The 56,910-nt window shown below is 71.7% G+C and carries 49 protein-coding genes and 1 pseudogene (1 of these 50 only partly in view); 20 read left to right on the top strand and 30 right to left on the bottom strand.

What is annotated here, in order from left to right:
• From AB0J93_RS20135 to AB0J93_RS20125, 3 genes are all read right to left on the bottom strand, one after another.
• Positions 1-1,114, bottom strand: partial view of an ABC transporter substrate-binding protein gene (locus tag AB0J93_RS20135; RefSeq protein ID WP_363923833.1) — the 5' portion only. The gene continues 104 nt to the left of window position 1, outside the view; 1,114 of the gene's 1,218 nt are visible here — the first part of the coding sequence; the start codon lies at positions 1,112-1,114; the stop codon falls past the left edge of the window.
• A 151-nt stretch (positions 1,115-1,265) separates the two neighbouring features.
• A complete protein-coding gene (locus AB0J93_RS20130) occupies positions 1,266-3,614 on the bottom strand; it encodes a transposase (RefSeq protein WP_363923832.1) in 2,349 nt (782 codons plus the stop codon).
• Positions 3,615-3,654: 40 nt separating this feature from the next.
• Positions 3,655-4,671 carry a DNA primase gene (locus AB0J93_RS20125; RefSeq protein WP_363923831.1) on the bottom strand — a complete coding sequence of 339 codons (1,017 nt, stop codon included), beginning with the start codon at positions 4,669-4,671 and terminating at the stop codon, positions 3,655-3,657.
• A 79-nt stretch (positions 4,672-4,750) separates the two neighbouring features.
• Here AB0J93_RS20125 and AB0J93_RS20120 point away from each other — a divergent pair, with 79 nt between their 5' ends.
• Positions 4,751-5,092, top strand: coding sequence for a helix-turn-helix transcriptional regulator (locus AB0J93_RS20120; protein WP_363923830.1), 342 nt, complete (start codon positions 4,751-4,753; stop codon positions 5,090-5,092).
• 3 nt (positions 5,093-5,095) lie between these two features.
• Here AB0J93_RS20120 and AB0J93_RS20115 read toward each other — a convergent pair whose 3' ends face one another.
• From AB0J93_RS20115 to deoC, 10 genes are all read right to left on the bottom strand, one after another.
• Positions 5,096-5,767: a permease prefix domain 1-containing protein gene (locus tag AB0J93_RS20115; RefSeq protein ID WP_363923829.1), complete on the bottom strand. Its 672-nt coding sequence runs from the start codon at positions 5,765-5,767 to the stop codon at positions 5,096-5,098.
• 67 nt (positions 5,768-5,834) lie between these two features.
• Positions 5,835-7,670, bottom strand: coding sequence for a thiol reductant ABC exporter subunit CydC (cydC, locus tag AB0J93_RS20110; RefSeq protein ID WP_363923828.1), 1,836 nt, complete (start codon positions 7,668-7,670; stop codon positions 5,835-5,837).
• Between the two features lie 156 nt (positions 7,671-7,826).
• The gene (cydD, locus tag AB0J93_RS20105; RefSeq protein WP_363923827.1) at positions 7,827-9,503 is read right to left on the bottom strand and encodes a thiol reductant ABC exporter subunit CydD; all 1,677 of its coding nucleotides are present in this window, start codon (positions 9,501-9,503) and stop codon (positions 7,827-7,829) included.
• Positions 9,500-10,507 (bottom strand): cytochrome d ubiquinol oxidase subunit II, encoded by a 1,008-nt coding sequence (locus tag AB0J93_RS20100; protein ID WP_363923826.1) that lies wholly within the window; start codon positions 10,505-10,507, stop codon positions 9,500-9,502. The genes cydD and AB0J93_RS20100 overlap by 4 nt, the downstream gene beginning before the upstream one ends.
• Positions 10,508-10,517: 10 nt before the next feature.
• Positions 10,518-11,771 (bottom strand): cytochrome ubiquinol oxidase subunit I, encoded by a 1,254-nt coding sequence (locus AB0J93_RS20095; protein WP_363923825.1) that lies wholly within the window; start codon positions 11,769-11,771, stop codon positions 10,518-10,520.
• A 114-nt stretch (positions 11,772-11,885) separates the two neighbouring features.
• Positions 11,886-12,791, bottom strand: a complete 906-nt coding sequence (locus AB0J93_RS20090; protein ID WP_363923824.1) for a M56 family metallopeptidase — start codon at positions 12,789-12,791, stop codon at positions 11,886-11,888.
• Positions 12,792-12,800: 9 nt separating this feature from the next.
• Positions 12,801-13,289: a BlaI/MecI/CopY family transcriptional regulator gene (locus tag AB0J93_RS20085; RefSeq protein WP_363923823.1), complete on the bottom strand. Its 489-nt coding sequence runs from the start codon at positions 13,287-13,289 to the stop codon at positions 12,801-12,803.
• A gap of 472 nt (positions 13,290-13,761) precedes the next feature.
• Positions 13,762-14,586 (bottom strand): aldehyde dehydrogenase family protein, encoded by an 825-nt coding sequence (locus AB0J93_RS20080; protein ID WP_363923822.1) that lies wholly within the window; start codon positions 14,584-14,586, stop codon positions 13,762-13,764.
• The gene (locus tag AB0J93_RS20075) at positions 14,579-16,009 is read right to left on the bottom strand and encodes an aldehyde dehydrogenase family protein (RefSeq protein WP_363923821.1); all 1,431 of its coding nucleotides are present in this window, start codon (positions 16,007-16,009) and stop codon (positions 14,579-14,581) included. Before AB0J93_RS20075 ends, AB0J93_RS20080 begins: the two co-directional genes overlap by 8 nt.
• A 5-nt stretch (positions 16,010-16,014) precedes the next feature.
• A complete protein-coding gene (gene deoC / locus AB0J93_RS20070) occupies positions 16,015-17,004 on the bottom strand; it encodes a deoxyribose-phosphate aldolase (protein ID WP_363923820.1) in 990 nt (329 codons plus the stop codon).
• 139 nt (positions 17,005-17,143) lie between these two features.
• Between deoC and upp the strand changes: the two genes are divergently transcribed.
• Together upp and AB0J93_RS20060 are read left to right on the top strand one after the other, a co-directional pair.
• Entirely contained in the window at positions 17,144-17,776 is a 633-nt protein-coding gene (gene upp / locus AB0J93_RS20065; RefSeq protein WP_363923819.1) for a uracil phosphoribosyltransferase, read from the top strand.
• A 73-nt stretch (positions 17,777-17,849) separates the two neighbouring features.
• Positions 17,850-18,524, top strand: coding sequence for a GPP34 family phosphoprotein (locus AB0J93_RS20060; protein WP_363923818.1), 675 nt, complete (start codon positions 17,850-17,852; stop codon positions 18,522-18,524).
• A gap of 78 nt (positions 18,525-18,602) precedes the next feature.
• Here AB0J93_RS20060 and AB0J93_RS20055 read toward each other — a convergent pair whose 3' ends face one another.
• Together AB0J93_RS20055 and AB0J93_RS20050 are read right to left on the bottom strand one after the other, a co-directional pair.
• The gene (locus AB0J93_RS20055) at positions 18,603-20,288 is read right to left on the bottom strand and encodes a phospho-sugar mutase (protein WP_363923817.1); all 1,686 of its coding nucleotides are present in this window, start codon (positions 20,286-20,288) and stop codon (positions 18,603-18,605) included.
• Between the two features lie 47 nt (positions 20,289-20,335).
• Positions 20,336-22,426: a serine/threonine-protein kinase gene (locus AB0J93_RS20050; protein WP_363923816.1), complete on the bottom strand. Its 2,091-nt coding sequence runs from the start codon at positions 22,424-22,426 to the stop codon at positions 20,336-20,338.
• 214 nt (positions 22,427-22,640) lie between these two features.
• On the opposite strand from AB0J93_RS20050, the gene AB0J93_RS20045 reads away from it, so the two are divergent.
• Together AB0J93_RS20045 and AB0J93_RS20040 are read left to right on the top strand one after the other, a co-directional pair.
• Positions 22,641-24,224, top strand: coding sequence for a methylmalonyl-CoA mutase family protein (locus AB0J93_RS20045; protein WP_363923815.1), 1,584 nt, complete (start codon positions 22,641-22,643; stop codon positions 24,222-24,224).
• Positions 24,225-24,721: 497 nt separating this feature from the next.
• Complete coding sequence (locus AB0J93_RS20040; protein ID WP_363923814.1) at positions 24,722-25,981, top strand: amidohydrolase; 1,260 nt, start codon at positions 24,722-24,724, stop codon at positions 25,979-25,981.
• On the opposite strand, the gene AB0J93_RS20035 is transcribed toward AB0J93_RS20040, so the two are convergent.
• Positions 25,938-26,927 carry a DUF4349 domain-containing protein gene (locus AB0J93_RS20035; protein ID WP_363923813.1) on the bottom strand — a complete coding sequence of 330 codons (990 nt, stop codon included), beginning with the start codon at positions 26,925-26,927 and terminating at the stop codon, positions 25,938-25,940. The genes AB0J93_RS20040 and AB0J93_RS20035 overlap by 44 nt on opposite strands.
• A 114-nt stretch (positions 26,928-27,041) precedes the next feature.
• On the opposite strand from AB0J93_RS20035, the gene AB0J93_RS20030 reads away from it, so the two are divergent.
• The 3 genes from AB0J93_RS20030 (at position 27,042) to AB0J93_RS20020 (ending at position 29,426) form a co-directional block, all read left to right on the top strand.
• Positions 27,042-27,674: an MBL fold metallo-hydrolase gene (locus AB0J93_RS20030; RefSeq protein ID WP_363923812.1), complete on the top strand. Its 633-nt coding sequence runs from the start codon at positions 27,042-27,044 to the stop codon at positions 27,672-27,674.
• 4 nt (positions 27,675-27,678) lie between these two features.
• Positions 27,679-28,602, top strand: a complete 924-nt coding sequence (locus AB0J93_RS20025) for a hypothetical protein (RefSeq protein WP_363923811.1) — start codon at positions 27,679-27,681, stop codon at positions 28,600-28,602.
• 86 nt (positions 28,603-28,688) lie between these two features.
• The gene (locus tag AB0J93_RS20020) at positions 28,689-29,426 is read left to right on the top strand and encodes a hypothetical protein (RefSeq protein ID WP_363923810.1); all 738 of its coding nucleotides are present in this window, start codon (positions 28,689-28,691) and stop codon (positions 29,424-29,426) included.
• Positions 29,427-29,519: 93 nt separating this feature from the next.
• Here AB0J93_RS20020 and AB0J93_RS20015 read toward each other — a convergent pair whose 3' ends face one another.
• Positions 29,520-29,975 (bottom strand): gamma-glutamylcyclotransferase, encoded by a 456-nt coding sequence (locus AB0J93_RS20015; RefSeq protein WP_363923809.1) that lies wholly within the window; start codon positions 29,973-29,975, stop codon positions 29,520-29,522.
• Positions 29,976-30,081: 106 nt separating this feature from the next.
• Between AB0J93_RS20015 and AB0J93_RS20010 the strand changes: the two genes are divergently transcribed.
• Positions 30,082-31,485, top strand: coding sequence for an NAD(P)H-quinone dehydrogenase (locus AB0J93_RS20010; RefSeq protein WP_363923985.1), 1,404 nt, complete (start codon positions 30,082-30,084; stop codon positions 31,483-31,485).
• Here the strand turns inward: AB0J93_RS20010 and AB0J93_RS20005 are convergent.
• Positions 31,419-32,099 (bottom strand): DUF998 domain-containing protein, encoded by a 681-nt coding sequence (locus tag AB0J93_RS20005; protein ID WP_363923808.1) that lies wholly within the window; start codon positions 32,097-32,099, stop codon positions 31,419-31,421. The genes AB0J93_RS20010 and AB0J93_RS20005 overlap by 67 nt on opposite strands.
• A gap of 114 nt (positions 32,100-32,213) precedes the next feature.
• A complete protein-coding gene (locus tag AB0J93_RS20000; RefSeq protein WP_363923807.1) occupies positions 32,214-32,828 on the bottom strand; it encodes a VTT domain-containing protein in 615 nt (204 codons plus the stop codon).
• A gap of 484 nt (positions 32,829-33,312) precedes the next feature.
• Between AB0J93_RS20000 and thrS the strand changes: the two genes are divergently transcribed.
• Positions 33,313-34,533 (top strand): threonine--tRNA ligase, encoded by a 1,221-nt coding sequence (gene thrS / locus AB0J93_RS19995; RefSeq protein WP_363923806.1) that lies wholly within the window; start codon positions 33,313-33,315, stop codon positions 34,531-34,533.
• 93 nt (positions 34,534-34,626) lie between these two features.
• On the opposite strand, the gene AB0J93_RS19990 is transcribed toward thrS, so the two are convergent.
• On the bottom strand, positions 34,627-35,073 hold the full coding sequence (locus AB0J93_RS19990) for a DoxX family membrane protein (RefSeq protein ID WP_363923805.1): 447 nt from the start codon (positions 35,071-35,073) through the stop codon (positions 34,627-34,629).
• A gap of 85 nt (positions 35,074-35,158) precedes the next feature.
• Between AB0J93_RS19990 and AB0J93_RS19985 the strand changes: the two genes are divergently transcribed.
• The gene (locus tag AB0J93_RS19985; RefSeq protein WP_363923804.1) at positions 35,159-35,800 is read left to right on the top strand and encodes a TetR/AcrR family transcriptional regulator; all 642 of its coding nucleotides are present in this window, start codon (positions 35,159-35,161) and stop codon (positions 35,798-35,800) included.
• Positions 35,801-35,829: 29 nt separating this feature from the next.
• On the opposite strand, the gene AB0J93_RS19980 is transcribed toward AB0J93_RS19985, so the two are convergent.
• Both AB0J93_RS19980 and AB0J93_RS19975 read right to left on the bottom strand, forming a co-directional pair.
• Entirely contained in the window at positions 35,830-37,269 is a 1,440-nt protein-coding gene (locus tag AB0J93_RS19980) for a GuaB1 family IMP dehydrogenase-related protein (RefSeq protein WP_363923803.1), read from the bottom strand.
• A 14-nt stretch (positions 37,270-37,283) separates the two neighbouring features.
• Positions 37,284-37,880, bottom strand: coding sequence for a LysE/ArgO family amino acid transporter (locus tag AB0J93_RS19975; RefSeq protein ID WP_363923802.1), 597 nt, complete (start codon positions 37,878-37,880; stop codon positions 37,284-37,286).
• 71 nt (positions 37,881-37,951) lie between these two features.
• Between AB0J93_RS19975 and AB0J93_RS19970 the strand changes: the two genes are divergently transcribed.
• Positions 37,952-38,848: a LysR family transcriptional regulator ArgP gene (locus AB0J93_RS19970; protein WP_363923801.1), complete on the top strand. Its 897-nt coding sequence runs from the start codon at positions 37,952-37,954 to the stop codon at positions 38,846-38,848.
• Positions 38,849-38,916: 68 nt separating this feature from the next.
• On the opposite strand, the gene AB0J93_RS19965 is transcribed toward AB0J93_RS19970, so the two are convergent.
• Positions 38,917-40,668, bottom strand: coding sequence for a biotin carboxylase N-terminal domain-containing protein (locus AB0J93_RS19965; RefSeq protein ID WP_363923800.1), 1,752 nt, complete (start codon positions 40,666-40,668; stop codon positions 38,917-38,919).
• 187 nt (positions 40,669-40,855) lie between these two features.
• Between AB0J93_RS19965 and AB0J93_RS19960 the strand changes: the two genes are divergently transcribed.
• On the top strand, positions 40,856-41,815 hold the full coding sequence (locus AB0J93_RS19960) for an ATP-binding cassette domain-containing protein (protein ID WP_363923799.1): 960 nt from the start codon (positions 40,856-40,858) through the stop codon (positions 41,813-41,815).
• 17 nt (positions 41,816-41,832) lie between these two features.
• Positions 41,833-42,588: an ABC transporter permease gene (locus tag AB0J93_RS19955; RefSeq protein WP_363923798.1), complete on the top strand. Its 756-nt coding sequence runs from the start codon at positions 41,833-41,835 to the stop codon at positions 42,586-42,588.
• Between the two features lie 206 nt (positions 42,589-42,794).
• Here the strand turns inward: AB0J93_RS19955 and AB0J93_RS19950 are convergent, their stop codons facing one another.
• The 5 genes from AB0J93_RS19950 to AB0J93_RS19930 all read right to left on the bottom strand — a co-directional run bounded on the left by AB0J93_RS19950 (position 42,795) and on the right by AB0J93_RS19930 (position 47,760).
• Positions 42,795-43,448 (bottom strand): O-methyltransferase, encoded by a 654-nt coding sequence (locus AB0J93_RS19950; RefSeq protein ID WP_363923797.1) that lies wholly within the window; start codon positions 43,446-43,448, stop codon positions 42,795-42,797.
• 9 nt (positions 43,449-43,457) lie between these two features.
• Positions 43,458-44,114 carry a nucleoside triphosphate pyrophosphatase gene (locus AB0J93_RS19945; RefSeq protein ID WP_363923796.1) on the bottom strand — a complete coding sequence of 219 codons (657 nt, stop codon included), beginning with the start codon at positions 44,112-44,114 and terminating at the stop codon, positions 43,458-43,460.
• A gap of 277 nt (positions 44,115-44,391) precedes the next feature.
• Positions 44,392-45,570, bottom strand: coding sequence for a S8 family serine peptidase (locus AB0J93_RS19940; protein WP_363923795.1), 1,179 nt, complete (start codon positions 45,568-45,570; stop codon positions 44,392-44,394).
• 1,351 nt (positions 45,571-46,921) lie between these two features.
• Complete coding sequence (locus AB0J93_RS19935; RefSeq protein WP_363923793.1) at positions 46,922-47,428, bottom strand: hypothetical protein; 507 nt, start codon at positions 47,426-47,428, stop codon at positions 46,922-46,924.
• 119 nt (positions 47,429-47,547) lie between these two features.
• Positions 47,548-47,760, bottom strand: a complete 213-nt coding sequence (locus AB0J93_RS19930) for an acyl-CoA carboxylase subunit epsilon (RefSeq protein WP_363923792.1) — start codon at positions 47,758-47,760, stop codon at positions 47,548-47,550.
• Positions 47,761-47,851: 91 nt separating this feature from the next.
• On the opposite strand from AB0J93_RS19930, the pseudogene AB0J93_RS19925 reads away from it, so the two are divergent.
• Both AB0J93_RS19925 and AB0J93_RS19920 read left to right on the top strand, forming a co-directional pair.
• Positions 47,852-49,222 (top strand): annotated as a pseudogene (locus AB0J93_RS19925) (serine/threonine-protein kinase); the annotation flags it as partial.
• A gap of 1,210 nt (positions 49,223-50,432) precedes the next feature.
• Positions 50,433-50,669 (top strand): hypothetical protein, encoded by a 237-nt coding sequence (locus AB0J93_RS19920; RefSeq protein WP_363923791.1) that lies wholly within the window; start codon positions 50,433-50,435, stop codon positions 50,667-50,669.
• A 200-nt stretch (positions 50,670-50,869) separates the two neighbouring features.
• Here AB0J93_RS19920 and AB0J93_RS19915 read toward each other — a convergent pair whose 3' ends face one another.
• Entirely contained in the window at positions 50,870-51,619 is a 750-nt protein-coding gene (locus AB0J93_RS19915; protein WP_363923790.1) for a GH25 family lysozyme, read from the bottom strand.
• Between the two features lie 312 nt (positions 51,620-51,931).
• Between AB0J93_RS19915 and AB0J93_RS19910 the strand changes: the two genes are divergently transcribed.
• The 3 genes from AB0J93_RS19910 to AB0J93_RS19900 all read left to right on the top strand — a co-directional run bounded on the left by AB0J93_RS19910 (position 51,932) and on the right by AB0J93_RS19900 (position 54,087).
• On the top strand, positions 51,932-52,672 hold the full coding sequence (locus tag AB0J93_RS19910) for a M50 family metallopeptidase (protein WP_363923789.1): 741 nt from the start codon (positions 51,932-51,934) through the stop codon (positions 52,670-52,672).
• Positions 52,673-52,742: 70 nt separating this feature from the next.
• Positions 52,743-53,243 carry a SigE family RNA polymerase sigma factor gene (locus tag AB0J93_RS19905; RefSeq protein ID WP_363923788.1) on the top strand — a complete coding sequence of 167 codons (501 nt, stop codon included), beginning with the start codon at positions 52,743-52,745 and terminating at the stop codon, positions 53,241-53,243.
• Positions 53,236-54,087: a hypothetical protein gene (locus AB0J93_RS19900; RefSeq protein WP_363923787.1), complete on the top strand. Its 852-nt coding sequence runs from the start codon at positions 53,236-53,238 to the stop codon at positions 54,085-54,087. Before AB0J93_RS19905 ends, AB0J93_RS19900 begins: the two co-directional genes overlap by 8 nt.
• A gap of 54 nt (positions 54,088-54,141) precedes the next feature.
• On the opposite strand, the gene AB0J93_RS19895 is transcribed toward AB0J93_RS19900, so the two are convergent.
• The gene (locus AB0J93_RS19895; protein ID WP_363923786.1) at positions 54,142-55,725 is read right to left on the bottom strand and encodes an acyl-CoA carboxylase subunit beta; all 1,584 of its coding nucleotides are present in this window, start codon (positions 55,723-55,725) and stop codon (positions 54,142-54,144) included.
• Between the two features lie 75 nt (positions 55,726-55,800).
• Between AB0J93_RS19895 and AB0J93_RS19890 the strand changes: the two genes are divergently transcribed.
• Positions 55,801-56,676 carry a biotin--[acetyl-CoA-carboxylase] ligase gene (locus AB0J93_RS19890; RefSeq protein WP_363923785.1) on the top strand — a complete coding sequence of 292 codons (876 nt, stop codon included), beginning with the start codon at positions 55,801-55,803 and terminating at the stop codon, positions 56,674-56,676.
• Positions 56,677-56,910: the final 234 nt, after the last annotated feature.

Below are 56,910 nucleotides of genomic sequence, written 5' to 3'. Positions count from 1 at the left end.
GGCCATCGGTGACCTGGTTCTGCAGGTACGCCCGCAGCCGACCACGGTCCACGCTGTCGGCCAACCGGGCCGCCGTGCTGATCAGCAGCAGCGCGTCCGAGGCGTACGGGGCGAAGCCACGGTAGGCGCCGTGCGCGCGGATGTACGCCGAGACGAGGTCGCGGTAGGCGCGCCCGGCGGCGCTGCTGTTGGCGATCGTGGAGCCGCCCAGCGAGGACGGGTGGACCGCGTAGGAGCCCTCGACGGCGGGCAGATTGGGACCGTCCAGAGTCTCCTCGGCCACCGCCCCGGCGTCGAAGAACATCTCACCGTCATGCCCGGCCGCGCGTAGTGCCCGTGCGGCGGCGCCGGATGTTGGTGCGGTGGCCCAGACCACCACACCGTCCGCGCGGGCCGCGACGGCCTGTTCGGCGGCGCGGGCCATGCCGGCCTTGCCGGTCGACAGTCGTACGGTGCGGGCCAGGCCGACCTCTGCGGTTCGCAGCGCGCCCCGCATGGCCCGGACACCCGAGTCGCCGTGCAGCCCCTCCTCGGCCAGCACCACCACCCGGCGCAGCCCTTCGGCGTTGATCAGCTGGGCGAGCCGCCGCGCCACGTCTCCGGCGTCCGGGGTGACCTTGTAGACGTAGGCCCGCTGGGCCAGCGGCACCGCGATGGAGTCGCCGAACGCCAACGACACGAACGGCAGTCGGAGCTTCTGCGCCACTCCGATGACCGACATCGAGGTCTCCGCCAGGGTGGCTCCGAGCAGGGCGTGCACGTCCTCCCGGCGGCCCAGTTCGGTCGCCTGCCGAGCGGCCAGCCGGGGATCGCTGCGGTTGTCCAGCACCTCGACGCGTACCGTCCGGCGGAGGTTACCGACCGCCACGCCCTTCTCGTTGAGGGCGGCCGCACTGATGGCCAGGGCCCGTTGCTGGAGTACACCCAGCGCCGCACCGGGGCCGCTCAGCTCCAGCGTGGCGCCGACGACCAACTCGTGGCCGGGAGTGGGTCGGGCGACCGTGTTCTCCCGCCCGTCGTCGCGCCCGCAGGCGCCCAGCAGCAGCGTGCCCGCCGCCGCAGCCAGTACGCCGCGTCGAGTGACCACGGATGGGCCGGTTACCGGTGTCGCCATGAGTCGCCTTCCCGCCCGGCGACCTGCCGCCGGTTGTTCCGCGGGTATGCTTCCGGCCCTGCCGACCCGGCGTCAAATTATCCGGGTGTGGGCAGGAACACGCAGGTGAACGCCCTTGGACCAGCCCACCAACAGCAATGCGGTGCGGTGGTCAGGAGCGGTAGCCGGCGGAGCGGTACTCGTACTCCCGATCGTCGTCGCGGTCACCGGTGTCGCGGCTGAAGTCCCAGCCGCCGGCCGACTCCCGTCCGGGACGCCCACCGACCGCGAACCCACCGATCTCCTGCCCCCGACGCCAGCCGCGGAAGTATCCGGTGGTGTTCTCGGCCAGGCTGGCCGCGTCCCGCACTATCCGCAGCGGACGCTCCTCCCGCAGCGGCGAGCCGGGCACCAGGTTGGCCTGCGGTACGCGCTTGGGTAGCCCTGCATTCGTCTCGGCACCCACTGCGGGACGGGCCGCCTGCTCGGCGGCCTGCCATCCGCTGTCGGCCGTGGTCGACCAGTCCAGGTCGGCCTCTTCGCCGTGTCCCACGAACCAGGCGGAGCGAGCCTGCGCGAAGATCAGCAGATCGCCGTCGCCCTCGTCGGGGACCGGCGGCGGCCGGTGCTCGATCGGCGGTTCCGCCGCACGGCGGGCCGGTGGAAGCTCCAATCGCTCGGCCCCCCGGTTGCCGCGTTCGGTGCCGCCGCGGTCGACGAGCCGTAGCGGCGGCGTCTCCGGCGGCGGCTGGGCCCCGTTGCGCAACGCCCGGTCGGCCAGCGGCGGCGGCTCGACCAGTCGCAGCACGGGCGGTTCCGGCGGCAGGTCGTCGGCGAGCCACGGCGGGGTGACCCGGCGGTCGGCACCGTGGTCGGTGGGGGGCTCGGGGGCGCTGCGCCGACCCCGGTCGTCGTACGAACCGACGACCGGATTGCGCGGCGAGGTGTCGGCCGGATTCTCCGGGTTGTTGACCAGCGGCCAGTTCGAGCGGGATCCCGGGGGAGCGTTCTTCTCCTGCTCCGGGCGGGGAGCCGGCACCGGGACGCTGAGGTCGGTGGCGCTGAATCCGCCGGCCGGTGCCGGTGGTTCGCCGTTCGTCTTCGGCCGGGGCGGGATGACGGTGCGCTGGCGCTCGGCGCGCGCATTGTTGATCGCCGCCGTGGTGAGGGTCGGCCGGAACGGCTCGCCCGCTTCGGCGGGTGGGATCGAGCCACGCTGCGCCGGTGCGATCGGCGTGATGCCGGGCGGCGGCGGAGGCGGCGCGGAGATCGGCCGGTTGGCCGGACCGTCCACCCGAGAGGGGTGCGACTCGGCCCGTGACGGCGAGGCGGGCGGGCCGGCCACGGCGGCCGGCGTCACCGGCGCGGGTGCGACCGGCGGGGGAGTCACTGGCGCGGGCGCCACCGGCGGGGGGCCGAGCGGACGCGGGGAGGCCGGCTGGGCACTGCCCGGCACCGGCTCCGGCCGGCTACGACGGCCACCGGCCGGCTCAGGCCCGCTGGGGCGCACCGACCGCAGGCCGGTCTGGGTGCCGGGGGTGCTCGCCGACAGCTCGCCGACCTGTTCGCCGCGTCGCGCGGCGGCTCGCCGGCCGGACGCCGGCGTCGGCCCGGCGGTGCGGGCACGCAGGGCACCGACGAGCGCCTCGCAGCCGGCGTCACAGGCCCGGACGGAGGCGACCGCCTGTCGGATGGTCTCCGCGGCGGCTGAGGTGAGGGCCCGGTTGACGGTGGCCCGCCGTGGGGTCTCGGAGATGGCGACGCGCAGCGCGGTGACGGCCTCGTCGATCGCCTCCGCGTCACCTGCCCCTTCGGCGGCGAGTTGAGCGGTGACGGCGTCCGCGGTGACCGCGGCGTCGCGGCCCCGGCCGGCCGCATCGGTAAGCATGCCCGGCTCGGGCAGCGCGTCCAGCACGGCCAGCGGGATCGGCTCGGCCGGGTCGGGGTAGGCGCGCAACGCGGCCGGGTAGAGCTCGCGGAGCACCTCGCGCAGCGCGGCCGCGGCGGAGTGCCGACCGCTGGCCAGCGCGGCGTGTGCGGCGAGGACTTGCTTGTACCCGGCGAGGTCACGAGGGGCCGGCAGGGTCACCGCTGACAGTGCCCCGGCCTGCAACGCACGGGCGAGTCCGACGGCGCGCCGGACGGCCGGCGGCGACTGCATCTCCTCCAGCGAGTCGTCGTCGGCGAACCGCTCGGCGAAGTCGTCGACCGAGTCGTCGTCGGCGATCGCCAACGGGCGACCGGCGGCGCTGAGCAGAGAGGTGATGGTGTGGTCGTCGCTGTCGGCGGCTATCGCCGCACCGCTCGGCCCGCCTGAGCGTTCCACGAGCAGCGTGACCAGCCGGGCGTAGCCCGTCGGGTCGTCGCCGATCTCGCAGACATGCAGCAGACGGCCTGCGTCGTCGACCACAGCGGACGTCAGCGCCGATCCGGTCGAGACCGGTCGGTCGGCCGGGTCCACCGAGGTCAGACCGCAGTACACGCGCACGAGCGCCACGGCGTCGTCCTCCTCCCGGGACACAAGGCTTTCTCTGCCAGAGACTGATGCTCCCTGGTGCGGGTCAGTCGCGCCAGTCCACGACCGCAGAGATCTTCCCGACAATGGTCCGCCAACCCAGACTTGCGGTTTGTGCCCCGATTTTCTTCAGCCTACGCCGTCCCATGAAGCCGCCGATGCCGCCGCCGACCGACGCCCGTAGTGCCTCGTCCAGGTCGTCGAGACTGGAGCCGGCGGAGAGCATGTCCAGCACCGCGGGCAGCCGCAGGGCGTACGCCAGGTCGCGGGCGACCTCGCCGGCCTCGATGAGCAGCGTCGGGTCCCAGGTGTCGTGCCCGCCGCGGAGGTTCTCCACGACGAGGTCGAGTTCGTAGACGTCATCGTCCAGCGGTGCGATGTCAGCCGGTTCCACCCGTTCGGACAGTTCACCCCAACTGTCCAGCTGAGACAGATCGTTGGGTGCGCCGGAACGGACGAAACTGACAAGTGACTCGGGCGTCTTGAACAGCAGCAGCCGGCCCTTGTGGGTCAGGAAGACCGGCACTTCCTCGTCACCAGCCTGATCGGCGGTGATCTCCTCGGCGTCCTCCTTCCCGTCTTCGGTGGCGTCGTCGCCGCGCTGCGCCCGCTTCTCCTCGTCCTCGCTCTCGGCGAACTCCCGGGCGACCTCCTCGTCGAGGATGACGACGTCACCCTCCTCCTCGTCGTCGCCCTCGGCCGGGCCGACCTGCCGGCGGGCGAGGAAGGGATCGTCGGCGTCGCGCTCGGCCACGTCGGTCGGGGTCAGCTCGCTGGCCGGCCGGTACGCGCGCAGGGTGAAGCCGGTGCCGGCCGGCAGGGCGATCTCCACCGGATCGATCCGCAGCTCGTCCCAGAGTGCGCGGTCCGCGGTCTCCGCCGCGGCTACGTCGGGCGCGGAGTCGGCCGGTTCGATGACGTCCGGCTCGCTGGTGCCGGTCGTGTCATCGAGCTCGGGCTCGTCGGCGTCCGGCCGTTGGGGCGACTGGCGTGCCACGGTGACCTCCGTGTGCGTCGGGCTACCACCCCCGGCGCTGATGCCGGTGAGTGACTCTGGGCACATACCCTAGTTGGCTGCGCTCGGTAACCGCTGGCCGCACCCCGGTGGCTCACCACGCGGATAACAAGTAGCGTGTCTACGTATGAACGCCCAGGCGCTGCACGGACACCTCGACGCCCTGCTCCTGGCCGTGCTGGAGCGGGGGGCTCTGCACGGCTACGCCATCATCGAGGCCCTGCGGGCGCGCAGTGACGGTCGCCTCGACCTGCCCACCGGCTCCGTGTACCCGGCACTGCGACGGCTGGAGCGGGCCGGCCACGTGGCCAGCGCGTGGAGCACCGTCAACGGGCGGGAACGGCGGACCTACGAGCTGACCGACACCGGCCGGCGGGCACTGGCCGACCAGCGGTCGGGGTGGCGCGAGTTCAGTTCGACAGTCGGCCGCTTCCTGGACCCGGGCACCACACCCGTCACGGCGGGCTGAACGTCAGCGGGTGGCCAGCAGCCAGGTCCGGGCGGCGCTGCCCAGCCACACGTGGGCGGCGGCGCCGACGACCATTCCGATGATCATCGGTGGCCAGGTCAGGGCCGCGTCCCACAGCAGGATCGACCAGGCGAACAGCCCGGCCCCGGCCACCGCGCCCAGCAGGGCGGTGCCGGTCAGCGCGACACCGGCGCTGCGCGCCAGCGCGGTCAGTACGGGACGCGCCGAGCGGGCGGTGGCCGCGACCAGCACGAGCCCGGCCAGACCGAGCAGGAACGCCCCTGCCCAGATCCACTCCACCGACTGCGACAACAGCAGGTAACCGGAGGGTGGTCGCGGTCCGCCGCTCCAGCTCGATCCGTGCCAGGTCAGATCACCGGCGATCGAGGCGGTCGCGGCAAAGGCGACCACTCGCAGGGACAACCCGCGCAGCGCGGCCACCGCGAGCTCGGCCTGGTAGGCCGGGGCCAGCTGATCCGGCGTACCGAAATCGGCGACCGCCTGGCGCGACGCCTCAGCCGCCGACAGGCCGCTGTCCCGGTACGCCTCGACGGCGTCGAGCAGCCCGTGCCGGGCCTCGGTCATCAGATCGGTCCGCAGCCGACGTGGCCCACGGAGCCGACCGGCGAGCTGCCGCAGGTGTTCCTCGACCAACACGTCATCCCTGACCGGCATGGCCCCAACCCTGCCATGCCAGCTGGTGTCCCGGCCTCGGGGACATCCCGGAGGCGGCCCCGACGGATCAGCCCGACAGCGCGAGGTAGCCGTGCTCGGCGGCCTGCTGCAACACCCACTGTTCCCGGTACCAGCCGGGCGTCGTCACGAGCGCCGCGTGTCGACCCCGCTGCACGACCCGGCCGGCGTCCAGCACCACGATCTCGTCGAGTTCGGCGAGGCCGCTGAGCCGGTGGGTGATCAGCAGCACCGAGTGCCCGGCGGAGGTCGCGGCCAACGTGCCGGCCAGCACCTGGTCGGCGGCGACCGGGTCGAGGCCCTCCGTGGGCTCGTCGAGCACCAGTAACCCGGGCGCGGCGAGCAGAGCGCGGGCCAGCGCGAGCCGCTGCCGTTGCCCCCCGGAGAGCTGTCCACCCTCCTCGCCGACCACCGTGTCCCAGCCGTCCGGCTGGGCCCGGACCCAGTCCGCCAGCCCGGCGGCGGTGGCGGCGGTGAGCAGCGCGTCCTCGTCCGCATCCGGCCGACCGAGCAGCATGTTGTCCCGGACGGTGGCGTGGAAGACGTACGCCTCGGCGAGCAACCCGCCGACCAGGCGAGGCAACCGCTCAGACGGGTACGACGACACGTCCCGCCCGTCCAGGCTGACCCGGCCGGCGGTGGGGGACACCGCACCGGTCAGGACGGCGGCCAGGGTGCTCTTGCCCGCGCCGCTCGGACCGACGACCGCGACCCGACGTCCGGGCGGCAGCTCGAGGTCGAAGCCGTCGAGCGCGGCGGGAGCACCGATCCGGTACCGAACCGTCACCCCTTCGAACCGGACCGCCGGTGCCGACTCGACCGCCCGCCCGGCGTCGCGCAAGCTCGCGGCATCGGCCGCACCCCGGTCAGTCGAGGTCCGGGCGGTCCCGGAGTCAGCGTCGCCGGGTGCCAGGAGCTGGGCGACCCGGGCCAGGCCGGACCGCAGCCCGGTCCATTGACGGGCCGCGCCGACCAGCGCGAGAGCGATCTCCACGGCGGCCAGGGTGCCGACGGCCAGGACGCCGACCAGCACCCCGTCCACGCCGGTGCCGAGGGCCACGTACACCACCGCCCCGGCGGTGAGACCGGCCACCAGCACCCCGGCCGCGTCGACGGCGAAGCCGAGCGCGGCGAGTCGCCGCTCCAGCCGGGCCAGCCGGCGGGCCCGCCGCCCGGCTGCCGCCAGCGCGTCCGAGGTCGCCCCGAACGCCGCCAGGTCGGCGGCGCCATGGGTGAGATCGACCGCGTCGGTGGCGAGCGCACCGCGCAGTGGCGCCACCTCCGCACCGGCCCGTCGGGTCAGCGCGGTCGCCAGCGCCGGTAGGGCGACGGCGGCCACCAGCAACCCGGCGGCGAGCGCGAGCGCGGCCGGCAGCGACACCAGTGCGGTCAACCCGACGGCCAAGACGCTCACCAGCCCGGCCGCGGCGGCCGGCACGACCACCCGCAGCAGCAGGTCCTGGACCGCCTCCACGTCGGAGACCAGCCGGCTCAGCGCGTCCCCACTGCGTGGCGGACTGCTCCGCCGGGACGCCAGGGTGTCGAAGACCCGGGCCCGAACGTCGGTGACCAGGCGCAGCACCGCGTCGTGCCCGGCCAGACGTTCGGTGTAACGCAGCACGCCGCGGCTCACCGCCAGCGCCCGTACCGCCACGATCGCCACGGTGAGCCGGTCCAGTGGGGGCTGACCGGCGGCGGTCATCAACAGCCAGGTCGCGGTCGCCATCAGGGCCAGCCCGGCGAACTCGGTGGCCGCGGCGAGCAGCCCGGCACCGATCAGGCGCCTCAGGTACGGCCGGGCCAGTCGCAGCACGATCCGTTCGGGCGAAAGTCCGCTGCTCATCGCCGCACTGGACCGGCTGATTCGCTCGCTGCGCTCGCTCATCGCGCCACCTCGCTTCGCTCGGCGTCACAATGAGCCACCACCGCACTGAGCCGGCAGATTCGCTCGCTGCGCTCGCTCATCGCGCCACCTCGCTTCGCTCGGCGTCACGATGAGCCACCACCGCACTGAGCCGGCAGATTCGCTCGCTGCGCTCGCTCATGGGCGGCGTTCCCCGGCCGGTACCGGCGTCAGTTCGGTGACCCGCCCGTCCTCGACCCGCAGGATGCGGTCGACGTCGGTCAGCAGCGCGGGCCGGTGGGCCACCAGCAGCGCGGTGCGGCCGGCGACCAGCTGGCGGGTGGCCGACAGCACCACCGCCTCGGCGGCGGCGTCGAGGCGCGCGGTGGGCTCGTCGAGGAGCACCACCGGTGCGTCCCGCAGGAACGCCCGGGCCAGCGCCACCCGTTGCCGCTGACCGCTGGACAGGCCGTGCCCCCGCTCGCCGAGCAGGGTGTCCAGCCCGTCGGGCAGGGCGGCGACCACCTCGTCCAGCGCGGCGGCGTGGACCGCGGCGGCGAGGGCGGTAGGCGTGGCGTCGGGGGTGCCGAGCCGGATGTTGTCGGCCAGCGACGCGGCGAACAGGTGGGCCCGCTGCGGCACCCACGCCACCTGTCGACGCCAGCCGTCGAGGTCGGCGTCGGTCAGGTCGACCCCGCCGACGGTGACCCGTCCGTCGGTTGGGCGCACGAAGCCGAGCAGCAGGTTGAGCAGGGTGCTCTTGCCGGCGCCGCTCGGCCCGATGATCGCGATGCGCTCGCCGGGCCGGATGGTAAGCGTCACGTCGCGCAGGGCAGTGGTGCGCTCGTACGCGACGGTCACCGATTCGAAGCGGATCTCGGCGCGCCCGTCCGGTCGCGCGCCCGGCTGACCCGCCGGTGCCGGGGGAGCCGAGGCGGAGAGGGTGAGCGCCTCGTCCAGCGCGGTGAGCCCTTCCATGCTGGCGTGGAACCGGCTGCCGGCCGCCCGCAGCGGCAGGTACGCCTCCGGGGTCAGCAGCAGCACCAGCAGCGCGGTCTGTAGCGCCAGACCGCCGCCGAGCAGTCGGATGCCGACCGGTACGGCGACCAGCGCCACCGACAGGGTGGCGACGAGTTCGAGCACCAGCGCGGAGAGGAAGGCGATCCGCAGCGTCTTCATGGTGGCGATCCGGTGCCCGTCGGCCATCCGCCGTACCGCGTCGGTCTGCGCCCGGGCCCGGCCGAACGCGCGCAGCGTGGGTAGCCCGGCCACCATGTCCAGGAAGTGCCCGCCGAGCAGGGAAAGCCGCCGCCACTGACGCTCGGTGGCGGCCTGGGCCTGCCAGCCGAGCAGGGCCCCGAAGATCGGGATGAGCGGCAGCGTCAGCGCGATGATCACCGCCGAACTCCAGTCGGCGAAGAGGACCCGGCCCAGCACCGCGACCGGCACGGTGACGCTCAGCACGAGTTGCGGCAGGTAACCGGTGAAGTACGCGTCCAGCGCGTCCAGTCCCCGACCGGCGAGCGTGGCCAGCTGCCCGGCCCGCTGACCGGCGACCCAGCCCGGCCCGTGTCGGGCGACGGCCCCCAGCAGGTCGGCCCGCAGTGCCGCCTTGACCGTGGCGGCCACCCGCGCGGACACCGCGCCCTGTGCCCAGACCAGCAGCGAGCGGGCCGCGACCGCGGCCAGCAGACCGACCAACGCGGCCCGGTCCAGTCGCCCGGTGAAGGCGGTGGCCAGCAGCACGGCCAAGGCGGTGGCCTGCGCCACGACCAGACCGGCGGCGAGCACGCCGAGCAGCGCGAGCAGGCCGAGGTCGCGTCGGGCAGCGGGAACCCGACGCAGCAGCCGCGGGTCGAAGGGGCGGCGGCTCACCAGTACACCGGTGCCCTGCCGTCGGCCCGTCCCCGAAAAATCCACAAGCACATCGCCTGGAAGCCTAGTAGGGCCGGCAGCAGCGGTACCGTCAGCCAGCCCAGCAGCCGCAGGGTCGGCGCACTGGCCGCCGCGCCGGTCGCCGTCAGTGACGCGCTCGGTTCCACGGTCGACACCAGCACGTACGGCCAGAGAGTCGCCCCGACCAGCAGCACCGGCAGCGCGAGCGCCGTGGCGGTGGCGGTGAAGGCCACGCCGGGCCGTCGCCGCCCGAGCGCCGTCCGCGCCGCCAGCAGGGCCGCCATCAGCAACACCGCCAGCAGTACGCCGACCGCAGGGCGCTGCGCCGCGGCGCGTACCCGATCGGAGAGCAGGCCGACGACGGCCGCTGCGCCGACCGCGATGATCGCGGTGAGGAGCAGGCGGCGGGCCAACGGCCGGAGCCGGTCGCCCTCGACGGCGGGTAACCGGAGGGTGAGGAAGGTCGCACCATGCGCCACGGTCAGTGCCAGCAGGGCCAGTCCGGTGGCGGCGGCGAACGGGGTGAACAGGTGCGTCACCCCGGCCACATGTCCGTCGGGTCGCAGCGGTACGCCCTGGAGCAGTCCGGCGAGCACCACGCCCCAGCCGAGCGCGGCGAGCAGACTGCCGATCGCGATCACCCGGTCCCAGGCGGTGCGGGCCCACCCGCTGCCCGGCCGGCTGCGAAGTTGCACCCCGGCGGTCACCAGGATCACCCCGGTCAGCGCGGCGGCCACCGCCGGGTAGCTGCCGGCGAGCAGTTCCCCCTCCAGTACCGGGAACGCGCCGAACAGGATGCCGGCGGCGGCCACCAGCCACACCTCGTTGCCGAGGAAGAACGGCCCGACCGCGTTGAGGGCGGCGCGTCGGCGCGGCGGGTCGGTGCCCCGGGCGAGCAGCAGGCCGACGCCGTAGTCGTAGCCGGCGAGCACCAGGTAGCCGGCGAAGAAGAGGCCGAGCAGGGCGTACCAGGCGAGTTCCATCTCCGGCTCCTCAGGCGAATGCGGGTTCGGGGTGGGGGTCGTCGGCCGGCGGCTGGGCCGGCGGACGGCCGAGAGCCGGGTCGGCGGCGCCCCGGGCGGCGTGCCGGGCGAGCAGCACCCAGTTGGTGACGGCGAGCGTGCCGAGCAACAGGGTGAAGCCGACCAGCGAGGTCGCCATCAACCAGGGACTGATCGGCGAGACCGCCTGTTCCACCGGCAGCAACCCGTACGCCACCCAGGGATGGCGGCCGACCTCGCGGGCGATCCAGCCGAGGACCAGCGCCACGAACGGCAGGGGCAGGCTGAGCATGATCAGCCAGAGTGGGAACCGGAGGCGGATGATCCAGTCCCGCCAGAGCAGTGGGACGAGCAGCCAGAGCAGGCCGAGGGCGAAACCGATCAGGATCATGAAGCCGAGGCCGACGTTGGAAAGGGTGGGAGGCAGGTAGTCGCCGGGGCCGTACCTGGCGGTCCAGTCGGCGATCAGTGCGTCGGCCTGCGGGTTGCCACCGAACTTGGTGGGTTGATGCGCGCCTACCGGCCCGAACTGGGCGAAGCCGAAGCCCTGCACGAGAGTGATCGCCAGTGCGGCGGTGACCAGCCCGATCCGAAGTGAGGTGCGGAACAGCGCATGGTCGGTGGTGCGCCGGTTGAGGTGCCAGGCACTGACCGCCGCCATCAGCAGGCCGCCGGTGAGCAGCGCCGCCGACACCACGTGCCCGAGCGCCATCCACAGGGCGGGGTTGGTCAGCAGCGCCGGGAAGTCGGTCAGGTGGGCGACGCCGTCGCGTACCTCGTAACCGACCGGGTTCTGCAACCAGGAGTTGGCCACCATGATCCAGAAAGCCGAGGCGTACGCGGTGATCGCGACCCCGTAGAGCAGTGCGAGGTGCGCGCCACGGCGCAGCCGGTGCCAACCGAAGATCCACATGCCGAGGAAGGTCGACTCCAGGAAGAAGGCGACCAGGGTCTCGATCGCCAGCGGGGCGCCGAAGACGTTGCCGACGTAGCGCGACAGCCCGCTCCAGTTCAGCCCGAACTGGAACTCCATCACGATGCCCGTGGCGATGCCGAGCACGTAGTTGATCACGTAAAGCTGGCCCCAGAAGCGGGTCAGCCGCTCCCAGCGATGGTTGCCGGTCACCACCCAGGCGGTCTGCATCCCGACGAGCAAAGTGACCAGGCCGAGTGTGACGGCCACGAAGAGGAAGTGGACCGAGGCGGTCGTGGCGAACTGCAGGCGAGCGAGGAGCAGGGTGTCCATGTCGGCTCTCCCGGGACGGGGGTCGATGCGGATAGGGAGCCTACACGTAGAGACGCTACATATAGGTCCGCGGTGCGAGCCGGGCCGGCATGATCAGGGTTAATTCAGGGGCCGTCAGCTGAGGAAGAGCGAGACCGGCAGGGCGGCCACGGTCGCGGTCACGGACAGCGCCGTGGCACCGAGCAGCCGGGGCGGGCGTGTGGTGACCAGCAGCCGCTGCACCCGTACGTCCAGATCCCGGTCGCCCATGCCGAGCGCGCCGGCCGGCGTGATCCGATTCCCGGCGGCGGCGAACCGGCGCAGCGCGCCGGCCAGCGAAGCCTCGGCGTGCAACTCGCGGGCCTTGTCGTCGGCGCGCATCTCGACCAGCAGCGAAACCCGCTCGTGTGCCTCGCGAACCCAGCGGAACCAGGGCAGTGCCCGGCAGAGCGCGGTGAACGGCAGCAGCACCAGGTCGTGTCGCTCCTGGGCGTGCGCCCGCTCGTGGGTCAGCACCGCCTCCAGCTCAGCCCGGTCGAGCAGGCTGAGCGTGCCGGCGCTGACCACCACCCGGGGCCGCACCCCCGGCAGGCAGTACGCCGCCGCACCCGGATGGTCGAGCACCAGCGCGCCGGGCACGGTCGGATCCCGTCGGGCGACCAGGGTGAGCAGGTCCCGGTGCCGGCGCTGGGCGCGTACCGCGCCGTGGATGCTGCGTACCGTCGTGGTCAGCAGCACCGCCCCGATGCCGAGACCGACGCCGACCAACCCCAGGTGCACGGCACCGAGGCCGGCCGGCAGGGTGCCGTGCCAAAGGTCGTCGGCGAGCGCCAGCAGCGCACTGCCGGTGCCCCGCTGGTACGGGGCGAGGCCCAGCGCGATCGGCAGACCCATCGCGGAGAGACCGACCCCCAGGCCGATCGCCTGCCAACACAGGATCGCCACCCGAGGGCTGCGCCACGTCCAGGTGGAGCGGGCCAGCACCTGGGCGATCAGCCAGCACGCCACCATCGAGGCGGCGAAGTGCAGGGTGTGCGCCACGGCGTCGCCCTACCGCTCCGCGGCCTCGTCGGCCAGGCCAGGACGCGACGCCCGGTCGGCCTGCGGCGACTCGACCCGGTCGGTCAGCCCGCGGCCCGGGCCGTCCGCCGCCTGTCCAGGTGTGTCGGCTGCCGTCCCGGCCTCCGCCGAGAGCGCGGCGCGCAGCACGTCGGCCTCGGTGCCGGTCACCGAGCGGGCGAACCGGACAAGCGCCGCGTCCCGGCTACCGCCCAGGTCGAGCGCATCGAGCATGAGCTGGGCGATGTACGCCTCACGGCTGGCCGCAGCACGGTAACGCCATGCCCGACCCTCCCGCTCGCGCTGCACCATGCCCTTGCCGGCCAGCCGGTCCAGCACGGTCATCACCGTGGTGTACGCCAACTCCCGCCCGTCCAGAGCCTCGGCCACCTCGCGCACGGTGACACCATCCGACGTGGCGGGAACCGCGTCCCACAGCACGTCCATCACCGCACGCTCAAGATCCCCCAGCCGAGTCACCCCGCAATCCTACCCCCCGTAGTAGACCCACCCCCACACCCCAACCCCCTCGACCCGCCCCGCGCACGCACGCGCCCCGCCCACCAGAGCAACTTCGGGGAAACTGCTGCCTCACCCCCCGCCCGTTCCAGCAACTTCGGGGAAACTGCTGCTTCCGCCCCTGCTCGACCCAGCAACTTCCGAGAAGTTGTCCGGATCTTGAGCGAGGGGCCGGGGCAAGAGGGGCAGGGAACGGAACGGGAAGCGGGGCGGGAGGGGGAGGGGGAGCCGGGGGCACACGCTGGGCACCACTCCGCGAGCCGTGACCCACGGACGGCCCGTGCCCACGTCAGGGTTTCCGGGGAGCCCCGCCCGCGCAGGGATCAAGCCTGACCGCCCGGAGCGGGCGGGGCTCCCCGGAAACCCAAAAGCGAAGGCTCCCCGGAAACCCCACAAGCGCAGGCCCCCGGAAACCCGCCCGGCACAGAGCCGCTCAAACCCCCTTGGGGTGCCAGACGGTCTTCGTCTCCAGCAGGGCGGTCATTCGGCCGAGACCGGGATCCGTCGACCAGTCGTGATCCGCTGGTACCGGCCGGAGCACCCGCTTGAGGTTCTCCGCCGCCTTGACCTCCAGGTCGGCGGCCAGCTCCGGGTCGGTCACGCCGGTCAGGTCGATCGCGTTGACGTCCATGTGCGCGGCCAGCGTGGGTACGGTCTCCGACAGCCGGCCGGTGAGGATGTTGACCACCCCGCCCGGCAGATCGGAGGTGGCCAGCACCTCGGCCAGGGTCACCGCGGCCAGTGGTGCGGTCGGCGAGGCGGCCACCACCACCGTGTTGCCGGTGACGATCGCCGGGGCGATCACGCTGACCAGCCCGAGCAGGGCCGGTGTCTCGGGGGCGACCACCGCCACCACACCCGTCGGCTCGGGCGCCGACAGGTTGAAGTACGGCCCGGCGACCGGGTTCGCGCCGCCGTACACCTGCGGGAGCTTGTCCGACCAGCCGGCGTACCAGACCCAGCGGTCGGTCGCCGTGTCCACCTCGTCGCCCGGCACGCCGAGCGCGACGAACTGCTCGCGTCGGCCTTCCAGCATCTCGGCGACCCGGTAGAGGATCTGACCCCGGTTGTACGCGGTCGCCCCGGCCCAGCCCTTGCCGGCGGCGCGGGCGGCCAGCACGGCGTCCCGCGCGTCCTTGCGCGAGGCCAGCGACACGTTGGAGTCCTGCACGAGATACGACCGTCCCGACTCGCTACGCGGGAACTTCCCGCCGATGAAGAGCTTGTACGTCTTGCGTACCGCGACCCGCTCAGACATTGAGGTAAGCCTCCAGCCCGTGCCGGCCGCCCTCGCGACCGTAGCCCGACTCCTTGTATCCGCCGAACGGCGAGGTCGGGTCGAACTTGTTGAACGTGTTGGCCCACACCACGCCGGCACGCAGCCGGTCGGCCGTCCACAGGATCCGAGAGCCCTTCTCGGTCCAGATCCCGGCCGACAACCCGTACGGCGTGTTGTTGGCCTTCTCCACGGCTTCGGCCGGGGTGCGGAAGGTCAGTACGGACAACACCGGGCCGAAGATCTCCTCGCGGGCGATCCGGTGCGCCTGGGTGACCCCGGTGAAGATGGTCGGCGCGAACCAGAAGCCCCGCTCGGGCAGCTCGCACGGTGGCGACCACTGCTGTGCGCCCTCGGCGGCGCCGGCCTCGGTCAGCTCCCGGATGCGGGAGAGCTGGGCGGCGGAGTTGATGGCACCGATGTCGGTGTTCTTGTCCAGCGGGTCACCGAGGCGTAGCCGGGCCATCCGCCGCTTGAGGGACTCCAGTACCTGCTCGGCGACGGACTCCTGGACCAGCAGTCGAGAACCGGCGCAGCAGACGTGCCCCTGGTTGAAGAAGATGCCGTTGACGATGCCCTCGACCGCCTGGTCGACCGGGGCGTCGTCGAAGACGATGTTGGCGGCCTTGCCGCCGAGCTCCAAGGTGAGCTTCTTGCGGCTGCCGGCGACCGCGCGGGCGATGGCCCGGCCGACGTCGGTGGAGCCGGTGAAGGCGACCTTGTCCACGTCGGCGTGCTCAACCAACGCCCGGCCGGTCTCGCCGGCACCGGTGACGATGTTGACCACACCGGCCGGCAGGTCGGCCTGCTGGCAGATCTCGGCGAAGACCAGTGCGGTCAGCGGGGTGGTCTCGGCCGGCTTCAACACCACCGTGTTGCCGGCGGCCAGCGCCGGGGCGATCTTCCAGGCCAGCATCAGCAGCGGGAAGTTCCACGGGATGACCTGCGCGGCCACGCCGAGCGGCTGCGGGTTGGCACCGAAGCCGGCGTGCGGCAGCTTGTCGGCCCAGCCGGCGTAGTAGAAGAAGTGCGCGGCGACCAGTGGCAGGTCGACGTCGCGGGACTCCTTGATCGGCTTGCCGTTGTCCAGCGACTCCAGCACGGCGAGTTCGCGCGAGCGTTCCTGGATGATCCGGGCGATGCGGAAGAGGTACTTGGCCCGGTCCCGGCCCGGCATCGGACCCCAGACCTTCTCGTACGCCTTGCGGGCCGCCCGGACCGCGCGGTCCACATCCTGCGCGCCGCCTTCGGCGATTTCGGCCAGCACCTCCTCGGAGGCCGGGTTGATCGACTTGAAGCTGCCGCCGTCGGCCGGGTCGACGAACTCTCCGTCGACGAAGAGCCCGTACGAGGGCTTGAGGTCTACCACCGAGCGTGACTCGGGGGCGGGTGCGTATTCGAACATCGCGGTCAGTCCAGGGTGAAGTAGTCGGGGCCGGCGTAGACGCCGGTCGTCAGCTTGGTGCGCTGCATCAGCAGGTCGTTGAGGAGGCTGGACGCGCCGAAGCGGAACCAGTCCGGGTGCAGCCAGTCCGGGCCGACGGTCTCGTTGACCATGACCAGGTACTTGATCGCGTCCTTGGTGGTCTTGATACCGCCGGCCGGCTTCACGCCGACCTGCCGCCCGGTGGCGGCCCGGAAGTCGCGTACCGCCTCCAGCATCACCAGGGTCACCGGCAGCGTGGCGGCGACCGGAACCTTGCCGGTGGAGGTCTTGATGAAGTCACCGCCCGCGAGCATCGCCAGCCAGGAGGCGCGGCGTACGTTGTCGTAGGTGGCCAGCTCGCCGGTCTCCAGGATCACCTTGAGGTGGGCTCGCGGTCGCCCTTGGCGACCGGCGTCAGCACTGCCGCAGGCTTCCTTGATTGCTGCGATCTCGTCGTACACCTCGGAGTAGCGGCCGGCCAGGAACGCACCCCGGTTGATCACCATGTCGATCTCGTCGGCCCCCGCCTCGACGGCGGCGCGGGTGTCGGCGAGCTTGATCTCCAGCGGTGCCTGGCCCGACGGAAACGACGTGGCCACGCTGGCCAGGTGCACAGCGCTGCCGCGCAGCACCTCGGCCACGTACGGGACCATCGCGGGGTAGACGCAGACCGCGCCGACGTGCGGGCAGGACGGATCGGCCGGATCGGGCCGCAGCGCCTTCGCGGCGAGTGCCCGTACCTTGCCGGGGGTGTCCGCGCCTTCAAGCGTGGTCAGGTCGACCATCCGGATCGCGAGGTCGATCGCCTCGGCCTTGGCGGTGGTCTTGATGGATCGGGTGCCGAGTTGGGCTGCCCGCTGCTCCGCGCCGACCTGGTCCACGCCCGGTAGGCCGTGCAGGAAGGTCCGCAGAGCGGTCTCGGATCGTCCCAGCTCGGAGAGGTCCGAGCGGGCCGACGTCGCTGTCGCCGTCATGTCTCGAAGTCTACGCAGGTTGACGCCGAGTGATCTTGGTCACCGCGTTCACCGGAGCGGAGCGCTCACGGGTGAGCGAGGTCGCTGGTCGTGGCCGGGACCCACGCGCCGATATCCGGGGCGGGTAGGTTGAGCGATCGTGGACGTACTCGTCATTGACCACCCGCTCGCCCAGTCCAGGCTGACCGCCATGCGGGACGAGCGCACCGATTCCTCCTCGTTCCGGGCGGCGCTGCACGAACTCACCACCATGCTGGTGTACGAGGCCGCGCGCTCCTTTCCCGTGGAGACGTACCCGGTGCAGACGCCGGTGACCGCCACCGAGGGCACCCGGCTGGCGAACCCGCCGCTGCTGGTGCCGGTGCTGCGGGCGGGCCTCGGCATGGCCGACGCCGCGCTGGGGCTGCTGCCCGAATCTTCGATGGGCTTCGTCGGTCTGGCCCGCGACGAGGAGACCTTCGAGCCGCGCGCCTACATGGAGTCCCTGCCCCGGGACCTCGCCGGTCTGCCGGTGCTGGTCCTCGACCCGATGCTGGCCACCGGCGGCTCACTGGAGCACTGCTGTCGACTGCTGGCCGAGCGCGGCTGCACCGACATCACCGTGCTCTGTGTGCTCGCCGCGCCGGCCGGCATCCAGCGGCTGGAGCGTTCCGGGCTGCCGCTGCGCCTGGTCACCGCGGCCATCGACGACGGCCTCAACGACAGCATGTTCATCGTGCCGGGACTCGGCGACGCCGGTGACCGGCAGTTCGGCGGCATGCCCCGCTTCTGAGCGGACGACGGCCGCTGACCCGGCGGCGGTTTGTGCTGCGGGCGGTGGCGTTCAGCGGCTAGCGTCTCGGGCCATGACTGGTGTGCCGCTCGCCGAGGAACTGCTCCTGCTCGCGTACGACGACGAAACGGGTAAGGCGACCCTGCCGCGGATCAGCCTCGACCTGGGCATGGCCGCCGCCGTCCTCATCGAGCTGGCCCTGGCCGGGCGGATCGCGTACACCGACGGGGCCCTGACCGCGGTGGACCCGACGCCGACCGGCGAACCGGTCACCGACGCGGTGCTGGCCAAGATCGCGGCTGACACGCCCCGCAGTCCCTCCTCGTGGGTGCAACGGTTGCGGCACGGTCTGCGCGACCGGATCCTCGGCGACCTCTGCGAGCAAGGCGTCGTCCGGGACGTCGACGAGACCGAACTCGGCTTCATCCACGTGCACCGTTACCCGGTGGTGGACCCGTCGGTGGAGGAGGAGACCCGGCAGCGGCTCGCGGTGGTGCTCACCGGTGCCGCGCCGGACGAGCGGACCGCCGCACTCGCGACCCTGGTCGCCGTGCTGCGGATGGAATCCGCCCTCGGTGTCACCGGCGAGGACGCCGACGCCGCCCGCCGCCGGCTGGAGGAGATCGCCAGCGGTGCCGGCTTCTCCGGTGAGGTCAGCCTGGAGGACTCGGTGATCCGCCCCTCGGTCGCCCTCGTGGTGGCCGCCCTAGGCCGCGCCGTAGAGCACGCCCTAGGCCCCCGCCGCTAACCCACCCACCCACCTTTCCTCCGTTGATCATGAGGTTGTTGTCGGCGACCCGGCGTGTCCCGGACAACAACTTCATGATCAACCGGGAGGGGCGGGGTGGTGGATGCCGAGGGCGTGGGCGATTTCGGTGCGGAGGGTGGTGATGGCGGACGCCGCGCGGGTGCGGGCCGTGGCCACGTCGCCGTTGGTGGGGGGTTCCACCACTTCCAGGTACGCCTTGAGCTTCGGTTCGGTGCCGGAGGGTCGGATCACCACCCGGGCCGCTGCGGTACGCAGGATCACCACGTCGGCGTCGGGGAGCAGGTCCTGTGCCTCGGTGACCGGCTGGCCGAGCAGGGTGGTCGGGGTGGCGGCGCGGATCCGGGCCATCGCGTCGGCGATCAGGCGCAGGTCGTCGACGCGTACCGAGAGCTGGTCGGTCTGGTGCACGCCGAACTCGGCGGCCAACTCGTCGAGCCGGTCGGTGAGCGTGCGGCCCTGCGCCTTCAGACCGGCGGCCAGCTCGGCCACGGTCAGCGCGGCGGTGATGCCGTCCTTGTCGCGTACGTGCTCCGGGGCGACGCAGTAGCCGAGCGCCTCCTCGTAACCGAACACCAGTGGCTCGCTACCGTCACCGGCCCGGACGATCCACTTGAATCCGGTGAGCGTCTCACCGTACGGCAGTCCGCGCGCGGCGCACATCGTCCGCAGCAGCGACGACGAGACGATGGTGGTGGCGTACAGGCCGGTGACCCCGCGTCGCATCAGGTGATCGGCGAGCAGCACACCCACCTCGTCCCCGCGCAGCATCCGCCAACCCGAACCCTCGCGGACCGCGACGGCGCAGCGGTCGGCGTCGGGATCGTTGGCGATGGCCAGGTCGGCGTCGATGCGCTCGGCGAGCGCGACCAACCGGTCCACCGCGCCCGGCTCCTCCGGGTTGGGGAAGCTGACGGTTGGGAAATCCGGGTCCGGTTCGGCCTGGTCGGGCACCACGCCGGGCGTCGGGAAACCGGCGGCGGCGAACGCGGCCGTGAGCACCGTCGCCCCGACACCGTGCAGCGGGGTGTACGCCACGGTCAGCTCCCGGGGGCCGCCCGGGGAGACGACACCGACCGCCCGCGCCACGTACGCGGCGACCAGGTCGTCGCCGAGCACCTGGCCGGCAGGGCCGAGCGCCACCTGGGCCAGCGGACCGACCGCGCGGATCGCTGCCTCGATGCCGGCGTCGGCCGGCGGCACGATCTGCGCCCCGGCACCCAGCTTCCCGCCCAGCCCGGCACCGAGGTACACCTTGTAGCCGTTGTCCTGCGGCGGGTTGTGGCTGGCGGTCACCATCACCCCGGCCACCGCCGACAGGTGCCGCACCGCGTACGCGAGCACCGGGGTGGGCAGTGGGCGGGGCAGCAGCAGCGCTGGTCGGCCCGCCCCGGTGGCAACCTGGGCGGTGCGCTCGGCGAACTCGCGGGAGCCGCGCCGGGCGTCGTACCCGATCACCAGCGGACCGGTGCCGCCCTGGGCGGCGAGCCAGGCGACCAGCCCGGCGGCGGCCTGGGTGACCACCGCGAGGTTCATCCCGTTGGGGCCGGCACGCAGCGGCCCGCGCAGCCCGGCCGTGCCGAAGGTCAGCGGCCCGGCGAACCGGTCGGCCAGTTCCGGCCCGCTGCCCGGCAGTTGGTCGAGCACCGCCCGCAGCTCCGCCCGACCGGCCGGGTCCGGGTCGTCGGCGAGCCAGCGTTCGGCCCGCTCGCGGATGGTGTCGAGGTCAGTGGTCTCCGCCGCCATGGCCTCTTGATAGCACGGCGCGGATCTCCACGGGCGGGTGCCCTGGTTCAGCCGGCCGCCGTGAGCTGGAACGACTTGAGCATCTCCGCGTAGATCGGCTTGCTCTCCTCGAAGCGGGCGTCGGTCGAGGTGAGGTAGAACGAGTAGAGCCGGCCGTCGTGGGCGACACCGTGCCAGATGCCGTGCCGCATCTCGTCGCCCTCGCCGCAGGTGTACTCGAACTCGGCCGAGGGCTTACCGGCCAGCTCCTTCTCCGCCATGGCGACCTGCGTGTACGGCTTGGAGCAGGAGGCCGAGCGGGTCTTCAGGCCGTTCTCGGCGACCTGCGCCCACCGGGTCGAGGTGCCGCTCCACTTCTCGTTGAGGATGCGCACCCGACGGCCGCTGTCCTCCGGGTCGGTGTAGTCGATGTAGACCCCACCGGCCGGCGCGGCCCGTTTCCAGCCCTTGGGCACCAGCATCTGCACCCCGCGCGCCGAGTGCTCCTGCATCTCGATGCCGGGTCCCTCGTCCGCCGAGCTGGACGGCTCGGCGACCGGGGTGGTGGGCGTCTCGTCGCCGCCGCTGGCGAAGGCCACGATGCCGATCAGCAGCAGCACCGCCAGACCGCCGGCCGCCGCCAGTTGCATCTTGCGCGGCCAACCCTTCACGGTGTCGACCACCCGGGTGCCGGCGGCCTTCGCCCGGTCGACCGGACTGCTGCCGCCGCCGGGAGCGGGGGCTGGCGTGCCGTACGGCTGACTGGGCGCGGCCGGCCACTGGGCACCGCCGTACCCGCCGACCCGCTGGGTCGCCTCGGGCTGGGTGCCGTAGCCGCCGAGCTGCTGGGTGGCGTCGGGCCCGGCGCTGTAGCCGCCGACTCGCTGGGTCGCGTCGGGCTGGCCGCCGTAGCCGAAGGCCTCCGGCCCGACCCGCTGGGTGGTGTCCGCGCCGATCCGCTGAGTCGCGTCGGCACCGCCGTAGGTGCGGCCGGCGGGCGGGGACAACGCGGCGCCCCGCTGCCCGGGACGGGCCAGGGCGTCGGCGCTGGTGTCCTCCATCGCGGCGCCGGCTGCGGCAGCCTGGCCGGGGCGCTCGCCCCGGCGCAGCGCGGCCAGCCGGTCGGTCAACGACTCGCCGGGGCCCAGCATCGCCCGGCCGCCGATCTGCCCGGACGGGGCCGGCTTGGCCGGGGCCGCCGGCGCGGTGATCGGCGCGGGCAGCGGCACCGGCATCACGGAGTACTGGTCGGTCATCGAGTTGACTCCGGCGGCGCTGCTGCTCAGCGGGCCGGCCAACAGCTCGCGCAGCATGGCGCGGGCGGTGTGCACGTCGAGCCGGCGGGCAGGGTCCTTCTCCAGCAGACCCATCAGCACCCGGGTCAGCGGGCCGCTGCGCTGGGGCGGGGCAGGCGGATCCTCGACCACGGCGTGCATGGTCTCGATCGGGTCGCCCCGGTCGAAGGGCGGTCGGCCTTCCACGGCCGTGTACAGCGTCACGCCGAGGGAGAACAGGTCGCTGGGCGGGCCGAACTCCTGCCCCATGGCCCGCTCGGGCGAGATGAAGTGCGGTGAGCCCAGCACCATCCCCGGGGTGGTGAGCTGCACGTCGGTGGGCATCCGGGCGACACCGAAGTCGGTAAGCACGCAGCGGCCGTCCGAGCAGATCAGCACGTTGGCGGGCTTGACGTCGCGGTGCAGCACGCCGATCGCGTGTGCCACCTCGAGCGCGCCGAGCAGCGCGATGCCGATCTTGGCGACCACGCGCTGGGCGATCGGCCCGTCCTCGATCACCATGTCGGCGAGGCTGCGGGCGTCCAGCAGCTCCATCACGATCCAGGGCCGGCCGGCCTCGGTGACCACGTCGTACACCTGCACCACCGCCGGGTGGGCGATGGCGGCGGCGGCGCGGGCCTCGCGCAGGGTGCGTTCGTACATCGCGTCGCGGTCGCTCGGTGCCAGGCCGGGCGGGAGGACGACCTCCTTGACCGCCACGTCACGGCGCAGAAGTGTGTCTGTGGCCCGCCAGACCGTACCCATGCCGCCGTTGCCCACCGCCGAGCGCAGCGAGTACCGGTCACCGATGACGGTGCCGGGTGTCGCGCGTCCGTTGGTGGGAGTGCTGACTGGTCCGCCGCTCCACGTCGGGATCTGAGTCACAGAAAAGCCACCGGGGGAAGTCGAGAGGGCTGGGACACAACCCCCCTATCTTGCTGGTTCAGACGCCCGATGCGAAAGCCGGCGCGGCGGACGTTTCCAGTACTCGACGGTACGTGTGCAGGCACTCACCTCTTGTCGCGTCCTGTTGCGGCGGGCGACGCGGTGTGCGGTATCCCTCACCCGCCAGCCGTTCCACCCGTCCTACCATCCGGTGATGAGCGAACGGCGGTCAAGCGAGTCCGGTTTCCCGATCAAGGGCGTCTACACGGCCGGCGATCTTCCCGGCGACCTGGACTCCCGCCTCGGCGCGCCCGGCGAGTTCCCGTACACCCGTGGGGTCTACCCCACCATGTACACCTCCCGTCCGTGGACCATGCGCCAGTACGCCGGCTTCGGTACTGCCACCGAGTCCAACGCGCGTTACCACCAGTTGTTGCGGGCCGGCACGATGGGCCTGTCCGTCGCCTTCGACCTGCCCACCCAGATGGGGTACGACTCCGACGACCCGATCGCGCACGGCGAGGTGGGCAAGGTCGGTGTGGCCATCGACTCCATCGAGGACATGCGACTGCTGTTCGACGGCATCCCGCTGGACAAGGTCTCCACCTCGATGACGATCAACGCGCCCGGCTCGGTGCTGTTGCTGCTCTACCAACTCGTCGCCGAGGAGAACGGGGTGCCGGGTTCGGCGCTCAACGGCACCATCCAGAACGACATCCTCAAGGAGTACATCGCCCGGGGGACGTACATCTTCCCGCCGAAGCCCTCGCTGCGGCTGGTCGCCGACACCTTCGGCTACTGCCGGAGCGAGGTGCCCAAGTGGAACACCATCTCCATCTCCGGCTACCACATGGCCGAGGCCGGTGCCTCGCCCGTGCAGGAGATCGCGTTCACGCTTGCCAACGGCGTGGAGTACGTCCGGGCGGCGATCGCCGCCGGGCTGGCCGTGGACGACTTCGCCCCCCGGCTGTCGTTCTTCTTCGTCGCGCGTACCACCCTGCTCGAAGAGGTGGCGAAGTTCCGGGCGGCCCGACGGATCTGGGCCCGCCTGATGCGCGACGAGTTCGGGGCGAAGAACCCGAAGTCGATGATGCTGCGCTTCCACACCCAGACCGCGGGCGTGCAGTTGACCGCCCAGCAGCCCGAGGTGAACCTGGTCCGGGTGGCGGTGCAGGGGCTCGGTGCGGTGCTCGGCGGCACCCAGTCGCTGCACACCAACAGCTTCGACGAGGCGATCGCGTTGCCCACCGAGAAGGCGGCCCGACTGGCGCTGCGCACCCAACAGGTGTTGGCGTACGAGACGGATCTCACCGCCACGGTCGACCCGTTCGCCGGCTCGTACGTGGTGGAGGCGATGACCGCCGAGCTCGAGACGGCGGCGGATGCGCTGATGGCCCGGGTGTTCGAGCACGGGTCGGCGGTGGACGCGATCGAGGTCGGCTTCCAGAAGCGGGAGATCGAGCAGTCCGCGTACCGGATCGCGCAGGAGATCGACTCGGGCGAGCGGGTGGTGGTCGGGCTCAACCGGTTCGCGATCGACGCGGAGGAGCCGTACGAGCCGCTGCGGGTCGATCCGGTGATCGAGGCGGCACAGGCCGAGCGGCTGGCGAAGCTGCGGGCCGAGCGGGACTCCGCCGCCGTGGAGCGTGCTCTGGTCGAGTTGCGGGAGACCGCCTCCGGTACCGGCAACGTGCTCTACCCGATGAAGACGGCGCTGCGCGAACGCGCCACCGTCGGTGAGGTGTGCGGGGCGCTCCGCGAGGTCTGGGGCCGTTACCAGCCCACTGACCGGTTCTGACCGCGCCCGGTCGTCGTCCGACGCACGGCCCGTCGTCGCGGGTACGCACGGCCCGTCGTCGCGCAGCGTGTCGAAGCGGCGGTACCCGGGTACTCCGCTTGCGGTGATCACGCGGACGCACACGGTGTGCGGTCGGAGGGCTGCGGTGCGTGTGAACGTCCACGGGTGATCGTTGCCGCGAGTGGTCGGGTAATTGTCGTACCGTCAGTTCATCGGCGCGACTAATGCGACAATTCGGAACGGCGACGATGGTTTCGAGAAGATTCTCGGCGCCCCAGGCACGATTACGCGTTGTAGGAGGTGAGGGGCGGATGACGGCGTACGACCGCGATCTACCTGCTGTCCCGCTCACCTTCGGACGCTCTCAGCAGGGCATACGTGACTCTGTGCGGTCCGATCATCACCGGAACGAGGTTGCGCAGAGTTACCGTCGGGGGTCTACGCTGTCTGCTGTTCCCGATGATCCATCCATTTCTAGTGATCGAAGAGAATTCGACGTGACGAGTGCGTTGACGATGCCGACCGGTCACCACCTGGCGCCGTCCTGGCCGGAGGCGCCGACCGGTTCCCAGCCCCTGCCCTTCGAGTTGGACCACCTGCTCGCCCTCCGGGTACCGGGCCTGATCGCCACGCGCCGTCACATTCACTCCCACCCGGAGCTGTCTGGCGCGGAATTCGAGACTGCGGCCCTGGTCGCCCGGGAACTCTCCCTGGCCGGGTTGCAGCCGCGACTGCTGCCCAAGGGCAATGGGGTGATCTGCGACATCAACGGCCGCCCGGACGGTCCCGTGATCGCGCTGCGCGCCGACATCGACGCGCTGCCGCTGTCCGATGTCAAGGACGTGCCGTACCGCTCCACGGTCGACGGGGTCTGCCACGCCTGCGGCCACGACGTGCACACCACGATCATGTTGGGCGTCGGCATGCTGCTCGCGCAGCTGGCCGACCTGGGCGAACTGCCCGGCCGGGTCCGGCTGATCTTCCAGCCCGCCGAGGAGATCCTGCCCTGCGGCTCGCTGGAGGTGATCGAGGCCGGCGGCCTCGACGACGTGGTGCAGATCTTCGCGCTGCACTGCGATCCGAACCTCCCCGTCGGCCAGGTGGGCCTGCGGGTCGGCCCGATCACCGCCGCCGCCGACAACGTCACCGTCCGGCTCACCGGCCCGGGTGGCCACACCGCCCGCCCGCACCTGACCGTGGACCTGGTGGACGCGCTCGGTCGCCTGATCACCGAGGTTCCGGCCCTGGTCAGCCGCCGGGTGCCGGCGAACAGTGGACTGCTGCTGGTCTTCGGGCACGCCTCCGCGGGCACCCGGTACAACGTCATCCCGTCCGAGGCGTCCGCCTCCGGCACCCTGCGGGTGATGGACCGCGACACCTGGGAACTGGCCCCGAAGATCGTTTCTCAGGTGGTCCGGGACGTCATCGCACCCACCGGGGCCACCGTCGACCTGGAGTACCTGCGTGGTCGCCCACCCGTCTGCAACGACGCGCGGGCCATCGGGGTGCTGAACGCGGCCACCGCCGCCGCGCTCGGCCCGGAGGGCATCGCGGAGACCCCGCAGAGCATGGGCGGCGAGGACTTCTCCTGGTATCTGGAGTACGTCCCCGGCGCCCTCGCCCGCCTCGGGGTCGGCCGCTCCGGGCCGAACGTCGACCTGCACCGGGCATCGTTCGACGTGGACGAACGGGCCATCCCGGTGGGCGTACGACTCATGGTGCAGACCGCGCTCCAGGCACTGGCGGCGGCGCGCTGACACCCGGCGGTGGCGGCGCGCCGACCGGTGCGACCAGCGCCGGCACCCCGGGCCGGTTCCGGCGGCGACGGCGGGCCAGCCACCACAGCGCCCCCAGCGGTACGCCGAAGACCAGCAGCCACGGCAGGACCGCACCCAGCACGGTGAGCAGGATGGTCATCGAGGACAGGAAGACCTGCCAGCCGCCCTTGAGCCCCACCAGGAAGCCGATCTGATTCTCCTCCTCGGGGATCGTGACGCCCGGACCCACCAGGGTGACCGTGATGGTGGACAGCGCGGTGAGGTCGCTCAGCCGCCGCTTCTTCGCCTCCAGTGAGGCGAGGTCGGCCTCCCGCCGGGCCAGCTCGTTCTCGATGCTCACCAGGTCGCTTATCGAGTCGGCCTGGGCGAGCAGCCGCCGGGCACTCTCCACCCGGGCCCGCTGGCTGGCGATCCGGGCGTCGAGGTCGATGGTCTCCTCGGTGACGTCCTGCGTTCCGATCTCCCGGCGCTCCTGCACGCCGAGGCCGGCCAGTTCCTCGACGACCGCGTAGAACCGGTCCGCCGGCACCCGTAGTTCGAGGTCCGCCACCGCATCGGCGTCGGAGCTGCGGCGTTGGTCCCCGCCGACGAATCCGCCGGCCCGGGTGGCCGCTGCGACGGCGTCCCGGGCGGCGATGTCCACATCGTCCACCTGAACCCGGATCGATCCGGTGTAGATGATGGACCGTTGGTCGACCCGGGTGTCCGTCGCCGCGCCGGCGCCGCCCTGGGCATTGCCGGGCGCGGCGGCCTCGCCGGGCGCACCGGCGGCACCCTCCTGGGCCGGCGCGACGGCGTCGGCCGCGGTGCCGGCCGCTCCTGAGTCGTCTCCGCCGCCACCACTTCCGCAGCCGGCGAGCATCAGCAGCGCGGCCAGTGTCGCCACCGTCGTGGTTCCGTTACCGCGGGCTCTTCCCATTCCCATCCCCGTTCCCCTCTCTGCTGCCCGGGCGGGCAATGGCTCGGACGCCACACACCACCGCGCGGGTTCCGGCAGACTGCGCTCAGGACGTCACGAATCGATATGGGAGGTATCACGATGCGGCTCACCAAGTACGCCCACTCGTGCCTGCGGGTCGAGCACGACGGGGGAGTGCTGGTCGTCGATCCAGGGATGTTCAGTGAGCCGGCGGTGGCGTTGGACGGGGCCGACGCGGTGCTGATCACCCACGAGCACCCGGATCACCTCGACGAGGCGGCGGTGAACCGGCAGTTGGAGCGGCGCCCCTTCGTCATCCACGGCCCGGCGTCGCTGGCCGGCGCGCTCGGCGACGCGGCCGACGTGCTGCGCCCGGTGACCCCGGGGGAGTCGTTCACCGCCGCCGGGATCCCGGTACGCGCCCACGGTGGCCGGCATGCGGTGATCCACCCCGACATTCCCGTGATCGACAATCTCGGCTACCTGCTCAACGACGTGGTCTACCACCCGGGCGACGCCCTGTTCGTCCCGGACGACGTCCAGGTCGACACCCTCTTCGCCCCGATACACGCTCCCTGGTCGAAGTTCTCCGAGGTGGTCGACTTCATCCGCGCGGTGGCACCGCGTCGGGTCTTCGCGCTGCACGACGCCCTGCTCAACGACAACGGCTACGCGGTGCTCGACCGGCAGTACACGGCGCTGTCCGGCAGCGAGTACCAGCGGCTGGAGCCGGGCAGCCGGATCGACGGCTGACCCGATGCCCGGCCCCCCACCCGAGCTCGTCGAGCAGCTGTACCGCACGCCGCCGGACCGGTTCGTCGCCGCCCGGGACGACGCCGCCGCGCAGGCCCGCCACGCCGGTGACCCGGGTACCGCCCGGGAGATCGCCCGGCTGCGTCGGCCCACCGTGGCCGCCTGGCTGGTCAACCTGCTCGCGCTGGAGCGACCGGAGCTGGTGTCCGAGCTGGCGCAGCTGGCCGAAGCGCTGCGGGAGGCCCAGCGCGAGCTGCGCGGCCCGCGCCTGCGGGAGCTGTCCGCGCAGCGGCGGGCGGTGGTCGGCGCGCTGGTCGCCGAGGTACGCCGGCTCGCCGCCGACGTCGAGGGTGCCCCGTCGGGCGGGAAGCTGCCGTTGGCCGAGGTCGAGGCGACCCTCAACGCCGCGCTCTCCGACGTCGAGGTGGCCGAGCAGGTGCGCTCCGGGCGGCTGCTGCGCCCAGCCCACTACGCGGGGTTCGGCGAGGTGCCCCGGCCACAGTTGCGTCTGGTGACCGGCGGCGAGGAACCGCCGCCCGCCGCGCCGGTCCGGCAGCGTCCGCCGGATCGGGGAGCGCTGCGGGCCGAACAGGCGCAGCGGGCGGCCCGTGCCGAACGGTCCCGCCGCCGCAGGGCGTTGGAGAAGGAACTGGACCGGGCGCGTACCGACCAGGAACGGGCCGAGACGGACCTGGCCGGCGCGGTGGCGACCGAACGCGACGGGATGGCCGCGCTGGACGCCGTCGAGGCGGAACTGGCCGAACTGGAACGCCGCCGGGCCGTCGCCGAGCAGGAACTCAGCCGGTCCCGGCTGGCCCGTCGGGCCGCCGAACGGTCGGTCAGCACCGCCCGACGACGGGCCGGCGAGGTCGAGGCCGCGATGGAGGCGTTGGACGCCGAGGAGGGGGATGCCGACTCCGACGGTTGACCGGCAGACTGGTCCCTCATGGACGGACCTTCGGGCGGATCCTTCACGTACGGACCTTCGGGCGAACCCCTCCCGGGCGCGCCGGGATGACGCCGGAGCAGGTCGCGGCGGCGAGCAAACCCGCGGTGCTCGCCCTCGGAGAGGCGTACAACCGGTGCCCGACCACGCTGCGTCGGGCCCGGCTGCTCGGCATTTCCGGGTGGGCCTTCTACGTCACCGGTCGGGCGGGCGCACTGGGTGACGTACGGGCCGAGACCGTGGCGGCAGCGCTCGGCTTCATCGCCCCCGACGCCGTGGCCGATGGCTGGGACGCCGCCGCCCGCGCGGTCCGCCCGTCCGAGGTGGCCGCCGCCAGCCTCGCCGAGTGTTGCCGGTGGGGTGAGGAGGTGCTGGGTGACGTGCCCCGCGTCGACCGACTCGCGGCGCTTGTGGAACGGGCCGTCGCGGCCGCCGACGCCAGCGCGATGCCACTGTTCGCGGCGTGGCGGGCCATGCCGTTGGATGCGCTGGCCGCCGGTGCCCGGGCCGCCGCCGGCCTACGCCTGCTGCGCGAACATTTCACCGGTGCGCACCTGGTGGCCGTACGCGCCAGCGGGATGACCCCGTTGGAGGCGGTGCTGGCCGGTCCCGAGGGTGCCAGCGGCGCGATGGCCTGCGGCTGGCCGCCGCCGTACCCGTCGGTCGGACCGTTGGTGCGGCGGCGGCTGTGGGCCGAGGCGATGACCGACCGGCTCGTCGCGCCCGCCTTCACGGCGCTCGGTCCGGCTGACGGTGCCGAACTGGTCGAGTTGCTGACCGTGGCGCGTACCCACGCACAGGGCTGAGAACCCGCCCATCCTGGGACGATCTTCCCGGGACCCGGGGTCGGCGCCCGACGCCAGCACGCCCGGTAGCAGACTGGAGAGGTGGGATACGAGCTACGCCGAAGCGGTGCCGGTGGGTCGGGACCGCAGCTCGATGACGTAGTCGTCCGGCGCGCCCGCCTTCTCGGCGGCGTTCGCGATCTCCGAGAGGTACCAGGACGTGGGCAGGCCGCCCTCGTAACCGTCGAAGACGTAGACCCAGGCGGTCACGTCGCCGTCCAGGGTCGAGATGCGGACGGTCAGCTTCCGGTACGTGGCCGAGGTGACACCCTCGATCTCGTCCAGCTGAGCCGCGTCGTACGGGTGGATGTCGTAGAGCGCCACGAACACCCGGTCGCCGGGAGACTCGACCACGGTGCTGACCGCGCCCTCCCAGCCGATGACGTCCTCACCGGCGAAGGTGAGCCGCCAGCCTTCCAGCCAGCCGATGCCCACCATCGGGGAATGCGGGCAGTAGGCACGCATTCGAGCGGGGTCCAGGTTCGAGCCGTAGGCGGCGTAATGACGCACGGCGATGACGATAGCCCGGCCGACGCGTGGGGGAGAATACGACGGTGCGTGTCGGACGCGTCGGGGAGAAGAAAGTCACTGTGAGCATGGAGGAAGGGCGGTCGTGGTGAGCCGGATCGTGATCATCGGCGGGGGGCCGGCGGGCTACGAGGCGGCACTGGTGGCGGCCCAGTTGGACGCCGACGTCACCGTCGTGGAGGCCGAGGGTGCCGGCGGAGCCTGCGTGCTGTCGGACTGCGTGCCGTCGAAGACGTTCATCGCCAGCTCCGAGGTGGTGACCGGCTACCGCGACACCGAGGTCTTCGGGGTGCACTCCGACGGGCTGGAGGCGGTCACCGTCGACGCCCAGGCGGTCAACGACCGGGTCAAGCGGCTCGCCCTGGCACAGTCCGCCGACATCCACGCGAAGCTGGTCAAGGCCGGGGTCACCTTCGTCTCCGGGCACGCCCGCCTCGGCGAGGACACGCTCGGTCACACCCACCGGGTGATCGTCACGCCGGACGGTGAGGAGGCCGCGTACGCCATCGACGCCTCGACCGTGCTGATCGCCACCGGTGCCACGCCCCGCCAACTGCCCACCGCGCTGCCCGACGGCGAGCGCATCCTGACCTGGCGACAGGTCTACGACCTGCCCGAGCTGCCCGAGCACCTGATCGTGGTCGGTTCCGGCGTCACCGGTGCCGAGTTCGCCAGCGCGTACCTCGCGATGGGCGTCGAGGTGACCCTGGTCTCCAGCCGCGACCGGGTGATGCCGCACGAGGACGCCGACGCCGCGCAGGCGATCGAGCGGGTCTTCCGGACCCGGGGCATGAGCATTCTGAACAACTCCCGAGCCGAGGGCGTCCGTCGTACCGGCGACGGCGTCGAGGTCGAGCTCTCCGACGGCCGTACGGTCTCCGGGTCCCACGCGCTGATCGCGGTCGGTTCGATCCCCAACACCGCCGAGCTGGGCCTGGCCGAGTACGGCGTCGAACTGGCCCGGGGCGGCTACGTGACGGTGGACCGGGTCTCCCGGACCAACGTGCCCGGCATCTACGCGGCCGGTGACTGCACCGGGGTGCTGCCGCTGGCCAGCGTCGCCGCGATGCAGGGCCGGATCGCGATGTGGCACGCGCTCGGTGAGGCGGTCCGGCCGCTGCGGCTGCGTACCGTCTCCGCGAACGTCTTCACCGACCCGGAGCTGGCCACGGTCGGGGTCTCGCAGGACGAGGTGGACGCCGGCAAGGTGCCGGCGCGTCAGGTGATGCTGTCGCTGGGCGGCAACGCCCGGGCGAAGATGGACGAGATCCCGGACGGCTTCGTCAAGCTGTTCTGCCGCCCGGCCAGCGGCCAGGTGATCGGCGGAGTGGTCGTCGCACCCAAGGCCAGCGAACTGATCATGCCGATCACGCTGGCGGTGGAGAACAACCTCACCGTCAACGAACTGGCTCAGACCATCACCATCTACCCCAGCCTCTCCGGCTCCGTCACCGAGGCAGGTCGCCAGCTGATGCTCCACGAGCTGGAGTAGGCGGCGACGACGGTGAGCAGGGCCACCTCGGCGAGGATGAGGGCCCGTTCGATCAGGCCGTAGTAGGCGCGGTCGCCGGGGTAGGCGGACCAGGCCATCACGACGGCCAGCAGCAGGCTGGTCACGGTCAGGGCGCGCAGCCAGAGACCGGTCCGGGCACCGGCGGGCAGCCGGGCGGCGAGCAACCAGCCGGCGATCGGCAGCGCGAGGAACGCCACCACCGAGGCGTACCGGTGCACGTAGGCGGCCGTACCCATCTCGGTGCCGGGCGGGTTGGTCGGCACCAGGCCCGACACCAGCAGCCCGCCCGCCCAGACCGCCAACAGCCACTCCGCGGCCCAGTTACGGCGACTGACACGTGTCACGGCGGCGAAGGCTCGCGGCCCGGCCGGTGGACCGAGCTGACCCAGCGTCGGGATGAGCACGGCGGAGGCGGCGGCGAGCAGCAGCATGGCCACGTGGATGATCTCGCCGGAGTCGGAGACGGCGTAGTCGCTGACGGTCAGGTTGACCGGGTCGAGGTCGCTGACTCCGGCATGACCGATGACGGTGAGCACCGCCGCGAGGACGATCCCACCGAGGGCCAGTGCACCGCTGTTCCGGATTCCAGGCATGCCTCAGCCTGTCGTCGCGGGCACCTCAGGCGGATCCGGGACGAGCACCGAAATCCGACCCCGGGACGACCCCGACAGCCCATCCGGATTTCCCCTGGGTGACGGCTCCTCCGGTCAGTCGACGGGAGTCTCGGCCGGGGTCGGGTTCAGCCGTGCGGTGACGGACGCCAACGCCCAGCCGGCCAACGCGAAGCCGGCGGCGGCCACCGCCGCGACGACGACCATCCGCCAGCCGGACCCGGTCAACGCCGCCCCGCCCAGATGCCCCACCAGCCCGCCGTACGACGCCCAGCCCGCAGCCGCGATGCCGGCAGCGGGCAGGAAGAGTCGGATCGGGTACCGGCTGCGGCCGGCGGCGAAGCAGGCGGCCATCCGGCCACCGGGCACGAAACGGCAGAGCATGATCATCATCGGCCCGGGCCGGCGCAGGCCCCGGGTCAGGCGGCCGGCCATCCCGCGGGCGCGACCCGTGCCGACCGGCCGCGGTGGCCGGTGTCCCGCCGCGTACCGGCCGAGCAGGTAGCAGGCCAGGTCCCCGGCGAGTACGCCGAGCGCGCCGACGGCGACGGTCGTCGGCAGGCTCAGCCCGCCGTACACGGTGAGTGCGCCGCCGGTGAGCATCAGCAGCTGGGTGGGCACCACCGGCACGAAGGCGTCCACGGCCAGCAGGGTGAAGAGCGCGAGGTACGCCAGGTCGGGCGATGCCACCTGGGTGAGTAGTTCAGGCACCTGGCCACCTCGCGGAATTCTCCGAACGGAACGTACCGAGCCTGACGCGGTGGCCGGGATCACCCGCAACCGGCCCTGGCCGGCCGTGACCAGCGACACCTCGCCCGGGCGGCGGCGCGTCGCCGGCCCACCGCAGCATATCGATGACGGTTGACGGCGAGGCACGGTCGCCGAAATCTCGTTCGGCGGCGTACCGTTGTCGGCGCGCGGTTCGGCGCGCGTCGGGTCCCCCGTTCCTGACGCCCGAGCCGCCGCCGGGCCGCTGGCAGGTCCCGTGCCAGCGGCCCGGTCAAATCAGGTGCGGCGGTGCGCGGGGTGGGCGTACGCTCCCGCGCATGTGCAGTGCGGTGCTGACGACGACGCCGGGGAAGCCTGGCGCGCCGCACTGACGTCTTCGTCTACCGAGTGCCCCGGGCGATCCGCCCGGGGCACTCGTGCGTCGTGGGGCAGGGTCGTGTCGGGGCGTACGACCAAGGAGCCTGACATGATCGACCACCGCCGGCTGGGCCGGGACCTGGACCTGTTCGCCACCGACCCGCTCTCCGGTGCCGGCCTGCCGATCTGGCTGCCGGCCGGTGCCGCCGCCCGGCACGCCGTCGAGGAGTACCTGCGCGACCTGGAACGCCGGGCCGGCTACCAGCAGGTGTACACCCCGCCGCTGGGACGACGGGAGCTGTTCGAGGTCTCCGGACATCTCGGCTACTTCGCCGCCGAGATGTTCCCACCGATGCGGCTGGGTGAGGCCGACGACGAGTTGATGCTCCGTCCCGCGCTCTGCCCGCACCACGCCCTGGTCTACCGGTCCCGTGGGCGTTCCTACCGGGAGCTGCCACTGCGCGTCTCGGAGATCGGGGGCATGTACCGGGCGGAACGCTCCGGAGTGCTCGGCGGCCTCTCCCGGGTACGCGCCATCACCCTCAACGACGCGCACAACTTCTGCACCCTGGAGCAGGTCGGCCAGGAGGTGTCGGAGATCCTGCGGCTGATCCGGGCCGCGCACGCCGCGCTGGGCGTGCGGCCGGCGGGCGTACGGTTGTCGCTGCGCGGGTCGGGGGAGAAGTACGTCGGCGACGACGCGCAGTGGGCGCGGGCCGAGGACCTGCTCCGCGCCGCTCTCGACGGGGTGCCGTACACCGAGGCGTCAGGTGAGGCCGCCTTCTACGGGCCGAAGATCGACATCCAGGTGCGGGACGCGGCCGAGCGCGAGTACACCCTCTCCACCGTCCAGCTCGACTTCGACAAGCCGGAGCGGTTCGACCTGTCGTACACCGACGCCGATGGTGAACGACGGCGTCCGGTGATGGTGCACCGCAGCCTGGCCGGCAGCATGGAGCGGCTCTTCGCGTACCTGATCGAGGTGCACGGGGGTGCCTTCCCGCCCTGGTACGCCCCCGTGCAGCTGGTGGTCCTGCCGGTCGGCGACGGCCAGGCCGAAGCCGCGGTCGACCTGGCCCGGCGGGCCACCGAGGCGGGACTGCGGGCCGAGGTCGACCACAGCGGGTCGCTCGGTGCCCGGGTCCGCGAGGCGGTACGTCGGCGGATCCCGTACGCCGCCGTGGTCGGTGCCCGGGAGGCGGCCGACGGTCGGGTGGCGTTGCGGCTGCGGGACGGCCGCTCGCTGGAGCCGCAGCCGGCGGCCGAGGCGATCGGGCTGATCAGCGCGGTGGTGGCCGCTCACTCCGGAGACCTGCTGCCGGCCCGCTGAGGCCGACGGGTCGCGGTCGCGGTTCGGATCCGGCTCATGGTCCGCCGTGACCGCGCCCCCGACCGCAGGTGGCGGCCGGCGGTGGGATCCGGCTCACGGTCCGGCCGTGACCGCGACGGCGGCGGCGAGGAACACGAGTTGCAGCACGGTACGGATGCCGAGCGGCGTGACCGGGCGTCCGGCCAGGGTGAGCCGGCGACGGGCGGCGGAGATGTTCGCCGGAAACATGGCCAGCAGCAGCAGGGCCAGCCCGGCGGCGGCCCAGCGGGCGGTGGCCGGCACGAGCAGCCCGACCGCGCCCGCGAGTTCCAGCACCCCGGTCACCGTGACCAGCAGATCCGGCCTTGGTAGCCGGGGCGGCACCATGGCGATCAGATCCTGCCGCCGACCGCCGACGAAGTGCACGATCCCGGTCATGACGAACATGAGCGCCAGCCCGACCCGCAGCGCCGGATGCCATCCGTCGAGCGCGGAGAGCCCGGCCAGGCCGACCAGCCGGGCGAGCCCGGTACCGGCGACCAGGGCGATCAGCGGAGCCATCGTTACCTCCCTCAACCGCAAATCTTGTCGCTGTCAAGATTGTCGCCAGGAGCGCATCTTGTCAACGACAAGATAGGGTGGGGTGATGAGCGACACCCGCGGTTACCACCACGGCGACCTGCGCCGCACCCTGCTCTCCGCGGCAGTGCAGGCGATCGAGGAGTCAGGTCCGGCGGCGCTGAGCCTGCGCGATCTGGCCCGCCGGGCCGGCGTCTCGCACGCCGCACCGGCACACCACTTCGGCGACCGCGCCGGCCTGTTCACCGCGATCGCGGTGCAGGGTTTCGACACCCTCGCCGAAGCGCTCACCAGGGCCGGTGACGAGCTGCTGGATCTCGGCGTGGCGTACGTGGAGTTCGCCGTCCGACATCGCGCCCACTTCGAAGTGATGTTCCACCCCGACCTCTACCGGGCCGACGCCGCCGAGCTGCGGGCCGCCCGGGAACGCTCCGGTGCCGTCCTGCGGGCCGGGCTGGCACACCGGTCCAAGCTTCCCACGCGAGCCGCCGGCAGCTCGGACGCCGCCGAGCGGCATGCCGGCGGCGACGACCGGGACGGCAGCCCCGCCGGGCCGCAGGGAGACGTGCTGGCGGCCTGGTCGATCGTGCACGGCTTCGCCACCCTATGGCTGGCCGGTGCACTCCCCGCCGGGCTGGGTGCGGATCCGGGTGAAGCCGCCCGGTCGGTGATCCGGCACCTCTTCATCCCGGCCCCGGGCACCGACTGAACGTCGTCAGCCGGTGCCTGCCCCCGACCTCACCAGCTGGTCGGCAGGGGCATCCCCTCGGTGTAGCCGGCGGTGCTCTGCACGCCGATCAGCACCCGCTCGTGGAACTCGTCCAGGGTGCGCGCACCGGCGTAGGTGAAGGCGCTCCGTACCCCCGAGATGATCTCGTCGATCAGGTCCTCAACGCCGGGACGGGTCGGATCGAGATACATCCGGGCGGACGAGATGCCCTCCTCGAAGATCGCCTTTCGGGCGCGGTCGTAGGGGCTGTCGTCGCCGGTACGCGCGCTGACCGCCCGCGCCGAGGCCATGCCGAAGCTCTCCTTGTAGCGCCGGCCCTCCTCGTCGGTGAAGAGGTCACCGGGGGACTCGTAGGTGCCGGCGAACCAGGAGCCGATCATCACGTTGGACGCCCCGGCGGCCAGCGCCAGCGCCACGTCCCGAGGGTGCCGCACCCCGCCGTCGGCCCAGACATGCCGGCCCAGGGCCCGGGCCGCCGCCGCGCAGTCCAGTACCGCCGAGAACTGCGGCCGACCGACCCCGGTCATCATCCGGGTGGTGCACATCGCGCCCGGACCGACCCCGACCTTGATGATGTCGGCACCCGCGTCGACCAGATCGCGTACCCCGTCGGCGGTGACCACGTTGCCGGCCGCCACCGGCACGGCCGGGTCGAGACCGCGTACCGTCCGCAGGGCGGAGATCATCCGCTCCTGGTGGCCGTGCGCGGTGTCCACGACCAGGGTGTCCACCCCGGCCTCCAGCAGGGCCTTCGCCTTGCCCGCCACGTCACCGTTGATTCCCACCGCCGCCGCGATCCGCAGTTGACCGTGTGCGTCCACCGCCGGCTTGTAGAGCGTCGCCCGCAGCGCACCGGGACGGGTGAGCACGCCGACCAGCCGGCCCGCCCCGTCCACCACGGGCGCCAGTCGCCGCCGGCCCGCCGAGAGCCGGTCGAAGCCGGTACGCGGATCCGAGTCGACGGGCACGGTGTGCAACTCGGTCGACATCACGTGCCGCAGCTGGGTGAAACGGTCCACGCTGACGGTGTCGGCCTCGGTCACCACTCCCATCGGGCGGCCGTCGTCGTCGATCACGATCACCGCACCGTACGCCCGCTTGGGCAGCAGGTGGATGGCGTCACCGACGGTGTCGTTCGGGCCCAGCGCGATCGCCGTGTCGTGCACCAGGTGCCGCTGCTTGACCCAGGCGACCACCTCCGCCACCACGTCGATCGGAATGTCCTGTGGGATCACCGCGATGCCGCCGCGTCGGGCCACCGTCTCGGCCATCCGCCGGCCGGCGACCGCCGTCATGTTCGCCACCACCAGCGGGATGGTGGTACCGGTGCCGTCGCCGGTGGCCAGATCCACGTCGAGCCGCGAACCCACCTCCGAGCGGGCCGGGGCCATGAAGACGTCGTTGTAGGTCAGGTCGTAGCCGGGATTCACACCGTTGAGGAACCGCACCCGGCCATCATGACTCAGCCCAGCACCAGGGCCACCGCCACTGCGATCATCACCACCGCGATCACGCCGTCGAGCACCTGCCAGACCCGCCTGCGCGCGAGCAGCGGCGCGAGCCGGTACGCGCCCGCACCGAGTGCGGCGAACCAGAGCACGCTGGCCGTCGTCGCACCCACGCCGAACAGCCACCGGTGCGGATGCTGCTGGGCGATGCCGCCGAGGAGCAGCACCGTGTCGAGGTAGACGTGCGGGTTGAGGTAGGTGAAGGCGAGACAGGCCAGCAGCGTCGGGCCGAGCCGGGCCGGTGGGCGGTCGGCCGGCGTGAGCGCGGCGGGACGCAACGCCCGGCGGGCGGCGAGTGCCGCGTACCCCAGGAGGAAGACCGCCCCACCCCAACGGATCGCGGTGAGCAGGACCGGGCGTCCGGCCACGATCGAGCCCACCCCGGCGATGCCCACGCCGATCAGCAACGCGTCGGAGAGCGCACAGGTCAGCACCACCGGCACCACATGTTCCCGGCGCAGGCCCTGGCGCAGCACGAAGGCGTTCTGCGCGCCGATGGCGACGATGAGGGCGATGGACAGGGAGAAGCCGGCAACGACGGAGGTGAGCATGACCGTGACGGTAGAAGCGCCGCCGCTGATCAGTCCAGCTAAAGATTCTTCATCTGGTTAAGCTCAGCTACGTGAGTGGTCTCGACTCCACCCAGCTCCGTACGCTCGCGGCCATCGTCTCGGAGGGCAGCTTCGAAGCGGCGGCCCGGCTGCTCCACGTCACGCCGTCGGCGGTGAGTCAACGGATCAAGGCGCTGGAGGAGACCGTCGGGCAGGTGCTCGTCCGCCGCCACCGGCCCTGCGACGCCACCGAGGCCGGCCGCCCACTGCTGCGCCTGGCCGGCCAGCTCGCGCTGCTGGAACGAGAGGCGCTGGCCGACGCCCGGGGGCCGCTCGGCGGCGACCGGGGACGCACCCGGGTCGCCATCGTGGTCAACGCCGACTCACTCGCCACCTGGTTCCCGGCCGCGCTGGCCCGGCTGCCCGAACAGCCGGAGTTGTCCTTCGACATCCGGCAGGACGACCAGGACCACACCGCCGAGCTGCTGCGCGCCGGTACGGTCACCGCCGCGGTGACCGCCCAGCGCGAGGCGGTGCAGGGCTGCCGGGTACGCCGTCTCGGCGCGATGCGCTACCGGGCACTGGCCGCGCCCGCGCTGGCGGACCGGTGGTTCGCCGACGGGCTGACCCGGGCGTCGGCCGCCGTCGCGCCGGTGGTGGTCTTCGACCGCAAGGACCGCATCCAACACCGCTTCCTGCGTACGGTGACCGGGCGCGCCCTCGACCCGCCCGTGCACTACGTGCCGTCGGTGCCGGCCTTCAACGAGGCGATCCGGCTGGGGCTCGGCTGGGGGCTGATGGCGGAGCAGCTCGCCGATGCCGACGTGGCCGCTGGCCGCTGCGTGGACATCGCACCCGGCCGGGTGCTGGACGTCCCGCTGTACTGGCAGCACTGGCGGCTCGACTCGCAGGTGCTGACCACACTTACCGTCGCCGTCTGCGCCGTCGCCGCCGAAACCCTCCGCTGAACCCTCCTGCCCGGGGCCGTCGCCAGGGTCGTCGTCGACCTCGATCCGGTGGAAGTGACCGTCACACCTCAGGCGATGGTGCAGATCACCGCGCCAGCGGTGATCACCGCGCCGACCTCAGCCGACAGGCCGCTGACCGTACCGGCCTTGTGGGCGTGCAGGGGCTGCTCCATCTTCATCGCCTCCAGCACCACAACCAGGTCACCCTCGGCGACCGTGTCGCCGTCGGCGACCGCGATCTTCACGATGGTGCCCTGCATGGGCGAGGTGAGTGAGTCCCCGCTCGCCGCCGCGCCCGCCGTGGCCCCGCCACCTCGGCGGGTGGGCTTGCGCACGGCTGGCGCGGCACCGACCGTACCGGCGCCGAGACCGGCGGGAAGGCTCACCTCCAACCGCTTGCCGTCCACCTCGACCACGACGGTCTCGCGCTCCGCCGGGCCGGCGAGGGCCCCGGCGGTGGCGGTGAACGGCGGCACGGTGTTGTCGAACTCCGTCTCGATCCACCGGGTGTGCACGCTGAACGGTTCGGCGGTGAACGCCGGATCGCGCACCACCAGACGATGGAACGGCAGCGCCGTGGCCATCCCCTCGACCACCATCTCGTCCAGCGCCCGGCGGGCCCGCTCCAACGCCTCGGCCCGGGTCTCACCCGTGACGATGACCTTGGCGAGCAGGGAGTCGAAGTTGCCGCCGATCACGTCGCCGGCCGAGATGCCGGTGTCCACCCGTACCCCGGGACCGGTGGGCAGCCGCAGCGCGGTGACCGTGCCGGGGGCCGGCAGGAAGTTGCGGCCCGGATCCTCACCGTTGATCCGGAACTCGATGGAGTGCCCGCGCGGGGTCGGGTCCTCGGTGAACCGCAGCTTCTCGCCGTCGGCGATGCGGAACTGCTCGCGAACCAGGTCGATGCCGGCGGTCTCCTCAGTGACCGGGTGTTCCACCTGAAGCCGGGTGTTGACCTCCAGGAAGGAGATGGTGCCGTCGTTGCCGACCAGGTACTCGACCGTGCCGGCACCGTGATAGCCGGCCTCCCGGCAGATCGCCCTGGCACTGTCGTGGATCTGGGCCCGCTGCGCGGCGGTGAGGAACGGTGCCGGCGCCTCCTCGACCAGCTTCTGGTGGCGGCGCTGCAACGAGCAGTCTCGGGTACCCACCACGATCACGTTGCCGTGCTGGTCGGCGAGGACCTGGGCCTCCACGTGGCGGGGCTGGTCGAGGTACCGCTCGACGAAGCACTCGCCCCGACCGAACGCGGCGACCGCCTCCCGGGTGGCCGACTCGAACAGCTGCGGAATCTCCTCCATGGTGCGGGCCACCTTCAGCCCGCGCCCACCACCGCCGAAGGCCGCCTTGATCGCCACCGGCAGGCCGTGGTCGACGGCGAAGGCCATCACCTCGTCGGGGCTGCCGACCGGGTCGGCGGTGCCGGGGACCAGCGGGGCGCCGGCCCGCTGGGCGATGTGCCGGGCGGTCACCTTGTCCCCCAGGTCGCGGATCGCCTGCGGGGTCGGACCGATCCAGGTCAGGCCGGCGTCGATTACCGCCTGGGCGAAGTCGGCGTTCTCGGAGAGGAAGCCGTACCCGGGATGCACCGCGTCCGCGCCGGAGCGGCCGGCGATGTCGACCAGCTTGTCGATGCGCAGGTAGGAATCCGCAGCGGTGTCACCACCCAGGGCGTACGCTTCGTCGGCGAGCGTGGCGTGCAGGGCGTCCCGGTCCGAGTCGGCGTACACCGCGACGCTGCCCAGGCCCGCGTCCCGGCAGGCGCGGATGACCCGGACGGCGATCTCGCCTCGGTTGGCGATGAGTACCTTGCGCACCTGGTGGCTCCTCCCGGCGGGTTACTGACCGGGAGTTTATCGGTCACCCCGATGGCCCTAACGATCGCTCAGTGTGGGATGGCGCACTGTCCGGACGCGTTAATTGAGCGGCGTGGTGTCGTACCGATGTGGTCGAGTGCCGGTGACGATGATGGCCGACACGAAGGCCACGAGCGGGGAGCAGGACATGATCGAGACCAGAGGGCTGCGGAAGTCGTTCCGCAGCCGGGCCGGTCGGGAGACGAAGACCGTCGAGGCGGTACGCGGTGTCGACCTGGACGTGCCGGCCGGTGAGATCTTCGGGTTCCTCGGCCCGAACGGTGCCGGCAAGACCACCACGCTGCGGATGCTTGCGACACTTATCGAGCCGGACGGTGGCCAGGCCACCATCGCCGGCGCCGACCTGCTCAAGGACCCGGGCGAGGTGCGTCGCCGGATCGGCTACGTGGCTCAGGGCGGGAGCACCTGGGACGAGTCCACCGGCCGCGAGGAACTGGTGCTCCAGGCCCGGATGTACGGCATCGGCAAGGCCGAGGCGCAGCGGCGGGCCGTCCGGGCGCTGGAGGCGTTCCAGCTGGTCGAGTTCGCCGACCGTAAGTGCAAGACGTACTCCGGTGGCCAGCGGCGCCGGGTCGAGATCGCGCTCGGCATCATCCACGAGCCGAAGATCGTCTTCCTGGACGAGCCCACCACCGGGCTCGACCCGCAGAGCCGGGCACACATGTGGGACGAGATCCGCCGGTTGCGCGCCGACGGGATGACCGTCTTCATCACCACGCACTACCTCGACGAGGCCGACGCGCTCTGCGACCGCATCGCCATCATGGATCACGGCGAGGTGGTCGCCGAGGGCACGCCGACCGACCTCAAGCGGGAGATCTCCGGCGACGTGGTCCAGGTCGGTCTGGACGTCACCGCCACCGGCGAGGCCGAGAAACTGCTCGACGGCGAGGAGTACGTCAACCGGCTGGAACTGCTCGACGAGGGCGGGCTGCGGCTCTTCGTCGACGAGGGCGCCACGGCCATCCCGCGGATCCTGCGCCGGGTCGACGCGGCAGGGCTCGATCTCAGGTCGATCGAGCTGCACCGCCCGAGCCTCGACGACGTCTTCCTCACCAAGACCGGCCGCTCGCTGCGCGAGTCCTGACCCGATCCGGAGATCTCATGAAGCTCGCTCGCGACACCTGGCTGATCTTTCAACGGCAGTTGCACCTGCTGCTGCGCAACCCCGTGTGGGTCTTCGTCGGCATCTTCCAACCGGTGATGTACCTGCTGCTCTTCGCCCCGCTGCTCAAGCCCGCGCTGGGCGCATCCACCCAGGCCGAGGCGTACAAGATCTTCGTGCCTGGTCTGCTGGTCCTGCTGGCCATCTTCGGTGGCCTGTTCCAGGGCTTCGGCCTCATCGCCGAGTTGCGGGCCGGGGTCATCGAACGCTCCCGGGTCACCCCGGTCAGCCGACTCGCCCTGCTGCTCGGCCGGTCGCTGCGCGACGTGGTGTCGCTGATGACCCAGGCCGTCATCATCACGCTGCTCGCGCTCCTGTTCGACCTGCGCGTGTTCATCGGCGACCTGCTGCTCGCGTACCTGATGCTCGCCCTGATCGCGCTGATGACCTCGGCGGTCTCCTACGGTGTCGCGCTGAAGGTGAAGAGCGAGGACGCCCTGGCTCCGTTGATGAACACGGTGGCGCAGCCGGTGCTGCTGCTCTCCGGCATCCTGCTCCCGCTCGCCTTCGCGCCAGGCTGGTTGCAGGGCGTCGCCAAATGGAACCCGTTCTCCTGGGCGGTCGACGGCACCCGGGCCCTGTTCAACGGCGACATCGGCAACGACCGGGTTTGGCAGGGGTTGGCCATCATCGCGGTGCTCGCTGCGGCCGGCGTCTACTGGGCCGCCCGCCAGTTCGCCCGCAGCGTTCGCTGACCCCGGCCCGCCCGCCCGGCCCCCGCCGGCCTGGCCCCCGCCGGCCTGGCCCACTCGCCCCGGCCGGCTCGCCCGGGCCGGTTCGGCCGGCGGGCGGCCCGCTCGGTCGACTCGATGGACGGGTTGCGGCATGTTGGGGTCTCCCGGCAGCGGGATGCCGCGACATGCCGCAACCGGAGCGGACCGACGCCCTCCGTCGTCGGTTGTCAGTGCACGTGGGCGAGGGTCAGCCCGTCGGCGATGGGCAGCATCACGGCATCTACCCGTACGTCGGCCAGTACATCCTCGTTGAACGCGGCGATCGCCCGGTCGTCGGCGCTCTGCGGTGCCACCACCCGACCGTTACGCAGCACGTTGTCGACGGCGATCACCCCACCGGGCCGCATCCGAGGCACCAACTCGGCCCAGTAGACCGGGTACCCGGTCTTGTCGGCATCGATGAAGGCGAAGTCCAGGTACCGTTCGTGCGGCAACTCACGAAGCGTGTCACCGGCCGGTCCGATCCGCAGGTCGATCCGGTCGTCGACACCGGCCCGCGCCCAGTACCGACGGGCGATGCTCGTGTACTCCTCCGAGATGTCGAAGCAGGTCAACCGTCCGCCTTCGGTCAGCCCTCGGGCGATCGCCAGCGACGACAGCCCGGTGAAGGTGCCCACCTCCACCGCCTGCCGGGTGCCGAGCAGCCGGGTCAGAAACGTCAGGAAGGCGGCCTGTTCCGGCGCGACCTGCATCGACGCGTGCTCGGGAAGCAGCGCCAGCGTTTCCCGCGCCAGGTCGCTGATGACATCGTCCGGCGGGGCGCCGTGCGCCACCAGATACCGGTGCAGGTCGTCGGTGAGCGGAATCGACTTCAGCGTCATGCTCGGAACCTAACCGAGAGGTTCGACGATCTGGTTACCAGGCGCGACCTTCGTCCAGAGATCGGTGATCCGCAGATCCAACTCGGCCAGCAGACTCCGCAACAATGGCAGGGAAAGCCCGACGACTGTCCCCGGGTCCCCTTCGATCCGCTCCACGAACGGCCCGCCCAATCCGTCGATCGTGAACGCGCCGGCCACGGCCAGCGGTTCGCCGGTGGCGACATAGGTGGCAATCTCGTGGTCGCTGACGTCGGCGAAATGCACCACAGTGGAGGCCACCGCCTCGGCGCGTCGCCCGGCCACGATGTCGACGAGAGAGTGCCCGCTGTGCAGCACCCCGCTACGCCCGCGCATGCGCTCCCACCGCCGGGTAGCGTCAGCCTCGTTGTCGGGCTTGCCGAGAATCTCCCCGTCGAAGGCGAGCACCGAGTCGCAGCCGAGCACAAGGGTGCGCTCATCGTCGGTCGGGCGCAGCCGACCCAGTACGGCCTGAGCCTTGAGCCGGGCCAATTCGAGGCAGAGATCCTCCGCCCGCTCGGTCACCACGAGCGATTCGTCGACTCCGCTGACCAGTACATCCGGTTCGATCCCGGCAGACTGGAGAGACTTGCGGCGGGCAGGGCTCGCCGAGGCGAGCACGAGGCGAAGCGGCAGGGCATCAGGCACCCCGCCGACGTTACCGCCCGCCCGCGTACGCCACGCCGCACACCACCCGTCGCCACGCCACCCACACACCCCGCAGCGCGCACGCCCGGGCCCTTCCTGGCCGCCCTCGGCCTATCACCGCGGCCGGCCCGGCCCAGCAAGATAGAACAGGACTCTGAGAAGACATTTCGTGGCGACATGATCATGTCCCTCTGAAATATCAGGCAAACAACAATGTGCAGCCGCGATCCGATCGAGCTAAACCCTGACGCGCAGAGAGAGGCGCGACCCTGATGCGTCAGCGAGTGACCCGAGGCGGCGGATCATCGGAGCGGCGTCGACGACGGATCAACAGGGCCCAAGCGCCGCCCGCCGCCACCAGCAGCCCCAACGTGACCAGGCCGCGGACTGTCGCCGCCCGCCCCCCGTCAGCCTGCGGCCCATCAGCCGCCGCCGTGGTAGGGCTAGTTCCGTCCGGCGAGGCGGTCGGCACCGGCTCAAAACCCCTCGGCGGTACGTCTGCCGTCAGCGCCGCCACCAGGTCGATCACCCCATAGCCGTACTGGTCATCCCGCCCCGGCGGCCCCTTGTCAATCGCAGTCGCGGTCAGCCGATGAGCCACCTCGTCAGCCGGCAGGTACGGATACTTGGCCCTAACCAAGGCTGCCGCCCCCGCCACAATCGCCGCCGCCCCAGAAGTCCCCGTGCCTCTTGAGTAACCTCCGTCATAGCTCGTGCTGTATAAGTCGGCAGCGGGTGCCGCCAGGGTTATCTCCGGACCTGTGACTGAGATGGGGTCGTGATTACCTTTTTGATCAATTCCGGCGACCGCAATGACGCTAGGATGCGACGCTGGATAGCCTACCCTTGAATCGCTAGTCTTATTCCCGACGCCTGCGACGACTACTATATCTGCTGCGATGGCCACACCGAGTGCTCGAATTAGCTTAGGGCTGGTGCCGCCTACGCTGGAGATGCTGATAACGTCGACCCCTCCGTCGACCGCAACATCGATAGCATCGGCAAGTGCGTCTGGATGGCCTACTCCGTGCGCTGGCGTGCAAAATATAGGAAGAATCTTGGCTTTGGGGGCGACGCCAAGGGCGCCGATGGTAGCGCCTCTGCCGTGAGCTGCAATCAGCCCGGCCATCGCTGTTCCGTGACTGTCTCGATCCTGTCTGCCGTCTCCTTCCCCGCCTGGGATGACATCTGCGCCTGGAAGTAGGTTGTTCCGCAAATCCGAATGAGGAAATACTCCCGTGTCGGGTACGGCGACGACGGAACCTTCGCCTTGGTTGAGCTTGTGTGCCTTCTCGACCTCAAGATATCGAAGATGCCACTGGTCACTGCGGATTCGATCAGCGCCATCTAGTGTCGGCTTTTCTTGTATGCGGGCTAAGGGTGCACTCAGTGTCTGCAAAACGACAACTGTCGTGAGGAGCGACAACGCCGTAAAGAATGCAAGGTAGCTTTTCACCTATTTAGGCCGATGGCGGGTCCGGGATCGATTGGCCCATCGTCTTCTGGCGGCTCAACTATTGGGGCAACTCCACTTGCAGTGGCCCACGGATTGTCCGGGTCCCATGTTCGTGTGTCCGTGTCGCCAGGGGTTGGCCGTGACGTTAGCCCCTGCCGTTCACCCAAGCCTGTCACATGGAGGTTGCCGGGTGGGCTACCGGTGGGTGGAAGCAGAGGCGTTCCCCCTAAACCTCTGCCCCCGCTTGGTCTGGAACCGGCTCCCCCGGTGGGGGCGGTTCCTGCTGCTCCGCCGCCAATCAATCCGCCGAATAAGTGAGTCGGCCTGGCGGGTGCATTGTGTGACTTCGGATGACCAAGACCCACGGCAGATGGCCCGCCGATCAGGCCGCCGGTTGGTATCGAGCGGGCTGAGCTGGGCCCCCCAGCTGTTGGTGGCCGTCTGTCGGAAGAGCTTTGATGGTGTCGGCCGTCCTCTGGGGCCGTCGGTCTTCCGCTGACGCCCGACAATGGCGTTGGATGAGGATCGGCGCTGGCTAGGAGGTTCGAAGGTGCAGCGGCTGTATCGGCGAGTGGGGAGTTACTTGCGGAGGACGAAGCTGGGATTGCCGAGCCCAGGATGGGACCTACTGTGTGGGTTGCTCTAGGTTTTATTGAGGGTGAACGCAAAAAACGTGTAGCCGGTGGCGCAGCCGTGGCGGTCGGTATCGGAACGATCGGAGGGATAACGGGAACCTGGACGTCGGCCGCATAAACATCAGGATCGTTCGCCTGGATGTTGGTCCGGGTTGTGGGGGGTGGGTGGCGGAGTAGGGTTTGGGCTTGTTGGAGTTCGGTGCTGAGGCCGTACATGACGTTGCGGGCTTGGATGTTCAGCCGTTCCAGGTCGGAGTCTGTCACCGGCGGCTGAATGGCCCGGCTGGCGGCGGCGGCTTTCGGATCGGCGGCGGTTTGTTCCCAGGATCGCTTCTGTTGCAGCTTGTCGGCGTATTCTTCGTAGATTTTTTCGATTGTGCTTCGGCTGCTGCTGAGGGCCTGGGTCGCGGCGGACAGTGTGGTCTGGTTGGTGGCGGCGGCGTCGTGGGTGCGTTGCACCTGCTCGATCAGCTCGTCGAGTTTGGCGAGGTAGGCGTGGGAGGCCGCGTTGGTCTCGGGCGGCCAGGCCTGGGCGAGGCGGTCGCGGTAGGTTCTCAGCCGGCCGAGATGCTGGCCGGCCAGCTCGGCGATTTTGCGCCAGCCTGCGACGTGACGCCAGTGGTTGTCGGTGTGGTGGCCTTGAAGACAGGCCCACATGTCGGCCACGTTCATCAGATGCCACTCGGTCAGACCGCTGCGGCCGACACCCGGTTCCCTCACGGCACCACCACCGGGCCGGTGTTGTCGGTGCCGGTCGGGTCGGCGAGCGATGGCGACGCCACGGCCGCAGGTGGCGGCGTGCCGGTCTGCTCGCGCGTCTCGTCGACGGCCGGTGCGAGCGGCGTGGCGTGCTGCCCGAATGCTCGGTGGACGTCGGCTACGCGGGCGGCGGAGAAGGCGTCGGTGTCGGCGTACTGCTCGGCCACGAGCTTGGCTGCCTCCGCAAGCTGGCCGGTGGCGTCACCGACGCCCCAGACCGCGTTGGTCGTCGCCTGTTGGGTTTCCCAATGGCTACGCATGAAGTGCACCAGCTCGATGAACGCGTCGGCCGGGTTGGGCACGGTGGTGAGCATGTCGTCGGCGATGTACCGCAGGTGCGGTGCGTAACTGCCTTCCACCTCGGCGCGCAGCTGCTCGGCGAAGTCTCGTAGCTGACGGATGTCGGCCTCGACGCCCCCGGAACCGCGTAGCCAGGACGCTTGTCGATCCACCTCAGGGATCATCGGCCCTCCCAATCTGTCACGGGCTCGCTCCCCTGAGTGAGGTTAGACGGTGAACGCCCCCTCCGGCAGCCCTGGCAGTCCGAGGCCGCCTCCGGCAGCGCGCCGCGTACCAGCTTGGTTCAGCGAGGCAGGCCGGAAGTGCGCCACGCGCCGGCACCGGGCGTCAGCGCCGCGCTCGCCGGGCGGCCGCTGCGCGCCCAGACCGACGCCGGGGCCGGCGCGGGCCGGGCCGCCGGCCGTGACCGCACGGCGATCACGCCCACCAACGCGGCCAGTTCCTCGGCGGTCGGCACGCCGCGCACGACCCGGAACAGCGGCTCTTCGACAGACATGACCTCAGGGTACGCGGGGAGAGGCTGACCTTCATCGGACAGTGGCGTGCCGGCGGTGTGACCGTCTGCGCTGCCGGGTACCGTCTCAGCGATGTCAGAAGCTGCCCCCCAACTCGTCGCCGACCGGTACCGGCTCCTCTCGCCGCTCGGTCAGGGCGGCATGGGTCGGGTATGGAAGGCGCGCGACGAGGTGCTGCACCGCGACGTCGCGATCAAGGAGCTGGTTCCGCCGCCGGGCCTGACCAGCGACGAGCGCCGCGAGATGCGCGAGCGCTCGCTGCGCGAGGCACGCGCCATCGCCCGGCTCAACAACATCAACGTGGTACGCATCTTCGACGTGCTCCGCACCGACGGCGACCCATGGATCGTCATGGAGTACGTGGCATCCAGGTCGCTGCAGGACACCATCGCCGAGGACGGTCCGGTGTCACCGGGGCGTGCGGTGGAGATCGGTCTGGGCGTCCTGAACGCGCTGAAGGCGGCACACAAGGCCGGCATCATGCACCGCGACGTCAAGCCCGGCAACGTGCTGCTCGGCACCGACGGTCGGGTGGTGCTGACCGACTTCGGCCTCGCCACCATCCCCGGTGACCCGAACGTCACCCGTACCGGCATGGTGCTCGGCTCGCCCGCGTACATCGCGCCGGAGCGTGCCCGCGACGGCACTTTCGGCCCGGAGGCCGACCTGTGGTCGCTCGGTGCCACCCTGTACGCCGCCGTGGAGGGCAAGTCTCCCTTCGCACGCCCGTCCGCGATCAGCACCCTGGCCGCGCTGGCCACCGAGCCGGTACCGCCGGCCCGCAACGCCGGCCCGCTCAAGCAGGTGCTCGCCGGGCTGCTGCGCAAGGATCCGCAGGAGCGGATCACCGCCGAGTCGGCCGAGCGCATGCTGCGCCGGGCCAGTGGACGCCGGGCCCGGGGCATCTCACTGCTCGACGGCGTACGCCGGCCGGGGCCGAACGGGCCCCGCGAGCCGCGCCCGCCGTTGGTGCCGGCACCGCGCCCGTCCGGTGAGCGGCCGGCGACCCCCGTCACCCCGCCCGCGCCCCGCACGCCACCCACCTCCGGGTTACTGGCCGGCGGTGCTGCGGCCGCCGGATCCACATTGGACCGTTCGACCGGTGATCAGCCTGGCTCGGACGCCGGCCCGACGACGAAGGTCACCGGCCCGGACGGTGGCGGTGCCGCTCCGACGGCGAAGGTCGCCGGCCCGGACGGCGGCGCCGATGTCGCGCCGACCGCAAAGGTCTCATCGACCAGCCCAGCAGAGGCCGGGCGAGCGGACGCTTCGGATCACGGACAGCCCTCGACCGATTCGCCGTCGGGCAACCGGGACGCCGCGCTGGCTGCCGCTGCTGGCACCGCCTCGACCGCAGCCGCGGCAGCCGGAGCGCCGGGGAGCAGCACCGCCTCGACCACAGCTGCGGCAACCGGAGCACCGGGAGACAGCACCGCCTCGACGGTGGCTGCGGATGCCGGAGCGCCGGGGGATGGCACCGTCGCTGCGGCTGGCGGAGCGTCGGGAAGCGGCACCGGCGACGGGCAGCCCGCGCCGCCCAACGAGCAGGCCGGATCCGAGACCGCCCTCGGCGACCGGACCGACTCGGACCCGACGGACCAGACGGATGCCGGTGCCGACGCGGCACCGAATGCGACAGACGACGGCGCGATGGCCAGCGCGGCGCACCCGGAGGAGGGCGTGCCGGCGGGTCAGACCGCTTCGGCAGGTCACGGCGCAACGGAGACCGAGGCGGCGATAAGCGCGGCCACTGTGGGTAGCGCAACATCTGTGCCGGCGGGCGACGGCACGCGGAGGACGTCGCAGTCGACCTCTGTCCTGCCGGCGGCACCGGTCAGCCCGGCCCCGGCACGCGGCGCGGTCTTCAAGGCCGGGCAGTTCCGTTCGGAGCGGACCCGGCGTGCCGTGCTCGTCGGTGCCGTGGTGGCGCTGCTGCTACTCGGCCTGGTGGTGGCGGTGCCGCTGCTCACCAGTGGCGACGAGGACGGCGGGACACCGACGGGCGGAGCCGACACCAGCAGCGCACCGGCTCCGACCAGTTCCAATCCGGCCGCCCCGCCACCGAGCGATCCGCCAGCCAGCCCGTCGGCCTCGCCCAGCCCGTCGGCCTCGCCGAGCGCCTCGGAAACGGCCGGTGGTCTACCCGAGGGCTGGACGCTGCGAACCGACGCGGTGGGCTTCAAACTGCCGGTACCGGACGGCTGGCGACGCAGTGCTGGTCGCACCTCGGTCACCTACCGGGATCCGAACGGCGTCAGCTTGCTGCTCATCGACCGGACCGACACGCCAAAGGACGATGCCGAGGCAGACTGGAAACGCATCGAGCCGGACCGGAAGGACGTTCGTGGCGTGCAGGACTATCGGCTGATCGGCATCTCGTCGTTCGACTGCAAGTGGCGAACCTGCGCCGACTGGGACTGGTACCAGAAGCGCGACGGCGTCGAACTCCGGGTACGCAACCGTGCCTTCGTCCCCGCCAGCAATCGCGGCTTTGCCCTGCGCTGGGAGGTGCCGAACCGGGAGTGGGACGCCCGACTCGATGACTTTGAGATGATCTTCCGCGAGTTCGTGCCGGACCGTCAGGACTGATCGACAGGCATGGCCCTTCGCCGTCCGGGGTACCTGATCTCCGACGACGGAAGGGAGGCCCGAGATGGGTTACCGAGGAAGGGACGCCCGGCCCCGGCTGGCACTGTGGACGGCCGTGGTGCTGGGCAACGTCGTACTGCTGGTCGCCACCGTCGGAGTCGCGGTGCTGGCGACCATGCTGAGCCTGGTGACGCTCGCCGGGGCCGCGTTCGCTGGCTGGCACCTCACCCGCCGCGGCTCCGTGTCCCGCCGGCCGGGGATGAACGTGCCGGTCGGGTTGGCCGCCCGGCGACGGGCCTGAGAACGCGGGCGGCCGTTCCGGGTCGTTTGCGATTGCGGGGCGGTGGGCCGCCACCGCACACACGTCCGGCGATGATCGGCAGTCGGCAGTCGGCAGTCGGCAGTCGGCAGTCGGCGTGACGGCGGGGCGTCGCGGACGGCGCGACGGCAGGCTGGCGTCCGCTCCGAGCGAAGGACGTCGGCCCGCCGTCGCGGCGTACGTCAGGTGTTGTTGGCCAGTGCGATCAGCCGGCTGCGGTCGCCGTTCCAGTAGTTGCGGTCGACGCCGCCGCTGATGCCGGGGACGCTGCCGGAATCGGTGTACTGCCAGAAGCTCCAGAACGGCGCGCCGGCCGGCAACGCGCCGACCGAGGACGACCAGCGGGCCACCCACAGCGGGTGGTTGTTCCACGGGCCGCTCCAGGAACCGGTGCACTGGTTCCAGAAACTGGTGGTGGTGTAGATGACCGCGTAGCGGCCGGTGCGGGACCGGTAGGTGTTGAGGAAGTCCTGCACCCAGTTGCGCATGCCGGTGGTGCTCAGGCCGTAGCAGTATCCGCCGCTGTACGGATTGGCCTCCAGGTCCAGCGCGGCCGGCAGGGTGCGGCTGTCTGCGGACCAGGCACCGCCGTTGGAGGCCAGGAAATTAGCCTGGACCGCGCCGGAGGAGATGTTGGGCCGGGCGAAGTGATAGGCGCCGCGGATCACTCCCGCGTGGTACGCGTTCACGTAGTTGGTGTTGAAGTTCGGGTCCTTGTAGCTCGTACCCTCGGTGGCCTTGATGAAGGCGAACTGGATGCCGGAGTTGCGGACGCTCGTCCAGTTGATGGTGCCCTGGTAGCGCGAGACGTCGATGCCCGGCACGGTGGCGGCGGCGGCCGGGGTCGCGGTGGCGACGAGCCCGGCGGCAGCGGTGGCGAGTACGGCGACTGCGGCGGCGGTCAGCCGGCGCAGCGATCTGGTCCGACCCATGGCGTCCTCCTGAGACGACTGTCGATAGACAGACATCTTTGAAGGCTGTCGTCTGCCAGGGCAAGGGGTACCAAGATAACTTTCAATGTCCTGGTTGTGGCGACGACCCACCTGGCGATCAACGCAGCGTGGCCGGATCGATCTGCCAGCGGAACGGTTCGGCGAGGGTGAACGTCTCGCCGGCGTTCACCTCCCGCTCCGATCGCCACCCGGTCGGTCTCACACGATACGACCGGTTGGCCCGGAACCGACACCGGAACTGTCGTCCGGCCCAAGGTGCACGGCGGAAGGTGAGCGGTAGGCTCCCGCCTCATGGTGTCGATCGAGGGCATGACCGAGTTCTGGGACCGCCTGTTCGGCGCGCAGCCCGACCCACCGCCACTACTGGTGGTGCTCACCGGCCTGGTCGCCCTGCTCGTCGTCGTCACCCGGCTGCCGTGGCGGATCGCCCGCAACGCGATCACCATCGCCCACGAGGGCGGTCACGCGCTTGTCGCCGTGCTCACCGGGCGCAAGCTGCACGGCATCCGGCTGCACTCGGACACCTCCGGCCTGACCCTGTCGGCCGGCCGCCCCACCGGCCCGGGCATGGTGCTCACCCTGCTCGCCGGATACCTGGCCCCGCCCCTGGTGGGCCTGGGTGGGGCGTGGCTGCTCGCCGGCAACCGGATCACCCTGCTGCTGTGGATCGCGGTGCTCCTGCTGCTGGCCATGCTGGTGATGATCCGCAACCTCTACGGCGCGTTGACGTTGGTGGTGACCGGTGGCGCGGTGCTCGTCGTCTCCTGGTACGCCAGCCCACAGGTGCAGGCCGCCTTCGCCTGGACCGGTGTGTGGTTCCTGCTGCTCGGCGGCGTACGCCCGGTGGTGGAATTGCAGCGGCTGCGCGCGCGGCGCGGAATGCCGGCCTCCGACGCCGACCAGCTGGCCGGGATCACCCCGCTGCCGGCGTTCTTCTGGGTGGTCCTCTTCGGTCTGGCCAACCTCGCCGTGCTGGTGACCGGCGGCCTGATGCTGGCCGGCCCGCTGCTCGCCGAGGCCGGCCTCACCTGATTTCGTCGGCCGGGCGGCAACCTGCCCCACCCCCCGGTGCGTGTGCTCTGTCAGGTACGGGGAGGTGCGGGTGGCGGACGTCGAGGGGTTCGACGAGTTCTACCGGGGCAGCCGGCAGCGGCTGCTCGGTTACGTCTACGTGCTGACCGGTGACCTCACCGAGGCGCAGGACGCCGTGCAGGAGGCGTTCATCCGGGCCTGGCAGCGCTGGTCAAGCGTGGGCGGTTACGACGACCCGGAGGCGTGGGTACGCGTGGTGGCGGCCCGGATCGCGGTCAGCCGCTGGCGCAGCCTGCGCAGCCGCGCCCGGGCCTACCTGCGGCACGGCACCGTCGACAGCGTGCCGGCACCGACCACCGACACCGTCGAAGTGGTCGCCGCCCTGCGCCAGCTTCCCGAGGAACAACGCGTCGCGATCGCGCTGTACTACCTCGCTGGACTGCCGGTTGCCGAGGTGGCGCGGCAGACCGCAGCCCCCGTCGGCACGGTCAAGGCCCGACTTTCCCGGGGGCGTGCCGCGCTCGCCGGGCTGCTCGCCGTCTCTGATCTGGAGGAGGCTCCCGGTGCCTGACGAGATGAGGTTCCTTGAGCGGATGCACCACGACCTGCGGGAGGTCCGCTGGGCTGAGCCGGCGGAACTGCGGGAGCAAGGCACCCGCCGCCGAAGGCGTGCGGCGGTGGGAGCGGCCGTCGCCGTAGTGATGGTGGCTGCCGCCTCCGTCGTCGTCACGAAGGATCTCGCCGCACCACCACCGGTGGCCCCGCTGGCCGGACCGACCACTCCGGTCCCGTCCGCCGAGATCCCCCGGTACGCCATGGTGCAGCCGGGCGACCTTCCCGTCGAGACCGGCCCGCCGCTCGGTCAGTCCGGCCTGGGCGAACCGGTGCAGATCGATTACGTGCTGCTCGCCTGTCACCAGGAGCAGGGTCTGAGCGCCGACTGGGAGCCGTCGCGTTACTCGCGCTCGCAGACGCTGCTGCGGCCAGCTACCGAGCGTCTCCCGGCCGACGAGGTGTTCAGTCAGGCCGTCTACCGGCTCGCTCCGCAGGTAGCCGACCGCATCTTCGCTCGGATCGATGCGTTGCTCGCCCCGTGCGCGAACTGGCGGTCCAGAGGGGACATGCTCTGGGATGATCAGGTCGTTGCGGCCGAGGCCGACCACCGGTGGGAGGTGATCGCCCGCGACTTCGTCGGTGATCAGGCGATGGTGATCCAGCACAGCATCACGGAGGCGCGGAATCTGGAGACCGGCGAGAGCCGGAAGCCGGGCCAGCTTGAAAGGACCGCGGTGGTGCGGGTCGGCGACCTGGTGACGGTGATGGGTCTGGGCCGGGACGGCACGGAACGGGAGCTACGCCGGCTGGCTGTCGTGGCAGCCGACCGGCTCTGCGTCGCCGCGAACCCGCCCTGCTGACCACGCGCCAGTGGAGGAGCCGGAGGTCGAGGCCGGCCCCTCCGATTGTGGCCCTTAGAGCGGGATGTTGCCGTGCTTCTTGGGTGGCAGGGTCTCCCGCTTGGTACGCAGCACCCGCAGCGCCCGGACGATCTGGGTACGGGTCTCGTGCGGCGGGATCACCGCGTCGACGTAGCCGCGTTCGGCGGCCACGTACGGGTTGGCGAGGGTGTCCTCGTACTCGGCGATCCGCTCGGCACGGACGGCGGCCGGATCCTCGGCGGTGGCCAGCTCCTGCCGGTAGAGGATGTTCACCGCCCCCTGCGCGCCCATCACCGCGATCTGGGCGGTCGGCCAGGCGAAGTTGAGGTCGGCCCCCAGGTGCTTGGAGCCCATCACGTCGTACGCCCCGCCGTACGCCTTGCGGGTGATGACGGTGACCTTCGGGACGGTGGCCTCGGCGTACGCGTAGATGAGCTTGGCGCCCCGGCGGATGATGCCGTCCCACTCCTGGCCGGTGCCGGGCAGGAACCCGGGAACGTCCACGAAGGTGAGTACCGGGATGTTGAAGGCGTCGCAGGTGCGGACGAAGCGGGCCGCCTTCTCGCTGGCCGCGATGTCCAGGGTGCCGGCGAAGTGCATCGGCTGGTTGGCCACGACGCCGACCGGGCGGCCCTCGACCCGACCGAAGCCGACCACCATGTTCTGCGCGTAGAGCGGCTGAACCTCCAGGAACTCCCCGTCGTCGAGCACGTGCTCGATCACCCGGTGCATGTCGTACGGCTGGTTGGCCGAGTCGGGGATCAGTGTGTCCAGTTCCCGATCCGCGTCGCTGATCTCCAGGTCCGCCGGCGCGTCGAAGACCGGCGGCTCGTCCAGGTTGTTCGAGGGCAGGTGGGACAGCAGCGCCTTGACGTAGTCGATCGCGTCGGCCTCGTCGGTGGCCAGGTAGTGCGCGTTGCCGCTGCGGCTGTTGTGGGTACGGGCGCCGCCCAGCTCCTCCATGCCGACGTCCTCGCCGGTGACGGTCTTGATGACGTCCGGTCCGGTGATGAACATGTGCGAGGTCTGGTCGACCATCACGGTGAAGTCGGTGACCGCGGGGGAGTAGACCGCACCACCGGCGCACGGGCCCATGATGAGTGAGACCTGCGGGATGACACCGCTGGCGCGGACGTTGCGGAAGAAGATCTCGCCGTAGAGGCCGAGTGAGGCGACACCTTCTTGGATCCGGGCGCCGCCGGAGTCGTTGATGCCGATGACCGGGCAGCCGATCTTCATGGCCAGGTCCATCACCTTGACCATCTTCTCGCCGAAGACCTCGCCGAGGGAGCCGCCGAAGACCGTGAAGTCCTGGGCGAAGACGCAGACCTGCCGGCCGTCGATGGTGCCGTAACCGGTGATCACCCCGTCGCCGTAGGGGCGGGTCCGGTCCAGCCCGAAGTTGGTGGACCGGTGCCGGGCGAACTCGTCCAGCTCGACGAACGACCCCTCGTCGAGCAGCATCTCGATGCGCTCCCGGGCGGTCTTCTTGCCGCGCGCGTGCTGCTTCTCCACGGCGCGGGCCGACCCGGCGTGCACCGCCTCGTCGACCCTTCGTGCCAGGTCCGCCAGCTTGCCCGCGGTGCTGTGGATGTTGGTCCCGGTCTCGGTAGTCACCCTGGGAATATAACGATGGTTCAGGCCACCGCTGCTGTGCACTTCGCCTCATCGGGCTACCCGTAGGCTGGTGACGTGCCGGGTTCTCCGTACACCGATCTGGACCGCCCGCCGCTGTCGGCGGCCCGGCTGCGTCGGGCGCTTGTGGCGCCGTACGGTCCGTGGTCCCGGCTGGACTTGCGGACGGAGACCGGGTCCACCAACGCCGACGTCGCCGAGGCGGCGCGGGCCGGGGAGCCGGAGGGCCTGGTCGTGGTGGCCGAACGGCAGACCGCCGGCCGAGGCAGACGCGGGCGGGTCTGGCAGTCGCCGCCGCGTGCCGGCATCGCCACCAGCGTGCTGTTGCGGCCCGGCGAGGCTGTGCCGGTGCGTGGCTGGTCGCCGGCACCACCGGCGGGGTACGGCTGGCTGCCGTTGCTGGCCGGTGTGGCACTTGTCGAGGCGGTGGCGCTGCTGGCCGAGCTGGACGCCACCCTGAAGTGGCCGAACGACCTGCTCATCGGGGGCGCCAAGTGCGCCGGGATTCTCGCCGAGGGCGTGCCCGGGCCGGGGCTGAGTGACCCGCCCGCGGTCGTCCTCGGCATCGGGCTGAACGTGACGCTGCGCGCCGACGAACTGCCCGAGCCGCCGACCGGTCTGCCGGCCACCTCACTGCAACTGGCCGGCGCGGCGGCAACCGACCGGGATCCGCTGTTGCGGGCCCTGCTCCGCTCGGTCGCCGACTGGTACGCGCGGTGGCGCGATGCCGGTGGGGACGCGGTGGCCAGTGGTCTGCGCGAGGCGTACCTGGCGGCCTGCGGCACCATCGGCCGTGAGGTGAGCGCCCTGCTCCCCGACGGCACCACCCTCACCGGCACCGCCACCACCATCGACCCCCACGGCCAACTCCTCCTCACCACCCCCACCGGCCAGCGCCCCCTCGCCGCCGCCGACATCCGCCACCTCCGCTGACCGACCCCCAACCCGCCCACCCCCACCCCCCCGCCCCCTTGCCCCCGCCCCGCCCCGCCCCCTTGCCCCCGCCCCGCCCCCGCCCCCTTGCCCCCGCGATCTTGCACTTCTGGTCGGATCAAAGAGGTGCAAAAGGGGCACTACGGCGACCGTAAGTGCAAGATCGCGGGGGCGGGGGCGGGGGCGGGGGCGGGGGCGGGGGGGGCGGGGGGGGTGTTCGGAAGAGCACACGTC

Origin of the sequence: Micromonospora sp. NPDC049374 (assembly GCF_040677165.1) — a bacterium.
GTDB lineage: Bacteria > Actinomycetota > Actinomycetes > Mycobacteriales > Micromonosporaceae > Micromonospora.
The sequence above is the reverse complement of the archived record's forward strand: the minus strand, read 5'-3'. Positions and strand labels throughout refer to the sequence as shown.

Excerpts from the sequence above, each read along its gene's own strand:
- AB0J93_RS20125 (WP_363923831.1), bottom strand. The coding sequence starts at position 4,671 with ATGTGCCCAGAGTCACTCACCGGCATCAGCGCCGGGGGTGGTAGCCCG.
- AB0J93_RS20120 (WP_363923830.1), top strand. The coding sequence starts at position 4,751 with ATGAACGCCCAGGCGCTGCACGGACACCTCGACGCCCTGCTCCTGGCC.
- AB0J93_RS20115 (WP_363923829.1), bottom strand. The coding sequence starts at position 5,767 with ATGCCGGTCAGGGATGACGTGTTGGTCGAGGAACACCTGCGGCAGCTC.
- cydC (WP_363923828.1), bottom strand. The coding sequence starts at position 7,670 with ATGAGCGAGCGCAGCGAGCGAATCAGCCGGTCCAGTGCGGCGATGAGC.
- AB0J93_RS20100 (WP_363923826.1), bottom strand. The coding sequence starts at position 10,507 with ATGGAACTCGCCTGGTACGCCCTGCTCGGCCTCTTCTTCGCCGGCTAC.
- AB0J93_RS20095 (WP_363923825.1), bottom strand. The coding sequence starts at position 11,771 with ATGGACACCCTGCTCCTCGCTCGCCTGCAGTTCGCCACGACCGCCTCG.
- AB0J93_RS20080 (WP_363923822.1), bottom strand. The coding sequence starts at position 14,586 with ATGTCTGAGCGGGTCGCGGTACGCAAGACGTACAAGCTCTTCATCGGC.
- AB0J93_RS20075 (WP_363923821.1), bottom strand. The coding sequence starts at position 16,009 with ATGTTCGAATACGCACCCGCCCCCGAGTCACGCTCGGTGGTAGACCTC.
- deoC (WP_363923820.1), bottom strand. The coding sequence starts at position 17,004 with ATGACGGCGACAGCGACGTCGGCCCGCTCGGACCTCTCCGAGCTGGGA.
- AB0J93_RS20060 (WP_363923818.1), top strand. The coding sequence starts at position 17,850 with ATGACTGGTGTGCCGCTCGCCGAGGAACTGCTCCTGCTCGCGTACGAC.
- AB0J93_RS20055 (WP_363923817.1), bottom strand. The coding sequence starts at position 20,288 with ATGGCGGCGGAGACCACTGACCTCGACACCATCCGCGAGCGGGCCGAA.
- AB0J93_RS20045 (WP_363923815.1), top strand. The coding sequence starts at position 22,641 with ATGAGCGAACGGCGGTCAAGCGAGTCCGGTTTCCCGATCAAGGGCGTC.
- AB0J93_RS20035 (WP_363923813.1), bottom strand. The coding sequence starts at position 26,927 with ATGGGAATGGGAAGAGCCCGCGGTAACGGAACCACGACGGTGGCGACA.
- AB0J93_RS20030 (WP_363923812.1), top strand. The coding sequence starts at position 27,042 with ATGCGGCTCACCAAGTACGCCCACTCGTGCCTGCGGGTCGAGCACGAC.
- AB0J93_RS20025 (WP_363923811.1), top strand. The coding sequence starts at position 27,679 with ATGCCCGGCCCCCCACCCGAGCTCGTCGAGCAGCTGTACCGCACGCCG.
- AB0J93_RS20020 (WP_363923810.1), top strand. The coding sequence starts at position 28,689 with ATGACGCCGGAGCAGGTCGCGGCGGCGAGCAAACCCGCGGTGCTCGCC.
- AB0J93_RS20005 (WP_363923808.1), bottom strand. The coding sequence starts at position 32,099 with ATGCCTGGAATCCGGAACAGCGGTGCACTGGCCCTCGGTGGGATCGTC.
- thrS (WP_363923806.1), top strand. The coding sequence starts at position 33,313 with ATGATCGACCACCGCCGGCTGGGCCGGGACCTGGACCTGTTCGCCACC.
- AB0J93_RS19990 (WP_363923805.1), bottom strand. The coding sequence starts at position 35,073 with ATGGCTCCGCTGATCGCCCTGGTCGCCGGTACCGGGCTCGCCCGGCTG.
- AB0J93_RS19985 (WP_363923804.1), top strand. The coding sequence starts at position 35,159 with ATGAGCGACACCCGCGGTTACCACCACGGCGACCTGCGCCGCACCCTG.
- AB0J93_RS19975 (WP_363923802.1), bottom strand. The coding sequence starts at position 37,880 with ATGCTCACCTCCGTCGTTGCCGGCTTCTCCCTGTCCATCGCCCTCATC.
- AB0J93_RS19960 (WP_363923799.1), top strand. The coding sequence starts at position 40,856 with ATGATCGAGACCAGAGGGCTGCGGAAGTCGTTCCGCAGCCGGGCCGGT.
- AB0J93_RS19955 (WP_363923798.1), top strand. The coding sequence starts at position 41,833 with ATGAAGCTCGCTCGCGACACCTGGCTGATCTTTCAACGGCAGTTGCAC.
- AB0J93_RS19950 (WP_363923797.1), bottom strand. The coding sequence starts at position 43,448 with ATGACGCTGAAGTCGATTCCGCTCACCGACGACCTGCACCGGTATCTG.
- AB0J93_RS19935 (WP_363923793.1), bottom strand. The coding sequence starts at position 47,428 with ATGATCCCTGAGGTGGATCGACAAGCGTCCTGGCTACGCGGTTCCGGG.
- AB0J93_RS19930 (WP_363923792.1), bottom strand. The coding sequence starts at position 47,760 with ATGTCTGTCGAAGAGCCGCTGTTCCGGGTCGTGCGCGGCGTGCCGACC.
- AB0J93_RS19920 (WP_363923791.1), top strand. The coding sequence starts at position 50,433 with ATGGGTTACCGAGGAAGGGACGCCCGGCCCCGGCTGGCACTGTGGACG.
- AB0J93_RS19915 (WP_363923790.1), bottom strand. The coding sequence starts at position 51,619 with ATGGGTCGGACCAGATCGCTGCGCCGGCTGACCGCCGCCGCAGTCGCC.
- AB0J93_RS19910 (WP_363923789.1), top strand. The coding sequence starts at position 51,932 with ATGGTGTCGATCGAGGGCATGACCGAGTTCTGGGACCGCCTGTTCGGC.